The 57,671-nt window shown below is 52.7% G+C and carries 52 protein-coding genes (1 of these 52 cut by a window edge); 31 read left to right on the top strand and 21 right to left on the bottom strand.

What is annotated here, in order from left to right; all coding sequences use genetic code 11:
- The 16 genes from V5D86_RS01040 to V5D86_RS00965 all read left to right on the top strand — a co-directional run.
- On the top strand, nt 1-320 hold the 3' end of the coding sequence (locus V5D86_RS01040) for an InlB B-repeat-containing protein (protein WP_414594915.1). Its footprint begins 787 nt before the window's first position; only the last 320 of its 1,107 coding nucleotides appear in the window; its start codon lies off the left edge, out of view; it ends in the stop codon at nt 318-320.
- A gap of 5 nt (nt 321-325) precedes the next feature.
- Nucleotides 326-2,776: an InlB B-repeat-containing protein gene (locus tag V5D86_RS01035; RefSeq protein ID WP_414594843.1), complete on the top strand. Its 2,451-nt coding sequence runs from the start codon at nt 326-328 to the stop codon at nt 2,774-2,776.
- A gap of 23 nt (nt 2,777-2,799) precedes the next feature.
- Nucleotides 2,800-4,710: a hypothetical protein gene (locus tag V5D86_RS01030; protein ID WP_414594842.1), complete on the top strand. Its 1,911-nt coding sequence runs from the start codon at nt 2,800-2,802 to the stop codon at nt 4,708-4,710.
- Between the two features lie 4 nt (nt 4,711-4,714).
- A complete protein-coding gene (locus tag V5D86_RS01025; protein ID WP_414594841.1) occupies nt 4,715-5,431 on the top strand; it encodes a DUF3800 domain-containing protein in 717 nt (238 codons plus the stop codon).
- Between the two features lie 214 nt (nt 5,432-5,645).
- Complete coding sequence (locus V5D86_RS01020; protein WP_414594840.1) at nt 5,646-5,903, top strand: hypothetical protein; 258 nt, start codon at nt 5,646-5,648, stop codon at nt 5,901-5,903.
- Complete coding sequence (locus V5D86_RS01015; protein ID WP_414594839.1) at nt 5,887-6,780, top strand: hypothetical protein; 894 nt, start codon at nt 5,887-5,889, stop codon at nt 6,778-6,780. Before V5D86_RS01020 ends, V5D86_RS01015 begins: the two co-directional genes overlap by 17 nt.
- Nucleotides 6,767-7,615: a hypothetical protein gene (locus V5D86_RS01010; RefSeq protein ID WP_414594838.1), complete on the top strand. Its 849-nt coding sequence runs from the start codon at nt 6,767-6,769 to the stop codon at nt 7,613-7,615. Before V5D86_RS01015 ends, V5D86_RS01010 begins: the two co-directional genes overlap by 14 nt.
- Nucleotides 7,605-9,227: a hypothetical protein gene (locus V5D86_RS01005; RefSeq protein ID WP_414594837.1), complete on the top strand. Its 1,623-nt coding sequence runs from the start codon at nt 7,605-7,607 to the stop codon at nt 9,225-9,227. The genes V5D86_RS01010 and V5D86_RS01005 overlap by 11 nt, the downstream gene beginning before the upstream one ends.
- On the top strand, nt 9,227-10,189 hold the full coding sequence (locus V5D86_RS01000; protein WP_414594836.1) for a hypothetical protein: 963 nt from the start codon (nt 9,227-9,229) through the stop codon (nt 10,187-10,189). The genes V5D86_RS01005 and V5D86_RS01000 overlap by 1 nt, the downstream gene beginning before the upstream one ends.
- A 67-nt stretch (nt 10,190-10,256) precedes the next feature.
- Entirely contained in the window at nt 10,257-11,027 is a 771-nt protein-coding gene (locus V5D86_RS00995; RefSeq protein WP_414594835.1) for a hypothetical protein, read from the top strand.
- 1 nt (nt 11,028) lies between these two features.
- Complete coding sequence (locus V5D86_RS00990; RefSeq protein ID WP_414594834.1) at nt 11,029-11,748, top strand: hypothetical protein; 720 nt, start codon at nt 11,029-11,031, stop codon at nt 11,746-11,748.
- Nucleotide 11,749: 1 nt separating this feature from the next.
- Nucleotides 11,750-12,487: a hypothetical protein gene (locus tag V5D86_RS00985; protein ID WP_414594833.1), complete on the top strand. Its 738-nt coding sequence runs from the start codon at nt 11,750-11,752 to the stop codon at nt 12,485-12,487.
- Between the two features lies 1 nt (nt 12,488).
- Nucleotides 12,489-12,887 (top strand): hypothetical protein, encoded by a 399-nt coding sequence (locus V5D86_RS00980; protein WP_414594832.1) that lies wholly within the window; start codon nt 12,489-12,491, stop codon nt 12,885-12,887.
- Nucleotides 12,881-13,528: a hypothetical protein gene (locus V5D86_RS00975; protein WP_414594831.1), complete on the top strand. Its 648-nt coding sequence runs from the start codon at nt 12,881-12,883 to the stop codon at nt 13,526-13,528. Before V5D86_RS00980 ends, V5D86_RS00975 begins: the two co-directional genes overlap by 7 nt.
- A 98-nt stretch (nt 13,529-13,626) precedes the next feature.
- Nucleotides 13,627-14,793, top strand: coding sequence for a hypothetical protein (locus V5D86_RS00970; protein WP_414594830.1), 1,167 nt, complete (start codon nt 13,627-13,629; stop codon nt 14,791-14,793).
- On the top strand, nt 14,790-15,038 hold the full coding sequence (locus tag V5D86_RS00965) for a hypothetical protein (protein WP_414594829.1): 249 nt from the start codon (nt 14,790-14,792) through the stop codon (nt 15,036-15,038). Before V5D86_RS00970 ends, V5D86_RS00965 begins: the two co-directional genes overlap by 4 nt.
- A 444-nt stretch (nt 15,039-15,482) precedes the next feature.
- Here V5D86_RS00965 and V5D86_RS00960 read toward each other — a convergent pair whose 3' ends face one another.
- Entirely contained in the window at nt 15,483-15,716 is a 234-nt protein-coding gene (locus V5D86_RS00960; RefSeq protein ID WP_414594828.1) for a hypothetical protein, read from the bottom strand.
- Between the two features lie 129 nt (nt 15,717-15,845).
- On the opposite strand from V5D86_RS00960, the gene V5D86_RS00955 reads away from it, so the two are divergent.
- On the top strand, nt 15,846-16,013 hold the full coding sequence (locus V5D86_RS00955; protein ID WP_414594827.1) for a ribbon-helix-helix domain-containing protein: 168 nt from the start codon (nt 15,846-15,848) through the stop codon (nt 16,011-16,013).
- 245 nt (nt 16,014-16,258) lie between these two features.
- Nucleotides 16,259-16,924: a tyrosine-type recombinase/integrase gene (locus V5D86_RS00950; protein ID WP_414594826.1), complete on the top strand. Its 666-nt coding sequence runs from the start codon at nt 16,259-16,261 to the stop codon at nt 16,922-16,924.
- Between the two features lie 448 nt (nt 16,925-17,372).
- Here V5D86_RS00950 and V5D86_RS00945 read toward each other — a convergent pair whose 3' ends face one another.
- The 10 genes from V5D86_RS00945 to V5D86_RS00900 form a co-directional block, all read right to left on the bottom strand.
- A complete protein-coding gene (locus V5D86_RS00945; protein ID WP_414594825.1) occupies nt 17,373-18,518 on the bottom strand; it encodes a DUF3800 domain-containing protein in 1,146 nt (381 codons plus the stop codon).
- Between the two features lie 31 nt (nt 18,519-18,549).
- Nucleotides 18,550-20,610, bottom strand: coding sequence for a protease Lon-related BREX system protein BrxL (brxL, locus tag V5D86_RS00940; RefSeq protein ID WP_414594824.1), 2,061 nt, complete (start codon nt 20,608-20,610; stop codon nt 18,550-18,552).
- Between the two features lie 9 nt (nt 20,611-20,619).
- The gene (gene pglZ, locus V5D86_RS00935) at nt 20,620-23,133 is read right to left on the bottom strand and encodes a BREX-1 system phosphatase PglZ type A (RefSeq protein ID WP_414594823.1); all 2,514 of its coding nucleotides are present in this window, start codon (nt 23,131-23,133) and stop codon (nt 20,620-20,622) included.
- 4 nt (nt 23,134-23,137) lie between these two features.
- Nucleotides 23,138-26,644, bottom strand: coding sequence for a BREX-1 system adenine-specific DNA-methyltransferase PglX (gene pglX / locus V5D86_RS00930; RefSeq protein ID WP_414594822.1), 3,507 nt, complete (start codon nt 26,642-26,644; stop codon nt 23,138-23,140).
- A gap of 4 nt (nt 26,645-26,648) precedes the next feature.
- Nucleotides 26,649-30,203, bottom strand: coding sequence for a BREX system P-loop protein BrxC (brxC, locus tag V5D86_RS00925; protein ID WP_414594821.1), 3,555 nt, complete (start codon nt 30,201-30,203; stop codon nt 26,649-26,651).
- A 1-nt stretch (nt 30,204) separates the two neighbouring features.
- A complete protein-coding gene (locus V5D86_RS00920; RefSeq protein WP_414594914.1) occupies nt 30,205-30,597 on the bottom strand; it encodes a DUF1788 domain-containing protein in 393 nt (130 codons plus the stop codon).
- Between the two features lie 9 nt (nt 30,598-30,606).
- The gene (locus tag V5D86_RS00915; RefSeq protein ID WP_414594820.1) at nt 30,607-30,801 is read right to left on the bottom strand and encodes a hypothetical protein; all 195 of its coding nucleotides are present in this window, start codon (nt 30,799-30,801) and stop codon (nt 30,607-30,609) included.
- On the bottom strand, nt 30,798-31,400 hold the full coding sequence (locus V5D86_RS00910; RefSeq protein WP_414594819.1) for a DUF1819 family protein: 603 nt from the start codon (nt 31,398-31,400) through the stop codon (nt 30,798-30,800). Before V5D86_RS00910 ends, V5D86_RS00915 begins: the two co-directional genes overlap by 4 nt.
- Before the next feature lie 211 nt (nt 31,401-31,611).
- Nucleotides 31,612-32,298 (bottom strand): hypothetical protein, encoded by a 687-nt coding sequence (locus V5D86_RS00905; RefSeq protein ID WP_414594818.1) that lies wholly within the window; start codon nt 32,296-32,298, stop codon nt 31,612-31,614.
- A 253-nt stretch (nt 32,299-32,551) separates the two neighbouring features.
- Nucleotides 32,552-32,830, bottom strand: a complete 279-nt coding sequence (locus V5D86_RS00900; RefSeq protein WP_414594817.1) for a hypothetical protein — start codon at nt 32,828-32,830, stop codon at nt 32,552-32,554.
- Between the two features lie 228 nt (nt 32,831-33,058).
- Between V5D86_RS00900 and V5D86_RS00895 the strand changes: the two genes are divergently transcribed.
- From V5D86_RS00895 to V5D86_RS00885, 3 genes are read left to right on the top strand one after another with little or no spacing between them, the layout of a single operon-like run.
- Nucleotides 33,059-33,589, top strand: coding sequence for a hypothetical protein (locus tag V5D86_RS00895; protein ID WP_414594816.1), 531 nt, complete (start codon nt 33,059-33,061; stop codon nt 33,587-33,589).
- Nucleotides 33,561-34,295, top strand: a complete 735-nt coding sequence (locus V5D86_RS00890) for a transposase (RefSeq protein ID WP_414594815.1) — start codon at nt 33,561-33,563, stop codon at nt 34,293-34,295. Before V5D86_RS00895 ends, V5D86_RS00890 begins: the two co-directional genes overlap by 29 nt.
- Nucleotides 34,292-34,639 (top strand): hypothetical protein, encoded by a 348-nt coding sequence (locus V5D86_RS00885; RefSeq protein ID WP_414594814.1) that lies wholly within the window; start codon nt 34,292-34,294, stop codon nt 34,637-34,639. The genes V5D86_RS00890 and V5D86_RS00885 overlap by 4 nt, the downstream gene beginning before the upstream one ends.
- Before the next feature lie 137 nt (nt 34,640-34,776).
- Here the strand turns inward: V5D86_RS00885 and V5D86_RS00880 are convergent, their stop codons facing one another.
- Both V5D86_RS00880 and V5D86_RS00875 read right to left on the bottom strand, forming a co-directional pair.
- A complete protein-coding gene (locus V5D86_RS00880) occupies nt 34,777-37,962 on the bottom strand; it encodes a hypothetical protein (protein WP_414594813.1) in 3,186 nt (1,061 codons plus the stop codon).
- A gap of 610 nt (nt 37,963-38,572) precedes the next feature.
- The gene (locus V5D86_RS00875; RefSeq protein WP_414594812.1) at nt 38,573-38,893 is read right to left on the bottom strand and encodes a nucleotidyltransferase family protein; all 321 of its coding nucleotides are present in this window, start codon (nt 38,891-38,893) and stop codon (nt 38,573-38,575) included.
- A 191-nt stretch (nt 38,894-39,084) separates the two neighbouring features.
- Here V5D86_RS00875 and V5D86_RS00870 point away from each other — a divergent pair, with 191 nt between their 5' ends.
- Entirely contained in the window at nt 39,085-40,299 is a 1,215-nt protein-coding gene (locus V5D86_RS00870; RefSeq protein ID WP_414594811.1) for an ATP-binding protein, read from the top strand.
- Nucleotides 40,300-40,626: 327 nt separating this feature from the next.
- Here V5D86_RS00870 and V5D86_RS00865 read toward each other — a convergent pair whose 3' ends face one another.
- A complete protein-coding gene (locus V5D86_RS00865) occupies nt 40,627-42,387 on the bottom strand; it encodes a hypothetical protein (RefSeq protein WP_414594810.1) in 1,761 nt (586 codons plus the stop codon).
- A gap of 408 nt (nt 42,388-42,795) precedes the next feature.
- On the opposite strand from V5D86_RS00865, the gene V5D86_RS00860 reads away from it, so the two are divergent.
- Complete coding sequence (locus V5D86_RS00860; RefSeq protein ID WP_414594809.1) at nt 42,796-44,112, top strand: ATP-binding protein; 1,317 nt, start codon at nt 42,796-42,798, stop codon at nt 44,110-44,112.
- Between the two features lie 52 nt (nt 44,113-44,164).
- On the opposite strand, the gene V5D86_RS00855 is transcribed toward V5D86_RS00860, so the two are convergent.
- Entirely contained in the window at nt 44,165-45,079 is a 915-nt protein-coding gene (locus V5D86_RS00855) for an HTH domain-containing protein (protein WP_414594808.1), read from the bottom strand.
- A 338-nt stretch (nt 45,080-45,417) separates the two neighbouring features.
- Between V5D86_RS00855 and V5D86_RS00850 the strand changes: the two genes are divergently transcribed.
- The 3 genes from V5D86_RS00850 (at nt 45,418) to V5D86_RS00840 (ending at nt 49,642) form a co-directional block, all read left to right on the top strand.
- Nucleotides 45,418-46,170 carry a DUF1828 domain-containing protein gene (locus V5D86_RS00850; RefSeq protein WP_414594807.1) on the top strand — a complete coding sequence of 251 codons (753 nt, stop codon included), beginning with the start codon at nt 45,418-45,420 and terminating at the stop codon, nt 46,168-46,170.
- Nucleotides 46,171-46,193: 23 nt separating this feature from the next.
- Nucleotides 46,194-47,948, top strand: a complete 1,755-nt coding sequence (locus V5D86_RS00845) for a hypothetical protein (protein ID WP_414594806.1) — start codon at nt 46,194-46,196, stop codon at nt 47,946-47,948.
- A gap of 188 nt (nt 47,949-48,136) precedes the next feature.
- Nucleotides 48,137-49,642 carry an ATP-binding protein gene (locus tag V5D86_RS00840; RefSeq protein ID WP_414594805.1) on the top strand — a complete coding sequence of 502 codons (1,506 nt, stop codon included), beginning with the start codon at nt 48,137-48,139 and terminating at the stop codon, nt 49,640-49,642.
- Here the strand turns inward: V5D86_RS00840 and V5D86_RS00835 are convergent.
- Nucleotides 49,566-50,504: an RNA ligase family protein gene (locus tag V5D86_RS00835; protein WP_414594804.1), complete on the bottom strand. Its 939-nt coding sequence runs from the start codon at nt 50,502-50,504 to the stop codon at nt 49,566-49,568. The two genes, V5D86_RS00840 and V5D86_RS00835, sit on opposite strands and share 77 nt — an antisense overlap.
- Before the next feature lie 186 nt (nt 50,505-50,690).
- Here V5D86_RS00835 and V5D86_RS00830 point away from each other — a divergent pair, with 186 nt between their 5' ends.
- Nucleotides 50,691-51,038, top strand: a complete 348-nt coding sequence (locus V5D86_RS00830; protein ID WP_414594803.1) for a hypothetical protein — start codon at nt 50,691-50,693, stop codon at nt 51,036-51,038.
- Here V5D86_RS00830 and V5D86_RS00825 read toward each other — a convergent pair.
- The 5 genes from V5D86_RS00825 to V5D86_RS00805 all read right to left on the bottom strand — a co-directional run bounded on the left by V5D86_RS00825 (nt 51,032) and on the right by V5D86_RS00805 (nt 54,217).
- On the bottom strand, nt 51,032-51,814 hold the full coding sequence (locus tag V5D86_RS00825) for a Panacea domain-containing protein (RefSeq protein WP_414594802.1): 783 nt from the start codon (nt 51,812-51,814) through the stop codon (nt 51,032-51,034). The genes V5D86_RS00830 and V5D86_RS00825 overlap by 7 nt on opposite strands.
- Nucleotides 51,815-52,036: 222 nt before the next feature.
- On the bottom strand, nt 52,037-52,450 hold the full coding sequence (locus tag V5D86_RS00820) for a hypothetical protein (protein WP_414594801.1): 414 nt from the start codon (nt 52,448-52,450) through the stop codon (nt 52,037-52,039).
- A 110-nt stretch (nt 52,451-52,560) separates the two neighbouring features.
- Nucleotides 52,561-52,947 carry a YegP family protein gene (locus V5D86_RS00815; protein WP_414594800.1) on the bottom strand — a complete coding sequence of 129 codons (387 nt, stop codon included), beginning with the start codon at nt 52,945-52,947 and terminating at the stop codon, nt 52,561-52,563.
- Between the two features lie 151 nt (nt 52,948-53,098).
- Nucleotides 53,099-53,566 (bottom strand): flavodoxin, encoded by a 468-nt coding sequence (locus tag V5D86_RS00810; RefSeq protein ID WP_414594799.1) that lies wholly within the window; start codon nt 53,564-53,566, stop codon nt 53,099-53,101.
- Nucleotides 53,567-53,581: 15 nt separating this feature from the next.
- Nucleotides 53,582-54,217 carry a flavodoxin gene (locus tag V5D86_RS00805; protein ID WP_414594798.1) on the bottom strand — a complete coding sequence of 212 codons (636 nt, stop codon included), beginning with the start codon at nt 54,215-54,217 and terminating at the stop codon, nt 53,582-53,584.
- 163 nt (nt 54,218-54,380) lie between these two features.
- Between V5D86_RS00805 and V5D86_RS00800 the strand changes: the two genes are divergently transcribed.
- The 4 genes from V5D86_RS00800 to V5D86_RS00785 all read left to right on the top strand — a co-directional run bounded on the left by V5D86_RS00800 (nt 54,381) and on the right by V5D86_RS00785 (nt 57,374).
- Complete coding sequence (locus tag V5D86_RS00800; protein ID WP_414594797.1) at nt 54,381-55,013, top strand: TetR family transcriptional regulator; 633 nt, start codon at nt 54,381-54,383, stop codon at nt 55,011-55,013.
- Between the two features lie 102 nt (nt 55,014-55,115).
- Nucleotides 55,116-56,267: a homocysteine biosynthesis protein gene (locus V5D86_RS00795; RefSeq protein ID WP_414594796.1), complete on the top strand. Its 1,152-nt coding sequence runs from the start codon at nt 55,116-55,118 to the stop codon at nt 56,265-56,267.
- A gap of 1 nt (nt 56,268) precedes the next feature.
- A complete protein-coding gene (locus tag V5D86_RS00790; RefSeq protein ID WP_414594795.1) occupies nt 56,269-56,673 on the top strand; it encodes a 4Fe-4S binding protein in 405 nt (134 codons plus the stop codon).
- Nucleotides 56,670-57,374 carry a UPF0280 family protein gene (locus V5D86_RS00785; protein ID WP_414594794.1) on the top strand — a complete coding sequence of 235 codons (705 nt, stop codon included), beginning with the start codon at nt 56,670-56,672 and terminating at the stop codon, nt 57,372-57,374. Before V5D86_RS00790 ends, V5D86_RS00785 begins: the two co-directional genes overlap by 4 nt.
- The last annotated feature ends 297 nt before the right edge of the window (nt 57,375-57,671 follow it).

Raw genomic sequence — 57,671 nt, 5'->3', positions numbered from 1 at the left:
CAATCTTCGAGTCTGCACAGTTGGATATCACTACAACCCCTGATAGCACCAGTGTAACTGTCGGTAAGTCATTCAGCTACACCGTCGGAGCCAGCATCGATGGATGTACTGTATCGGTTTCGGGGGCGTCGTGGCTGTCTGTGAGTGGCAATGTCATCTCCGGAACCCCGACGGTCGCTGGGACCTATGATGTGACCGTGACGATCAGCAAAAGCGGCGGATACACCTCCGACAGCCAGTCGTTCACGATAACCGTCTACTCCAGCATGGGATTCACATCCGAACCTGGATTCGACGGAATCTATGCCTACGTGGAGTGATGTCCGTGGACGTCAGACTCCTCAAAACCATTTCCATCATGGCCATCGCGACCCTCTGCATCAGTGGAACCTTCGCGCTGGCCTCCTTCTCGGAAGAATCCGACGGTGCCGCATTATACACCGTAACGTTCGATGGCAATGGCGGACGCACGGACATGGGCAAGACCTCCGTCACATACTCGGTGATCGGTGGTCAGCCGTATCAGCTCCACGCATCCCTCTTCGAAAGAGAGGGATACTACCTCTCAGGATGGAAGAGCGAGAGCATGACATATAACACCGGGAAAGAGGTCACAATCGACAGGAGCATGACCTTCACCGCCCAGTGGATGGCTGTCCCGTCGGGCACATACGTCGAACAGGACACCAGCGCACCTTCGTCATGCACCATCGGTTATTCCTATACCCCGGTATCGGATTACACAGTGACCTCGGGAATGATGGATAGCTGGTGGATCTTCATAGAGGCGGCCAACAGCTACGGATACGAGGTCGAGAACAAGCCTGACTGGCTGAACGTGACCTATAGCAAGGGAACCTTGACCTTCTCCGGCAATGCCGATGGGCCAGGCGTTTGGCTGGTGAAACTCAAAATACTGAGTGCTGGTCAACCATACTACATCTGGTGGACCATCACTATACCAACCGAGAGCGACGATATGAAAACTGTCGCATTCAATATGGGCGGTGGAACAGGATCCGTAGATTCCATTACCGGTCCCGTGGGCTCCGCTTTCGTACTGCCGAACTACACGGACTCCGACGGGAGCATGATCGAGAAAGACGGTCAGACCCTTGTGGGATGGCGCATGTATGACGGTGCTGGATCATATTCCATCTATCCTCTCGGCAGTCTGTACACAATACGCTTCGACAATACCGCTACCGCATACTGGGTGGATGACCCGAATGTCCTAGTTTACTCGATGGACGGAGGCTCACTTGAGAATGTCGAGGCGTATGTCACCCAGGACGGCGACAATATCACTCTGGCGAAGAACGGCGCAATCAAGGACGGCTATACATTCCTCGGATGGAAACCATCTCAGGACCATGATGTCGCCTATGCTCCTGGCCTCGTTATGACCGTGGAGGGTTCGATGTACATGGAGGCATACTTCGTGCCGAATGGCACGTCCACATGCACAGTCACATTCGACCCTAACGGCGGTCAGGGCGTGATATCATCCCAGACAGTCGAACCAGGGATGTTCGTCAAGCTTCCGACCTCGCTGAACTTCGTCAAAAGCGGATTCACGTTCATCGGCTGGTCGGAAGTGGAAAATGGAGAACCGATCGGTACCCTCGACTTTGAGGTCTCACAAGACGTCACTCTGTACGCCGTGTGGGAGGAGAACGGAGGAGGCGAACCTGAGAACCCCGATATACCGGACACATTCAGGGTCGTGTTCGATCCCAACGGAGGATCCCAGTCATACGACATCCAGAGCATCCAGGAGGGTGGCCTGGTCGTAAGGCCGTACGACCCCACAAGAGACGGCCATGTCTTCATGGGGTGGAGATCACTGACGGGAACCAGTGCATGGGACTTCGGAATCGATACTGTGGACACGGACATGATCCTCCAGGCCCAATGGTCACAGCATTTCACGATCTCCGTTGACGGTCCGACCGTGACCGTCACACTCGTAGGCGACTGGTTCGACAAGTCCGCGGACATCTACTGGGATGACATCAGCGATCGCGGGGCATCAACATCCATCGGACCTTCCGTCGGCACAGCATCCCATGACTATTCGGACGGGCAGACCTCATGGACCTCGTACGGCCACATCGTCGTGACATCCAAGGACAGCACCGGCTCGTACACGTCACGCATACCTTATAGCGTCACAGGGGAGCACTACAACCCTCCCAACGAATATATCGTGACCTTTGACCCGTCCAACGGAGACGATCCGTTCACACAGGTTGTGTCCGTCGGAGATACCGCGACCATGCCGGATGCCCCTGTATGGCAAGGTCACACGTTCACCGGATGGTATCATCAGGGAACCGCATGGGATTTCGACACGACGGTCACCTGCGACATGACGCTCGTTGCATCGTGGGATGATGTAGTTCCTGATAATCCGGACATCCCTACGGTCATCACACCGACTGCATCCGGGAGGATAACAGAGGTGGAGGGCGGATGGAGATTGGATGGTACATCGTCCAAGAATGCCGTATCCTGGGAATGGTTCCTCGACGGAACGTCCATTGGAAAGGGCTCTTCGATGACCCTCGCCTTGGATGATGTTTCAGAGGGAGTCCACAAGATCGTCCTGAAGGTAGCGTCGTCCAGTGGGCACACGGACACATGGAGTGGCGAGATCGAGGCAGGAGGCATTAATGATGAAGGGAAGGGTTGGCTCTCCGAGAACTGGCACCTGATTGTCTGCATAGTCCTCGTATTGATCGTTCTAATGGTTGTCGTCGTGAGGTACATATGAATGCCCATCAGAGACGTCTTGCCGTGGTAGCAGTGGTAGCTGTGATGCTGGCGATACCCATGACGTGCATATCATTCGACGATTCGGACGACCGCGAAGTCGATGGGAACCCTGCCATAGGTGCGGCGATACATGCAAGCAAGTTCATAGCGAAGCACTGGAAGCAGATTCTCGGTTTAGTGACGGGATTCGGCATTGGATGGGAGCTGAACGATGCTCTCGAAGGTGACGAATCCGTGGACGATCAACAGCTGAGGAAGGACGAGGCGTTGGCCGTCGCCAACGCACTCGTCTCCGGGACTGTGAGCGTCTCCAACGCCTTCCAGAATTACGCCAACATCTGGGGACTCGCCCAGGAGCACTGGACCAGACAAGCGGAGCTCGCATCGTCGATGTACTGGCAACCGAACGGTCAGTACAGCCCGTACGACACGCTCACCCTGTCATCCACATACTACAACTCCGCCGTCATGCTTGTGAACGCCACCAACCAGATCAACGAGCTCCTGTCCACGATAGCGGAGCACGTTGATTCCTGGAACGGGTCCAGCGTCTCCCAGTACTACGGCGATGGCAAGATGCAGATCCGCATCTCCATCGGCAACAGCTCCGTTTCAGCCACATCGAACGATGAGTTCTCTGCCGTGCTGGGATCCATCGTTGGAAGCGGGAATGACCGTCTGGTCAAATCCGGATCCACCGCCGTCTATTACGTAGGCGGACCGGTCTATGCCAGCGGTCCCGCGACCATGACGGGCGTGAACGGACAGATCTTCGAACTGAAGGAGGGCTGGAACTACATCACTGATGTCAGTGACTGGAATGGATACAACGTCTACCGCTTGACTCCGGGCGTCACATACTTCGGGAACTTCATGTACGTTCTCGAACCAGACGCCGCCCGGACTCAGGTCGGGATACTCGTGTCCAACGGAGATGATATGATGATCGTCTCCGCCAGCGAGACCACCCTCTACGATGGCACGAGGACGTACGCCGCGAAGGGTTCGTCGGGATTCGACTGCCTGAAGCTCTCCGTTGTCCCCCAGAATCCCGATGATATCCAGACAATGGATATCACCGCGATGCTGGTCTACTACGCCCAGCTAAACGCCGAGATCGATCGTGTCATCTCGAAGGCCAACCAGAACGCACGCGTGGTGTGGAGCTGCTACGATGACGCTGGTGCGGCATCTGAGTACCTTACGACGCTGACCGTACCAGACACGTACGAGAACGTGGAGCTGACCGATGCCCAGAAGAAGCTCCTGCTGACCCTGGGCATGGACCAACTTTACGACTACTGGGACGAGCACAACGGCGAGATCAAGTACGACGACTACCGGCTCACCCAGGACTCGATGACCCTGTACTGTCGCGGGGATGTCACCATACGCGGTGCGAGCTCGGACGGAAGCCTGAACTGCGCGATATACGAGAACGTGGCGTACACACCCGTGTTCTACCGGAACACATCTCTGTCCACAGGCCAGAACACCTTGGACTCATATTGCTTCGTCCTCGTGTATGGGCAATGCTCGTCGCTGTCCGGATTCGACGCGGCAGGATACGACGATTGCGAGATCCTGTTCCTCGGAAAGGGTTCGACCCTGGGTATATCCGAGATGCACTACGACAGCAATCCTGTGCAGTCTGTAAATCTGGTCGCCTCCCATGTGGATTACATCAGTGCGGAGGACATGCAGAACTGGTCGCCTGTGACGCCTGTTGACGGTGATGGAGACCTGAGTGAACTGATCCGCCTGATTCTCATCCTCGTGGGTTCTGGACTGCTTCTGTACGGCGTGTCCAGGGGCAGTTGGATCTGGCTGGGCGTCGGGCTGGTCCTGATCGTGGCGGGGTTCCTCGCCGCGGACACGATAGCGGACCTGATCGAGAGGCTGACCGGGCCATGGTATTGGCCATGGAGGTGATGGGATGTTCGGAAGCAGGAACAGGAGGTTCACGAAGGATGGACGGCCAGTATGGTACATCTATGTGGATGAATCGGGTACACCATTCTACATCAAACCATCCGATAGAACTCGGAGGATGGGTGGATTCGTCGGATCCGATCCCTTCGTGATAGGTGGTCTGATGACTGACGATTCTGAGTCCATCGGAAAAATATCATTGGAGCAACCACGGCATACCAAACGCCCGAAGGGTTACCGTCAACCGCCAGGAAAGGGGGAGTTGAAGCATGTCGATTCCAACGACAGGGTTATCAAGACGGTCATTCGGGAGATAGACCAGACTGGTGCGATTCCATTCATGGTTGTTGTCGAGAAACTCGATCCTGACACCAATGATGTGTTGGACACGAATGAGCTTTACGTAGAATCCATCAGGGATCTGGCAGAGCTGATAGTAAAGTATGGCAGAAGGGGCGAGTACAGATTCAGGATTGATGATTCCAGATACTATGATCAGGCTCTTTTCGAGAAGACCATCAGGAAGGTGTTCCAAGAAGTTGAAGGCATGTCCCTTTCTGATGATTTCGTCAGGAAATTGGATTCAAAGCATGCACCCCAGATACAGACTGTAGATATCCTGGTAGGCGAACGGAGAGAAAGAGAAGAGCGTGGTAGCGGAGACCTGTTCGACGAGAAGCATAGAATACACACTCGCAGGAGGCGGAATGTTAGAGAATGACCACCCCGTAGGGCGGCTGGCAGACCATCTTTCGACGGTACAAGCTGGGGATTAATCCAGACGTGCCAAGGAAATGATGCAAGATGCGGTATAAAATGATTCGGAATGATGACTAACAATTGGCAGAATATGGAAGGACTGATGATATGAGATACAAGACGCAGAACTCGACCGCGATCTCCGGGCACACCGTGCCCGCGATTGGGGTCGGCCAATGGCACTTCTGACTACAATAACCACAGCGATCGTAGGGGTCGCGACGATAGCGGCGCTGTTCGTCCTGCTAGGGCATGACATCGATGCTACCGCGAGGTTCCTCGTCGGCAACTGGTCCACAGTACTGCTGGGGATGCAGATCGCCGTATCGTACATACTGACTGCATCGGGACACCGTGTCGCCGGAGGCATCGTCGCCGGGACTGCGATTCTCACGGTCATCGGGAAGGTGATTGCGTTTGACCGAACTGTTTGAGATCATCCTACTGTTCGCCATGGCGACAATCCCACTGGTCGCTTACTGCATCGGACAGAAAGTTCGTAACCGTTCACACTCGGTGATCCCATTCAAGGATCCACTGTCCCTCACGCTGTTGGCGATGTCGTTCATCCCCCTCGTCCTATGGACACTGGGGCGCGAGATCGTTGATCCGTTCGACCCCTGGATGCTTGCGGCCCTCTTCGGCTGGTGGGCAGGATACTGTGTTGGGTACTGCTCCTCATCGGTTGACATGATCTACGTGTCCGTGCACCAGATCGCCGACCGCACCCAGGATGTGGACTATGTGGTCCGTTACTGGAACAAAGAGGGGCAGATGTGCTGGCAACCCCAGAGCTTCATAGCGATCTGCAAGACGATGATCTTCGGGATCCACAATCCGCTCTACCTCGTCCAGGTCCAACGCACCAGGCGCGTGACGGTCCATCAGTTCATGCGTCCGAAGGTCACAGTCGATGCCATAGACCTAGCAGGGATCGAATCCAACGAGTATACGATCAAGCGCGGCACCCGTGGACGCATCAACTGGACCGTCGAAGCTCTGAGGTACACTCCTAGCCCGCACTGCACCGATGCGCCATACGACTGGATAGCTAACGCCTTGGGGTACGAGGAGCTCTTCCAGAACTACGCATCACTGCAGGTGGAGCACCTTGAGACCAATGCCAAGCTCAGGGTGGCGACGATGAAGGGTAGCGGAGAGCTCCTTTCGGCGATGGGCGCGAAGGCTCCAAGTCCGGTCGTGATGGAACAGCTCGGTATCGACATCGAGAGGCTATTCGGGTCCCGCCTGAAAAGGATGAGAAGGGAGGCAGATGAGGAGACCAGGAGGGTGATGGATGATGCAGAGTGAAGGGATGAGCATCATACGTCCGATCCCGGACGAGAACACGAGCGAAGCAATCATGTTCGGCTCCCAATACATGTTCGCCAAATCGTCCAAGTATTTCTGGGACCAGACCCAGGACATAATGGACCGCGAGATAGTCAAGCTTCTGGCCTCCATCCGTGACCCGGAATTCGCGGTGTTCGTAGTCAAGCATCGCCCGGACATGATCTACGCTACGGACCCGCCGATCAACGAGCCTGACAGGATCCGTGACCTGTGGACCCTGAGGCAGATCATAGCCTGGGGTACCGGAGAGGAGTTGCTTGAGGTCTACCGCACCGAGAACCAGATGTGGGCGATGATGCACGGGATAAGCGAGTATTCATCCCACTTGCTTGAGCATGGTATTTCCCAGCAGGAATGGAAGGCGGCAACCCTAGGATTCGACCTACCGATAGAGTACGATACCATCAGGGCGATTGCGGACCATGACGCGATCAGGAGCGGGAAGGAGATGAGTGGGATTCTCGACGAGGAATCCCAACGCAGAGCAGAGAAAGACCGTTTCCGCCGTGAGTATGCAAGGTTCCTCAACGGCGAGCTCGATGAGGGCACAGAAGATTCCCCGGTGGACAGGATCCAACTGTTCCGTGAGGAGGATGAGCTGCTTGAAGCCGAAATCGACTTCTCCGAAACCGATGGGCACGATGAGAGAACCCCCATCGGGACGTTCGTGGCAGGATTCATCCTGCTGTGGGCCAGGGACAGTCTGGAATGGATTGTCTCGAAGGGGATGGAGAAGACGGCACCGTGCGACGGACGCTTTGAGGCACTGAGGAGGTTGGCCCATGCCCGATGAGGTGCAGATCTGGAAGGACACCACCACCGACCTGAACATAGCGTTCCGCGAGCTTGTGAGCTATCTCGGAGTATCCGATACCCGCGTGGGCTATCTCAGAGACTTCGAGCACGTGTTCTCGCTCACATGTCCGGACATGATGCTCTGGACATTCCCGGAGTATCGTGAGCTGGATGCGCTGTCGCCTCTGCCGGAGAACGTCCGTGCCAGGGTGTCGCCGGGCGTGTTCCGCAACTACCTAATGGTCTACGAGCAGATCATGAGACGCATAGGGTTGATTGACAAAGAGCCTGTGGAGCAGATCACCTCCGGCCAGTTCTTCGACATGGGGGACACCCGAATGATCGCGGGCATGGATGCCTTCTTCAAGCGCATCATCAGACCAGGAGCGGTGTGGCTCACCTCCGGTGAACGCGGTGGAGGAAAGACGCACGCGGCGGTCGCCCTCTTCGAGAAGCTGTTGAAAGGGGAGTTTCCCTCAATCCCCCGGGTTGTGGTCTGCACTAACATCATCTTCTACCACAAGGTGGCGGGCAATGTGGAAGTGGAGCCTCCGCCAGGAGTGCATCACATCACGACGATGAAGGAGCTCTTCCCGATAGTGGTCGAGACCATCCGGACGTATGGCCGCGACGTGCTGATAATGCTGGTGCTGGACGAGGCCCAGGGATTCATCAGCGGAGATCGCAACTTCACCAATTCCAGCATCCCAATGAAAGAGATGCTGGGCACCATCCGCAAGTACAACATGATGGTCTGGTTCCTGACACCGACGGCACGTTTTATCGGTCCGGCTTTCCGCAATACTATGAATGCCAAGAACCCAGGCAACGTGACATGCAGATGGAGGAAGGACATGCAGAGGAACGAGGCGTGGATCGCCCAGAACCATCTGGACTGCAAACCGAAGGAGCTCATGGCCGTCATCCCCTATGACTGCGAACCTGCGGCAATCCGTGTGCCGGTGACGGATTGGACCGTTACGGTCGATGAACTTGTGGAAGGAGGGTACTGCTACGACCACATCGCCAGTGCGAAGTTCGAGGAAGGCGATGGATTCGACTTCAACGAGTTCAATCGGGCCTTGGGGGGCGTGGCTTCCATCGAGGCACTCGATGCTATCGAGGCATTCTATCGTCGCATCGAGAGCACGGCCGAGGATGAACTGTCACCCGAGCAGATGCTGAGGGTTGAGAAGGCTAGGGCATATCGCAACCTGATACATGCCGGCGTGACGCAGACTGTCGCCGCGAGATCCCTTGGAGTGGCGAGAACGACACTCAACGATTGGGTCCGCGAGCTCGATGAACAGGATGAAAGCGGAAATCTGCTCCGTCAGGACGATACCCGTGCCAGCAGTTTTGACGACGGACGGGCAGGGGGGTCTCGCGCACCCCGTATATATATTTCTAAAGAAAGCGCGGAAAAGAGGGGCATCGAGCCTCCCGCGCCGTCAAACGAGATCTCCCCGGACGAGGGTTCTGAGGAGATCGACGATGCATCTGCAGAGGGGCATCGGGACCTTTCTCCGGACACGTCGATCCCCGACGGGACATACACGTTCGATGAGTTCGGAAAGGCTGTCCGCCATTGCATCGGGGGGTGTGAATGATGGTGGGACTCAGATCTAGAAACAGAGGGTCCGGACGGTCGGGCATCGTCCGCATCAGGAAGGGAGGAAGGATGTACCGCATCCCGGTGGAGAACGGCATAGTGCCGGACTGGGCACTAGCACAGCGGTTCCAGGAGGTCGGCACAGTGGACGACCTTGACGGCGATTCATCGGTTGTCCTACCTGCGAACTGCACACCGGAGGAACTGATTGACTGGTGGGTGGACCCGTCATCATGTGATGTCAAGGGCGTAGATACTCGCGACTCGAAGATCTATGACGTCTCCGGTGTGCCGGAATCCAAGAGGCATGCCCAACGCAGAATGGCGGTCATTGCCGATCCGGAGGAGGCTATGCGCATCCGCCGCATACTCTCCGAGAACTTCACGCGCGAGGAGCTTGAGATGATGGCATCTAACGGCTCCATCGTGATCCGCACGGTCCCCGACTGCGGGGATGCGACGGGGTGCTACTTCCGCCGTCAGGACGGAGTGGAGATCCCATTGATCGTGCTGGAGCAAGGCACCACTCCGGATGGGGTGGTGCATGAGATGGTCCATCACCTGCGGGCAGTGGACCAAACGAGGGACGGCGTGCTACGCACATCGTTCCCGTCGGACAGGACTGGTAGACTAAACGAGGGGGTGTTCAGGAGACTATCAAGGAAACAAAGGAACGCTATAGTGGAACAGGAAGAGAGAGCGACCGTCGCTGAGACGGTGGCCAGGACCGGGATCGATCCCTGTCAGTCGGGATACTACGACGGGGTGCAGAACATGGATCCCAGAACCGCCTATGTCCAGGACAAGTACATCGTGACCGGGAGGGACCCGGAAGACACGGCTCCATGCCAGCTCCCTAGATTAAAGGGACAGGCCGCGAAGAATGCTGTGACCAACGGTTACGAGTACATGAACGTGGCCAGGGCCAGAATACTGAACCGCAATGTGAAGAAGAGGTGACCACCGATGGAGAACTCGACCGCATCCCAGGGGCGCGGGGTATCTCGCCCGAGTGAAAAGTGAGAACATGGCAACAAACGCTGTCGATAGGAAGACGATCGACGCAATGAATGAGCAGGTGCGCCAGCAGGTAGCACAGGAGGAAGAGGAGAAGAGGCTGATGAAGGAGGCCAGGAAGGCCGCCAGACGTCTAAGGAAGTCGAAAAAGAAGGCCGAGAAGGCGACTGCCCTAAGAGCAGCCAGACAGACCGGCTATTCCGGGACTATAATCATGCTGAACGGCAAGCCCTACGAGGTCGTCTACCAGTCGCGTCCGTCGCAGGTCGTGCATAGCGGCAATCTGGCTCCCCCATCCTTCAACACCGCTCCACAGTTCACCAAGCAGACGATGAATGGCATACCCGTAATCAGGATATACCGTGGGTTCCGCGGAGAGCTCTACGCCGTGGGACGCATGTCTCCCGGAGAGACAGGGCTGGTCTGGGGACGCGGGTACGATCCCACGACTGGTATCTGGAAGGGTGGGGACTACAACCTGGCCGCGAAACAGGTCGAGGAACTGTCCTATGGAATGGAGTGCATCATCAACAACGGGGCACTGGGAACCACCGTCAAGAAATCGTCCACTGTAAAAAAGGAAAGCCCGAAGGGTAAGGGAAAGACCGCACCTCCCAAGAAGCCAAAGGCATCCGCCGATAGAAAACCCAGTGGAAAGGGCAAAACCAGATCCACTGAAGTTGACAGGCGCAACAAACCCTCGAAGACTGCTGGAATCAAGAACTCGACCGTGAAAGAGACTTCGAGCAGATGCTCGAAATCCTCCACGGGAAAGTGCTGACTTGACATCCTATCGTGATCTCAAAAAGAATTCCGAGAAGGATCTCAACGCCTTCACTGCCAGGTACATGTTCTTCGCCTTCAGCGAGAAGCAGTTCGCAGACGGCATGGCCAAACTCGGACTGAAACCGAACGAGACGGGGAAGATCAGAGGGTTCGGTTCTGGAGCATACATACGCGCGGACAAAATCGATGATTACCAAAAGCTCACGAGGGAGCAGGACGATAGGGTCCGCAGAGCGTCCAGATCCGAATCGTTCGCCTTCGAGATGTTCTGCACTGAGCTGGCCAATCATGAGTATCCCGTGTCCATGGACCCCACGGATGCGGTCCTGGCAACCGGTTACACCATGGAGGAAGTGAACAGCAATCCGACCCTTAGACGTGCGTTGAATGATGCCAAGGCGTACATCATGAGCAATTCTGGATCGATATCACAGAACTCCAAACCGAAAGGATCCAGGTGTGACGCGAAGCACCCGCCATCAAACGTCCAGAACGATCCTGGATGGATGAGACTCGAAGGTCAGAACGCTTACACGGCATTGGGCAGGTGGAAGGTCGAGAAGAGCGGTCGCGTATGGAACCTGTGGGGACCCAATGGATTCACAGGATCCTATCCGACACTCTCGGAGGCTGGGCGTGCCGTCACTTTCTTCACGACGGTCGGAAGGACTGAGCCCTCGAAGAACTCCAAACGCAGATCGCATGGGAGGTGCTGATGTGAAGAGCAAGGGCGTGAACGATGTCATCCCCGACGTCACAAGGATCTTCGTATCCGTTGACGAAGGAGGAGACATCGGAAGCAACACAGAAGGGATGTGGTACATACTGTGCGGATGCTCCGTTCACGACAGGGTTCGGTTCGCAGATGCGACGAAGCACTTCGGATTCGTGAAGGAGATGAAATTCCGTAAATCGGCCAAACGCAGAACCGAGGTCCTGACATACGCTGACCCCGCCATCAGGAGGATATACTATGTGGCCACACGCAAGGATCAGAGCACATTCACTCCGATGGAGCAGAAGGCGATACATGACAATGCACTCGGCATGTTGTCCGATCTGATCCTGTCAACGGAGCAATCGAGATTCATTGATGTGGAAATAGATCACAACGACCTCATCGATGATGAGAGGGCTGAATCCCTGTTCGAGAAGAACAGATTCTCCAAGGGACGTGCAAAGGCCAGAGCCATCAGCTCCGAGGAGAGCTATGAGATGCAGACTCATGATTTCATCGTAGGGGCCATCGGAAAACTGTACAACAGATGTGATGAAAGGTACGCCGAATTGCTAACTGCACCAAAGTTCTGCATCCTCACAAGTTCGGATATGATGAAAAGTGTCAGTCCGACAGGTCGTAGCCGCCAGGCGGTCCGCAACACAGCCGGAGGACAGAATAACAATACCCGTCCGAAGTATAAAAAGACTCACAAGAAATCGAAAAGGAGGTGCTGATATGGCAATGGTAAGGCGTCATAAGGCCAGATGCGCCAACCGCAAGGGCATCCGCACGATGGCGGAGTTCCTAGCGGACAACGGGTTCGAGATTGTGAATGTCCAGAGCGTCGGTCAGGACCCGGGAACGATGAGTGTGGTCAGTCTCGTCATCGCCAGGGATGCCTCTGGAAGATTCGCAGTCATACGTTTGGATGATTGGACGCTGGCGAGGGGGTATCGTAAAAAGGATACTATCCCGTACAAAATCCGTGTAGAATGGGAAGGACACAGTCGCGAAGACGCGCTCAATGCGATGACCACTGCAAGGGCGGGGATGCTGGCGAACTTCTCGTGGTTCATCCCTGGAACAAAGGAACTGGTGCCCGGATGCAGATCGGAGAAGGTGATTGAATGCTGAGACGTCAGAGGTCCAAAGCAAAAGATGTCCTATTCTCCGAGAATGGGAAGCCTGCCCATGTCTGCACAGGTTGTGGAAGGTGTCGCTCTGAGAACGGGAAGCAACTGTTCGACAGACAGCTAGCAGAGGGATTCACAGGAATCTACGAGCTCAAGGATGGATCGATCATGGAGGCACACGAATGGGATGATCCAGATTGGGAAGAATGCGGGGTTGATCCACCCCTGGGAAGCGTTTACTACGACATATACGAGAACGGTGAGGGAGTAGATGGCGGTGTCATGGGGTATGACAGAGGAGACACCATCGGAAACCTCAGCGATTTCGTTGCCAGGAGCAACTCCGATGGGATAAGCCGCCTGATTGCGGCAGAGGGCACTCCCGAGTATGACGAGATCTACGGAGCTCTGGGGATTCCGAAGGACTATCTCCCGATCAAAAGGAAATACAGCCTTAGCAAGAACAAGAAGGCTGTAGCCGTAGAACCGGGCCAGAATCTCGGACCAGATGGGTCACCCTTGGAGTGCGGCGATTGCGGTTCCAATAACTGCGAGCTATGCGTCATCGAACCCACCGGTTCATGGCTCTGCAGATGCTGGTCCTGTGGCAATGTATTCTACCAATATCCCGAATGGTTCTAGACGTCTCCGCAAAACCAAGAAAAAATGGAGGTTTGACATGCAAAACAAGCAGACCACGGATTTGAACTCGACCGCCCATGCGACGAACAGGTGGTCTCATGTTCAGGAACTCTAAGAACAGGAGATCCACCATTGACGGGTCCCCGATCATTTGGACAGCTCCGATCATCGACGGCGGGAACGCTGGGGACGGCCCCCAGACACGTCCGAAGAAGTACGGGACCGCTCATGTCAAGGGCAAGAACGGGACGATGTACGCGGTTCCCGTGGATAAGAAGGGAAAGGTCCCTACTTCGGCTGTCTTCGCGAGGCTCCTGGATGTCGATACGGGCACCAGGGATGGACACCGGAGGGGTGTCGAGATCGACCTGAGCCGCGAGGCACAGAGAATCCATGAGATGCCTTCCGGAGGATTCACCCCTGAGCAGATTGTTGGATGCGGATGGTGGATGTATCCCGCCGAATCAGACATCAAGGGGATAGACGACCCCTCGACCATAGCCTTCGGAGAGGAGGATGCGATGGCCACGGCATCCAAGATCGCGATCATTGGACCTAAAGAGGACCGCGACCGCATCCAGAAGGTCCTGAAGGACAACTTCACACGCAAGGAGCTTAAGACCGCAGTGGCGGACCAGGGCATCGTCATAACTGTGGCCCCGGCAGGGAGAGGGTCTTCAGGATGGTACATGGGAAAGCAGCATGGCGTGACAATCCCGCAGATCGTCGTGGAACCAGGTGTAAGCGAGGACACCATCACACATGAATTCATCCATCACCTGAGACGTGTGGATGAATCCAGGGAGGGTGTGTCCAGATGTCCATTCCCCCTAACGGATGAGAAGGCCCTCGGTGCAGGGTACATCTCACTGCCGGAAAAGAGGAAGGCCGCCCTGAACAACTGGGAGGAGGCCGCCACCGTTGCCGAGTCCACAGTCAGGACACGTCAGCCGGAGACGAAGCCTACGGGATACTACGTTCACATCCCAGATGGCAGGGAGAACTATCCTACCTGGTACAACGAGGACCGTAGTACCATGACCCGGGGAAGTTCCAAGAACTCCCCGCAACGCGGAAGACGTGCTGTCTCCCGTGTCAACTTCCGCTTCGGCAACACCCACATCTCCGGTCTGAGATTCAAGCAGGGGAAATCGGCCCGTGAGGCAGTGGCGGAAGCGGCATCCAACGGAACGTTGCCGAAAGCATCGTCTCCCAGATCCAAAGAGGTGAGGAGACGATCGCAAGCGAGAACAATGTCCGGATGATCTGCCCATATTGCGATGGCGACAGATGTGTGATGCGCGAGATGGTACAGACCAGGGAAACCGAAGAGACGCTCATCACCGTCAGACGTTGTATCTGCAACGAGTGCGGAGAGTCGTTCTACGCGGTCAAGACCTTTCGTCAGACTGGTCCATTCGATTTCCTGCGCAGGGATCAGTTGGAACCGATGACGGGGATCAGACTCCGTAGACCAAGGCCGTTCAAAGAAAGGAGAGACATCTCATGAATCCTGCATGCTCGATCTGTCCGGTCAGGAGATCCACATGACCAGCCACATGGAATGGGAGCTGTGTCAATCGTGTGGGGGTCTCGCACGCATCAGAGCAGGCAGGACTGGCGTATGCGTACATTGCGGCTCGCGGGTGTTGCCGTGTTCCACCTGCAAACGTGCGGATTGCACCGATTGCCCGCATGATCGCAAGAACAGGATCTGGATCCCAATACTACGGAAGGTGTCCGATGGAGAAAAGGAGAAAACTCACTAAGACTGAGAAGCGCGATCTCCGCGACAGTGCATCATTGGGGATCTCGATGGCTTCCTTGGGGATAGGGCTAGCCTCATTGATGCTGGCATTCAACAAGAAACCAAGGGAGGATAGAATCCTCTACTCCGAGTCCAAAGGACGTATTCGACTACGATGCGCCTTCATAAACCCTTTAGAAACACCCTTCATTCCTTCTTCTGAGACTCTATGTAGATCTGGGAACAATGATGGAGCCAGCTCTCCATGTCTCCATACGATGATGGATTCTGCATGACCGATTCCAAATCCTTCAGGTCACAATAGAAGCGGGCAGCATAGATCAGGAAGTCGGAGGTGGAGTTAAAATTACCAGATTCCACCTCATTGGAGATTCTGTTTGCGATATAGTCCGGGATGCGGACCGAGGTCGGTATTGCCATGCATCAACACATGGATGTTGTCCTATTTGTAGTTGTATGGTCAAACAATGATACTACATTTCATTTAATGTAGTTGTATAGTATTACAACACTACTACATTATATACCACCTAACCTTATCATGGGCCTATGACAACAATGGTATCGTTCAGACTACGGGAAGATGTCATTGAGGACCTCGACCTATTGGTTCAACTCGGGTATGGGGTCAACAGGTCCGACATCATACGCACTGCCGTCCGCAGATATTCAGATGAGGTTCTGACAGCCAGACCCAGGAGAGGTGTTAGAAGATGACATCGAACAAGTATCCCAAAACGGAGGGTGACTGTCTCAGACTATTCATGAAGTCCGTGGAGTCTCAACACATATCCGAGAAGACGAAATATGGATACAGACTGGGATCGGAACACTGCATGACGATCCTGAGAGAACAGGGGATGCAGACGCTCCCTTATCTAATCGGAGAGAAGGAGATCAACTATCTCGTTTTCGAAGCGTTCGAACATCTGGCCGTCAGGACGAAGAGATGGTATCTCTCCATGTTCAACAAGTTCCTGCTGTTCTTCGATAACTTCACCATGCAGAAGATGAACCTGTCCTGGCCACATGACCGTCGCGTCCACGTGGACTGGCTGGACCCGGTTCAGGCGAGAGCTCTTCTCGACATGCCCAAGACAATCGAGGAGGAAGTAGCGGTCCATCTGGAACTGTGTCTGGGGTTGCGCCGTGTGGAGGTCATTCGTCTCCGGGTATGCGACATCCATCCGAACTATCTCGACGTTCGTGGGAAGGGGCGGCACGGCGGGAAATGGAGATCCATCCCTTTTCCAGAAGGAACATATGAGCTTCTACAACGGATGATTGCGGCTCGCAATTCCAACATCCGGAGAGTTCGGGAACTCTACCCCGAAGCTGTTGCTCCGGATACGCTATTCATCACGATCAAGGGTGGCACCATAGAACCGTTCGCGGAAAAGGGGACTGGGTTCGATGCCCGCTTTATCGTCCCGCTAAGGAAAAGAGCAGGATTCCAATTCTCGAACCACACGCTTCGCCGGACATTCGGGAGACAACTATGGAAAAATCATGTGGAGATCGAGAAGATAGCCGAGATCATGGGCCATGAATCGATAGATCAGACCCTGCAGTACATCGGCGTGAACATGGACGACATGAGCTCGGCCATGTCTAAACTGAAATACTGAACCATTCAATCAAACAAAGGCCACGGTTCTTAGTGAGATATGAACTGCCATCGGCCTCCTTTTTCTCCATTTTTGTAATTTCTAAGCGGACCGCGTGGTTAACACATGGACGAAAAGTAATTTATAACGAGCTTTGGAATATGGTATCGGGATGCTCGTAGCGTACTACAGTTTCCCGTAATACGAAAGTGTGAACAAATGACCGCGAATGTATTACATCGCGGATGTCCACACGCAGAACATGGGCTCAAATCCGGGCGGGCCCACTCATCCCCGACTGTTTATAAAGGATCTTTATATGCTTTCGGTGTCCGGAAGAGATCGCTTCTGGGCTTTTTCGGGCGGTTATGAACATTGATCCCGTATTTCAGACCCATCTCTCGGCTTACCCACGATTCATGATCAACTCCGGCCCAACCCTTTCTCTAATCTAATACAACACGAGAATTCAACAATCACCAATGCTAGATTCTTGTGATAGCAATTCAAGGTAGAACATACGTCTTTTATGAGGAACCATGTTAGATATCAAATAAGGACAACGACTGTCAACACGATCAATTAATTCATGTAATATTTGAAACGACTTCAATTGAGATTGAGTAACCGCCTCCATCTCATTGTTCAAATACTCATCATCATGCTCATCTATCCAATTGAAATATCTCTCCAATAACCCTACAACAACATCAGAGATCTGAATCAACAGTGAATACTTAGAATCTATAAACTCAAAAGAAACATATGGTTTACCTTCTATCCTGAAATCAATTGTTTCAAACTTTCTTATGATCTCATACTCTTCATCAAAATGATGAGTTGCCAAAGGTGCACCGAACATGCAATACCAATACGCATGAGAATAACCATCAATCCAAATGCCTCTTTCTCCGAAGTTCAACTGTATAAAACTAGTCTGTTTTGAAATAGCTTTTAAATTCTGTCTTAAGACCTCATTAAAGAACCAATAATCGCGATTCTCCACATCATTCCATTCTTCAATAAATGAAACAAGAGCGTGACAGAAAACTCCCTTATCTGTATTACTAACATTAGGATATCCATATTGTCCAAGTATGGATATAAATTCGCGAGGATCATTCATTACAAGCTGGTAGAAACAATCCTTCATTATTGCATGATAGATCAACAGAGACTTACCATAAGGTGCCTCCAGAGATTCATCCACGATTTCCACCACAGCATCGTAGATATTGTCAAAACAATGATAATGAATGTAAACGGGTGACCTTACCAACCAATCCAATAGTGCTACAACATTCCTACTTCCCATGTCATAGCGAAAATCATTTGTTTTGAAGAAGGACTTGGCCTTTAACTCGGATAATTTGTTGATTTTTAACGATGCGACTAGACTGTCTGTATCCAGCTCTACTCCAGGTGGGATGGCAATTCCGCCCAACATGAAATCACGATATATACCACGAGAATCGTTAACCAATTCTAACTTGTCCTTATCAAACCTAAATTTACCGATGTTGTTGGTTTCATCATAGTAGATGTTCCAATCCTCCGATAGCGTAGGGTCTACTATTCCCAACTGAACATTTTGCCATACATCGATTGTTTCCATATTTCACATCCATTTGAAATGGGCCTGCGTATCACTCAATGCCTTGCTGTAAAGACAAACTGACACACTCAGGAACCAAAACCTCTCTTGCCTCACCGGTCTCTAGATCATGATAGATGAACCGGGCATCCTCGAACTCCCCATCGGGCTGGATGCGCTTGAGCTGCTCCTTCACCCTGGACCTCATCTCCATGGCGAACTCCAGGATCTCGCGGACACCTTCCTTGTCCACCCTTCCATCGGGATAGATCAGCTTCATCATGGCTGATGTGACCTTCTTGATCGATGTTACATCCCTCTGCTTTAGACTTGAGTCCAACCTGAAATAACGGTCGATGACCTCGGAGAACTGTTTCTTCCTCAGTTCCCTCGCGATCTCTGCGAAGTAATCGCAGATAAACCCATAATCGTCTGTGAAAGTACTCGGGGAGAACGGCTCGATCTCCCACCCCGGGATGTAACAGTGGAACCTGTCCAGGAACGCGGTGTCCTCGTTCATCCCCACAGGGAACGGCTTGAAGAGACTGGCCTGGAGGAGAAGTGTCTTGATGCTCTCGTTGATGTTTCCGACGAAAACCATCGAAGCCTTGCCTTCGAGCTGTTCCCCACCCCTGGCGAAGGATCCGGATGCCATGTAATCCTTCATGATAGTGATGGCATCCTTGTCCTTGAACTTGATCTCGGCAACCTCGTCGAACGCGACGACATCCCAGTTGCAGACCAATCCAGGAGTCCTGGTCGAGAGATTGAAGAATAAGCTAGCAACAGTCGCCTGTCCTCCGGACACCAGGATGCTGCTGGGGGAGATCTCCTTGTAGACGTGGGATTTACCGGTGCTGCGAGGTCCGAGCTCGCAGATGTTGATGTTGTTCTCCACCAACGCCATCATACGCGCCAACAATAGCATGCGGGTACGCTGGTCGATGCTGTTCGGTTCGATTCCCGTGGACCTGAGCATCAGTCCGATCCACTGGTCCTTGGTGAAAGCCTGACGCTGATCCACGTAATGGTCGACATCGACGAAAGGCATCTGGATCGGTGACAGACGGGTGATCTTGAACGGATTGAGGACCTTCTCATCACCGATGTATGAGTAGTCGAAGGTGATGATGCACCATATCCCTCCAGAAAGGAGACGGGGATTCATCACTACCATGTCCCTCGAGATGGGAACGTTGATGAGGCCGAGACTCAGGAACGATGCGACGTAGATGTCCTTCTTGAAATCCAGTGTGACGGAGACCTTGTCGATGATGGCGTATCCTTCTCCTGCCTCACGTATGTTTGATTTGACCCTCTCCGCTTCGTCTGGCCTGATGTACAGACGCGACAACTTGTCCTTTACAGTCTCCAGACCTTCGTTGATCTCGTCCTCGTCATCTGAAGAGCAGTACATCCCCAGAAGGTACTCCAGGACGAATATCGGGACGTTGGCACCTTCCTTGATCTTCTTGGTGAGGTCCTTGCGGACGATACAGCCCTCGAAGGAATCGACAAGGTCGATGACATCGATGTTCACAGGTGCACCTGATTCATGCTGCCGCATCACGGGAACGGGATCCGAAGTGAAGGATTGCTGCACAATCTCGGAAGTCTGCACATCGGTTGTTCTCGGTTCGGATGCCGATAATCCCTCGACCTCATCGTAAATCCTGCCGAGTTCCTCTGCAACCGGGGTGGAGAAGCACTCGCAGAGCCTGATCATCGTGTCGATGGCCCTCTGAGTATCCCTTTTGGAGAAATCCTTGAGACCTACATGTGCAGACCTGTTGCGCAACTTATATAGTTCGATTGCCCACGAACGACAGTCCCTTGTCAATCCGGGGGGTTCGAACGATGTCATGTTACTGAAGACATCCTTCCAGTGAAGGTCCAGAAGCAATAGGACACGGGCGATATCCAACCTTGAGACCAGATCGTCCTCTGGTCCGCTTGTGGGAAGATCACGCTTCTGACTGTCCTTGAACGTGTCTATGACGGCAATCTGCCACCAATCCGGACCGAAGTGATCCTTCAACGACTTGGTGACGAAATGGGACATCACCGGAAGCAGCTTGTTGAAACCCTGTACGATGTAATCGTTGTTGCTCATGGAACCACCTCAGAATCCCAGATCCGCGAACATGACATTCACCTTGTAATCGAACCTCTTCGGCTCCTCATCCGGGTCGGTGAGGTTCCTGACCACCAATCTGATCATGTTCACCTTCAGCTCGACCTTGAATGTGATCCTGATATCCAACGCGGTCGGATCCACCCTGTTGGCGACGACCTTCTGCGGTTCTGATATCCTCTGACCGTTCATGTCCTCGATCCAGATGCTGTACTCCGCCTCACGGTACTCGTTGTTGACCGGGTGCTCCTGCAGAAGGACGAATCTGGGGGACATTTGCTTGACGTCCCTCTTCCCATCTGTCTTGAGGCCTACGTACTTCTCCGTTACAGCACCCTTGTTGGTGAACACTGTGACGACTGGAACGACGATCTCCTGCAGGGAGATCCCGCCGTGGACGAAGTTCTGCCCTCCGCCCTGCAGCTTGAACAATCCTGCGGAATCCGGAACGGAGACGTACAGACCGGAGTTGGATTCATCCAGGTAATCGAGGGAGAACTCGATGGAACGGTCGAGGCCGAACCTACGGTCGTTCAACGCGTAACGCCTGCCTGATTGGAAACCCTCGACGGCGGAGATCTTGTCTATCTCCTGCATGTCCCGCCTGCGGTATATGAAACCGTGATCGGCCGTGATGATGAACTTGGTGTAGTTCCAATTGGTGATCGTGCATATGATATCCTCGATCTCCCTGATCGCATCGTCACATGCGTCGAAGGCCTTGCTCTCTGTGCGTGCCTCATCTCCTGTCGCATCGATGGCATCGTGGTAGACGTAGATGAGGTCCTTTCCCTTGCAGCGCTCACGCAGCTCGGTCTTCTTCCCCTTGCCCATGTCCGAGTACCTGATGACCGCGGAATCCGGATAAACGGAGTTCAACACCGCTTCCCTCGTGCCGGATTCGGTGCTCTGACCGCATATGAGGACGTTATACTTACCGTCATGACTGACCTCTAGCCCATCGTTGGGAAGGAGGGCGGCCATTCCGAATTTGGTGATGGACGGGACTGTTGAGATCATGTGCTTTATGCTGCAATCCCTGTATCTGGAGTTCTTGCCGAGATTCTCCATCAACTCCACTGCACACTCGTATCTGAAGGCATCCGAGATGATTACGACCGTCTTCCGACCTTTCTCGATGAAGGATTTGCAGAAATCGGTCTGTGCGGGTCCGGGGAGGTCATCATAGGACCTAATCATGGAGCACAACCTCTCCGTAACGGGATTGAGGAACTGATTGGAGTATGTGTTCTCCACCAGGTTGCAAAGGACCTCTAGATTGGAGGACCCGGATCTGTCCGAGTTCTTGATGAAATGACGGTACTCCCTGTCGATGCCGTTCCATCCATCCGAATAACGGTCGATCATCCTGTCCACACTGGTTGTATTGATGACATCACTGCTGTACTCGTTGCAGAGACGCAGCAGCCTGGATGCGGAGAGGACCATGTCGTAATCGAATCTGTGAGCATCGGAGTCGATCATGTTCAACCGTTCGTCGATCATGCGAACGGCACTGTTGTCCAGAGGAGAACGCGTGCTGGAGATCTGGTCGATGAAACGGTCGACTATGACATCATCCACACATGAGAACACCCCCACTCCGATCACGGCACTGGGCTCGAATGCCCTCAGAACAGTGCTGAGATCTATCCTCTCGGAAATCCAATCCGAGAGGGAGCGCATCCTGAACGATATACTGGAGTCGTTCAGTATCCTCCTCATGACCGTCGAGGTGCGAAGGCCGTTCCTCAGGATGTAGTTGGATAGCTTGGGAGATTCGACAAGTGGCGTCGAATAGGTTGCAGCTGTTATGAAGAGACTGAAAGAGAGATCCCTGATGGACCTTGTTCCGATGTATCCGAATTCCTCCTTGCAGTGATCCCAAAAACAATCGGACAGGCCGTAATCGTCGATCAGATTCAAGATGGCTGTATCTGTCTCCAACTCCGGTGAATCCGAGTATCTCACCAGTACATCCGACAGGATATCGGTGAAATCCATGGAATTGACACCCAATGAGACTGCCAACATGGCATCGAGAACACTGTCAGGGTCGTCTTCCTTCGGCTGCAACCTCAGGAACTTCCTCTTGCGTTCGACACTGTTGAAGAATCCGACATGGTCGTTGACAACCTCGTTGCATGATTCCGACAGCCCCAACTCGGTGCAGATGCAAGCTGTCTTATCGGCGGTGAACAGGGGCTTCGAGTAATGGATGGTGTCCGCAAGGATGTTGTCCTCATCCGGAGGGATTGCTCCGGGCATGTACACCAGGAATCTGGCCTCCTTCTGTTCAACCTCGATGGTGTACTTGATGTAGAACCCGTTGAACCCGTCCCATTTGATGATCTTGATGTCCCCGAGTTCCAAATAATCCACAGCATCGGAGAACTCCCTCTTCGGATCCGACCAGAACACGATCCTCGGTGCGACTCCGGTCTTTGAGGAGATTGTATCGAAACGGGCCATCAGCATAGATGTGACTTCGTCGCTCTCCATGATATCACTTCAACTTGTAGAGGAGGTTGATCTTACCCTTACCTCCGGGGTTGTCGATGTTCTGGAACTTGGCATAATTGACCTTGACACCGTCATCGAGATTGATAGAGACCTTGTCCGAGGAGTAGAGTTCCATGGCCAGATCATATACGGCGATCTCATCCAGTTTCTTCTGGAGCTTGGACCTGACGACCGAATCGGTTTCCGCATCGAACTGTTCAGTGTATCTCTTCTGCATCGGGAGTAGGTAGTTCTGACGCATCTTCCCGATGAGGTTTTCATCGTAGCGATGCATGTAGATAAGTGCCTTGAATCCGTTCTCCTTGCCGGAATCGAACAGCCAGTATATCGGGAGGTTGGAGTACATCTTGAGATGATCCTTGTAGAAATCGTTGAGGAAGTACTTCCTGATCTTGTCACGAGCAATACCAGAACCTTTGATCTCCAAAGCAGAAGCAATGAATTTGAGGTTCTCTTCCAGATTCTCCTCACCGAACACGATTCTGATGAAATCTACGAAACGCGTGACAATGTCGTCCCCAAAATAATCATTGTCGTTAATCGGAATGATGTTGTCCGAATCGACAGGATACTCCCTATCGGGTTGAATCCATTCACCACCTGCAAACTGAAGTCCATGAGATTCAAGAGAGTAACGACCAAACATACAACCAATTGCGTGAGAGATTAATCTTTTCACAGCACAATTTGAATCAATTAATTCTGTTGTCGTTGGAGACGCATCATCTTTAGAAAGCTCATCTTCTAATTGGTATATTTCTATGAAGATACTGTTCAGTTCCCTCTCATTAGATCTCATACTATTGTAGCGTTTGTTAGCTGCCTTAACCTGTTCTTCAACATACTCCGATACGGTACTAAAACCAACAAAACACCGATCATAATTCCAAGACAACTCTTGAGAATCCCAGTCTTCTTTGGATAATGCTATATTCTGTCTTACTAAATCTACCACTTTGTTCTTCTCTTCATCACAGTAAATCATAGGTATTCTACTAATATCATTATTAGTGAAACTCATTGTTGGATTAAGTCCTTTAAGAATACTGAACGTCACATTGGAAGACAGCAACCCTATACAGTAATCTAAAGAATAATTCTCACATATGAAAGCAGAACGACTAGTATCATCGAATATGAAACCAGGACGTTTATACCTTACAGCGAACTCCGAAGAACTCAGTTTATTCCATGTAAAGCCTTCCTTGAAATACATGCTTGTATTTTGAGGACGTGCGGCTAGCTTTCCATTCTTATTTCTATAATGTTTTATTGATTCTCCATTGTTTTTCCAATCAACTACAATCGTATCTGCAGGATACCACTTCCGATACTTACCTCCACTATTGCAAGGATACCAGCGTTCTTTTCTGTTCGTTGTTTCAGATACGTCTGAAATACCAAAACCAATATTACGATAATCAACTTCAAACCACGAACGCTGATACACATCATTGTTCCCAGTTGCTAACCCAGCACACAGATTTACAATAGTATCTAGAGACTGTCCCTCCGCAAAACACGATATCATCCTTTTACTGAACCAATACGCAATCGGTGCGCCAGGGATTGCATCGAATCTGGATTGCTTGACGAAATAACGGTTGTCTCCTGAAAGGAAGAGATTCTCCTTCTCTGCTTCCCCATAACCGTCTATCAAACGGCAATACGTGCCTACATGATCCTGGTTCACCTCATTGCAAAGAGTAAATGAGACTGACTGAACCACCTCTCCCCCGATCTGGTCGAACGCGTGTGGCCCCAGATGGGCCATCGACATGACCATTGACTTCTTACGAAGATTGGAACGTAGCATCTCGAAGCTTGACAGGAACATGAACGCATGCTGCGTTATCATCGAGACATAGTCGTCCTTTCCGGAGAACTCGAGACAACGTTCGATAAAACAGGCGAAGAGATCCGATTTCGAATCAGGATAAGCGTCCTTCACGAACTTGGAGAGATCGGGATTCATTCCCGATGAACTTAGATACGGAGGATTGGTGATGATAGCATCGAACTTGGTTGTCAGGACCCTCGCCACATCGACGATCTCGCGGATGGTTGCATCCAGTTCTGGATTACTGAACAGCGTACCAGTGCGACCCTTGAGATAGTTCCCAATATTATCCCAGTTCAGTTTACGTATCCTCAGCAACGAACCGTAGGTCTTCGCATCCCTGAACACCGACAGCAGATACATGATCTCGTTACGGGCGAGGGCGGAATCCTGTGCACTCAATATGGTGCCGTATCCCTCCAACGCACTCTCGTCGATTCCGTTGGATTCCGGAATGGAATGGAGATTGGGCTTCAGCCCCTTGGAGAACACGTTGGGATCGTACTGGCGGGCCTTCATCATCACCGCGAAATATGCAAGCTGATACGCCCTGTCGTCGATATCCAATCCATAGATGTTGTCGGTGACGATGAGATCCACGGCATCCTGTTTGGAGTAACCGAAACTGTCGTAGATCTGCATCAGGACATCGAACGCGTAGACCAGGACATGACCGCTTCCCATGCAGGGATCGATCACCTTGATGTCTGAGGGCATCATGGTCTGACGGGGTTTGCGCTGCTCCTTCAGAGCAGCTGCGACTTCCGGCTCCTGTTGAGCCTCGTCGACGTAGTACCTCCATCCCTTCCTGAGATTGGGATCGTCATGACCATCCAACCAGACCCTTCCGACGGAGTTCTCGACCATGTAGCGGACGATCCAATCCGGTGTGAACAGCTGCGTGGCAGCCGGGATGCGCTCCTTGGAGATCTTCACATTCTTCTTGAGATTCGCGAAGACCTCGTCCTTCACCTCGGAATTGTAGTACTGGTACATCCAACCGATGATCTGCACCGCATCCCTGAAGTCCTCCTCCGGAACGTTGTCCACAAGGTCCCTGACAACACCGTCCGGGTTCGTGTAGGAAAGACGGAGAAGAAGGTTCTCATACGGCTTGGTGACTGTGAACAGCTCCGGGAGGATCCTGTTTAACACCTTGCACTGATGGATGAACATCCTGGAGAACAGGTCGTCCAGTTTGTCGGAGTCCCTGAGACGGATGATGTCCTCCATTTCCGAGCTCGATATCCCGAGGTCGACGGAGGTGCACCTAGTGACGAGATCGGGCTCATCCTTCCCGGGGACCGTCGACGACAGCACACGAACATGGGTCGGAAGGTAGTCGTTCACCTCCATGTATCTCACGGCGATGAGCCTGTTGAACCATGTGTACGCGACCTGCTCGACTATGTTGTCGTATCCTGACTTGTCGATAGCCTCGATCAGCTTCTCGCGCCAGTTGGCCTCATCCCTGGTGATCCTTGTCTGGAGTCCACCCTTCAGCGTGATGATGGTGATATCTCCAGCGGATTCTATTGAGACCATATCATGACCCTCTCCCACCCCCAGGTCGGCCATCGCTGAATCGACGGATTGTCTGAGCTTCCTCCTCGCCTCGATCGAGAACCTCTCTACTGCTGCACGGTCCATGGTATCACCATATGATGTCGAACGGTCCGTTCGAAAGTCTTGCCTTCAGGTTCCTGCGGAGATCCTCGACGATCTCGTTGATATCATCCTCTGAGTCGATGGCCCTCCTGTTGGATGACACCGAACCGATGCTGATCTTCGCACGGGGCTTCGGAACATGTGGAACATCCTCGGGCTCAGGATGGGTCTCCGGCACAGGTGCCCCACCGGGAGAGTCGCCCCTCTCGGAGACTGGAGGGGTCGCAGGTGCGGGAGCTGGAATCCTGTCCTTCAACCTCTCGACCTGGAAATCGTATCCCTTGCAAGCCGTTATGATGTCGTTGATCGATGTGGCATCGTTGATCCTCTGCAGGATACCGCTGTACATGCCCCTGAACTCCTCGCACAGCGCGGGATGATCCTCGAAGACCGCTGAGGTCTCGGAGATCTTGCACTCCAGTTCGGAAACCATCTTGCCACGGTATCCTCCGACAGCATCGTCGATCTTCGAATCGAGCTGAGTACAGAGCACATTGAGATTGGGTATCAGCTTGGAGTCCTTCCCGTCGATGATCGTTCCGATCTCTTCGGCGATGACCTTGGCATCCTGCCCGAGGAAATCCACATTGCTCTCGTAATCCCTTATCGCTGCGATACCTCTGTCGTAGAGATTCTTGCGCCTACTGTCGGGAGCGAAGAAGTCCTTGATGTCGTCGAACCTTCCGGGTATCGATCTCAGAGAGGGCTCGTTCTGATCGGTGTACTTGTAAAACTCGGAGGACTGGAGCTTCGACAGACGCTCCATGACCTCACGGATCTCCAGAAGTACATCCTTCCCGGGATACTGGGGCGTGACCCTGTAGTTCTCCATGAGAGTGTCGATGGCCTTCAGCTGCTCCGAGGCATCCTTGTTCACCGACGAGACAATGAGGTTCTCGTCGAGCTGGAAGGTCTTGCGGAATATCGAGTCGTACACATCCTTTGCACGGGAGATCTGCTCGGCGGTGACAGCTTCGCGAACAATGACCTTCACCTTGTCGTAGTTGCGGGACTTTAGTAGCAGGTCGGGGATCATCTGCGGTTTCGTCGAATTACCGCGATACTCCATGCCGTCGTAGAACAGGTCTATCCTCCCATGACGGAACATCAGTGCGAGGATCCACTGGATGTCCACATCACCGAATCCGTACGGCTTCCTTCCGAACTTCTCCATGACGTTCTTCACGAGAACGGTCATCCTGGATGCATCGCATTCGGCAAGGTGCTTCGAGACCTCGTCGACCGCGAGACGGATATCCTTGACCGAATCGTCGAACGGTGTCACGGTTCCCAGCTTGAACAGGTCCTCTATGGTCTTGGTGGTACGTGTTCCCTTGACGTAGCCCATCTTGCTGTACACCGACTGGATGAGACGGTTCATACCGTCCTTCATACGGGCCTCAGGCGTCATGTTGCTGGAGATGTCCATCTCATTGCCGTTCACGTAGACCTTGGCATCCTGGAGTGCAGCACTCAGCTGGGATTTCGCACGCTCCTTCATCGCCGGAAGCTCGACACGCTTCTTGTCCAGGACCTCCCTCTCCGCCGGAGGGATCTGCGTCCCGCTCTTCTTGCGGATGTAATTATCCGTTTTGATGTACTCGGCGAAAGCCTCGAGGGTGCGCTTGTCATCCGGGATGTCGAAGATCACCCCGTTCTCCGAACGGGGTGCCATGAGCACCTCCGGAGTCTTGTCGCGGGGGGTGCTGATGCGGAGCGTGAGTTCGTGCTCCGTGTTGCCGATGTTCTCGTCATCGACGTACTTGTTGAACTGGTAGTCGTGGTTCGAATCGTAGCGGTACTTTCCGGAGATTCCGAATATCTGACCGAACGCCACCTGGGAGATCTGCTGATACAGCGAGGACTCGTCTATGGTCTCCCTCTGGATCTCACGGTTGACGCTCTGCTCCTCGTTGGTCAGGTAGTAGTACACATCGCCGCTCCTCTGGACGAAGTTCTGCTCTATGAGACGGTTGAGGGACTGCTCGATCTCCGCCTTCAGGCGGAGACGGTCCTGGTCGAACGATGAGACCATCATAGCCGCGATGTTGTCCAGGTTGGTGGCGAACGCGGGATAGTACTTCACCAGATACAGCGTCTTCAGCACATCCACATCGAAATCGTTGAGCTGGTCGTTCTCCACGGCACGGTTGAACACCAATCCAGTAGGTGAGTCAAGCTCGTCCCTGATGGAGTCGTAGAACGCGTGCATCGGCACGACGAAATCCAAGCCCTCGTTACAATTCGCTGCAGCGGTGTCCTTGAAGATCTTCAGCATCGAACGGGCGGCGTTGCTCAGGTTCTTCCCGGCGTTGCTCTTGTCCCTCAGCTGGGTGAGCATCACCTGGAGCATATCGTACTGATACGGGATGAAGGGGTATGTGTTGGCGAACTCTCTCTTGTCGCGGTACAGCCTAATCTCCTTGGTGTTCTTCATCGAGAGTTTATTGCCGATGTCAGCACTGTTGCCCTCGAAGTAGGCTTCCAGGAACACCTTCGCATCGTAGGTCTTCTCCAGGACCCTCTTCTCGATAACCTCCTTCACATCCGAGGAAACCATCTTGATCCTGGTGCTGAAGCGTCCCTGGATCTTGGAGAAATCGTTGTTACTCACACCGGAGACAATAGAATCGATGTCCTCCTGGCTCGTGACGATGCACCATGCCTGGCCGTTTGCCCTGACACCGAGCTCCTGAACGATGGTCTGGAGCTTGAGCATCCTCTGCACATCCCCGGAGATAAACTGTCCAACCTCATCGACCAAGAAGAACAGTGAGTAATCACTTCCCTTGGAACGGCAGTGGTCGCCGACCATCGTGGCGAACTCCTCTGCACTGATGCTCGCTTTCGATGAGATGGATGCTGCGACCCTAGCGGCCTCGTCCTCATTATCGTACGCACCGCACGCGACCAATGCCTTGGTGACGCCACCCTTGATGAAAGCCGGCTTGTGACGGTCCTCCTCCCATGTCTTCTGTCCCTTGGACACCTGCTTGTAGGAATCCTTGAACGAATCATAGGCCCCTATGGAAATCAGATGACGTTCGAAGTTGGCCACGGCCATCTCCGAGCTAAGCCCGAGCATCTCGTTGAAAACGAGGGCGAACGTCTGCACCAGACTGTCGGCGCTCTGACCGTCCCTGCTCTTCGCATCGATGTCGAAGAGGATCGTGTCAATGTTGCGACGGCCAACGGCCTGCATCATCGGGAAGACGGATTCGGAGACCTTGTTCTTCAGATAGTCTATGGAGTCCTTGCCGCATATCGCCTGGTTCTTGAGGAGGAACGATGTGATCTTCAGGAAGTGAGACTTTCCGCTTCCGAAATCTCCGGAGATCCACACCCCGATATGGTCCTTCTTCTCCTTCATGCCGTCCGTTATCCCACGGTACAGCTTCTCGAAGTTCTTGTCAATCTCCTGTGTGACCACGTACTCGTCCAGTTCCTGGAAGATGGTCTCCTCGTCATCCTGGTCGCTGACCTTGATGACAGGGTTCATCGACCTATTGATATCCTTTACGAAGATGTCTTTGACCTGCATATCATTCACTCCTCTCGACCAGGACCATGGAACGGTAGTAGTTCCCTCCCGATATGGTGCCGAACAGCTTGAGCCCCTCGAAGTTGTATACCCCGGGGTAGAAAAGGACGGTCTTGACGCCGCACATCTTGCTGTTGAAATTGTTTATTATCATGTGTGAACGGATGAACGGGTGACACTTCCCCACACCCGTTATGAAGACCACGTTGCCTTCAACAGCATGTTCCGTGATGTAGTTGACGAAGACATCATCCTTGCTACCCTGTTGGAAAAGCGAGGCAATGGCGTCCTTCATCGAATCCAGACCCTCAGTACGGCATTCCTCCTCAATATCAAAGACATCCTGGAGATATCCCTCGCTCTCGATATAGGGAATCATGATATCATCGAACAGGTCGATGACCTAGATGTCGAATCCCAGATCCCCTCTTGAACTGAACTTACTGATGAAATCACGTACCACGAGCTCATCCTCGGGGTCGTAATCGAAAATGTATCCCCCGTTACCGCAGCTGAGGGACCTGTTACTGACGAACGGGTCGTTACGGATCCTGTTCTCGATCCTGTTGAGTCTCTCGTGGATGTTCAACACTGTCATATTATCCCCACCGTCGCACCAAGATAGTCTCTGAAACCGTTGTCCATAAGAAGCGTGGATGTCGAGATGGAAATCATAGGGGCTGTAATCTCGCGAATACCGGACGATTTCTTGAGCAATCCAGCCTCGAACAGTATCCTCGTGTAGAGCCTGCGGAGCTTGAAAACAGTCTCATACTTCCAATCGGCAACAACTTCGCTCTCCCTGGCCTTCTGCTCAAAGAAATTCATGATGTCGAAATCTGTTATCGGATCTCTGCCCAGCATCTTGGCATGGTACACATCGAACACGAACTCCCTGAAGAGATTATCATAGGACATTATCGAGATGAAGTTCACATAACGGGAATCCGCCTCGTCTGAACCTATTATCACACGCTTTAACTCGTCGGGGAAGGATTCCAGCCTGTTGTAGATGTAATTGAAGAGCTTCTTCTCATTGCTCACGCTCTTCACCTTCAACAGGTTACCATCATGGACCATCCTGCGGATCTCATCGCGATCGTCCGATTCCAGCATCAGTCCGACCATCATCCTCGTCTCATCCAATGCGAACGGGGAAGCGGGCATCGCCGAACTATAGCGCAGGCTAGGTGTCATCGATTCAGACATAGTTTGCGACGTTATAACCATACTCGTAAGGGTGCACTGGATTTGCCTGGGCAGACATCTCACCATACATGTGACATTTCAGGTAAGTAAATAAACAATAAGCTGTAATGTTTGTTATTATTGTTATTATACGCACAAAGCCCATACGATAACATATATTCCACAGACCAACACAAATCAGGTGATTGTCAGTACAGTCTTACCTTTTCCCAGCGATCTCACGCATGGAATCGCATCTCTTCCCGACCATTGTAGCATGGACCCTATAACACTCGAAACAAGCAGGTCTCTCAGCACAAACGTTACACGATCTGCCGCAAACATAACAATGACCATCTGGCTCTACGTATCTCAGATTCGAATAACGTTGCCAAGAATCCATACACCTGCCACAATAGACATACTCGTGATCATACGGAATGATGCGTCCACATCTGATGCAATGGCAGAGTATCTTAGGTTCATTGTCTACAATCTCTTCTAAACCGTATGTGGGAGCATCATCTGACTCCACTTCGATTATCTCAATAGGTTCGTCCCTGGAATCTTTCGCCCCCTTACCGCGTCTGAATAGCCCTCTAATCGGCTTTTCTAGATCCCCGACATCCCACCTACCATGTTCCCTGTCAGAAATACCTATCATACGCATGACTTGGAATGTTATGTCCTTGAACTCTACACGATCCTCCCTCCTCCCACAGAGTATACCCAACTCCTCGTTATTGACCTGTGAATATTCATACAGGTTCATCGATGAGATGACTGCGAGATTTTCGTTCATGTATAACTTGGCATGCAGATTCTTGATGCTGGCTATGTTAGAATGATGAAGTCCTTTCAGCCATGACATAGTCCCTTCGTCAAGCTCCCTCTTCCCATATATCACAAAGAGGTTGACACCTTTAGAGTCGGCGACCTCAATATTATTGCTAAATAGATATTGTCCATATCTCTACCGGGTAACTTAATTCCCAGAGTTCTTCTCTATTCAAAAGGCGACTTGAAATATGATAGACTGCCTTTTAAATGAGAAACCGACAACCGTATCCGAAAAACACGTCTGTCAGTAATAAACTGCATTATCCTTTGCCTGATGTGGTATGAAATCAATTCAAAGATCGAAGTAATCAGATGTTGCCTCAATATTTTCTAAGTCTACCTGCGCCAGACAACGAACGACCATTAGTGATCGAGAAAGCTTCTTTCTCATCATCACCCAAACTAGAATTGGGATCTGCAACCCAAATTCCATAACGGAAATCATAGTAATTTTGATCATTCCTAAAAGGTTGAGATTTTGAACTATCTGAGTATTTCTTCTTCGGAACGGTAGGGCCGTTTCCTCGGGGATACTTCGCTTTTCTACGAGCTTCTTCAACACATATCTTATCCAGTTCAGGACTGTTTCCAACTACCATCTAGACTATCCTCCAAATGTGTAGGAATAAATTCACAATGGAAACAAACGTCGCAATATTTAAAAATAGTCAAGTAAACTGGTGTCTTTCCTAATTCCTTCCGAAATTCCCTGATCTTGAGCTACTGAGGTGTAGCTCCATTTTCTGACCCGTTTATGTTTATAAAGTGCTTATATATAATATATAAACGAACCCCTTAGATGTGTGTATCTCAATATCTATACTACCATGTCCATCAGATACGAGGAACGCGACGGGAAGAGGTACGCGTACAGGTGCACGTCCAAGCGGATGCCAGGCAAGAAGAATCTCGTTTCACAGAAGGAGTATCTCGGTGTTGTGGATCCGGAGACCGGGAACCTGATTCCCAAGAAATTCTCGACCGATTCGATGAAATTCACTCTGAAGGATGACGGGTTCAGGGTCAAGGACTATGGGAACGTGATGGTCGCGAAGCAGGTCTGCGACGACCTGGAGCTCCTGGAAGACCTCTCGAAATCGTTCGGCGGGGCGGAGAGGCCGATGATGTGCCTGGCGATGGCCCAGGCGCTGTCGACCACACCCTTCATGGACACTGAACTGACGTTGGAATCGACCTACATCAGGGAGGTCGTCGGTCTCGGCGAGATGGACTTCTCGTCACAGCGCATGAGCGAGATCACCAAAGTCCTCCGGCAGCAGGTTCCTGTACGACATCACGTCGCAATCCACCTACTCGGACCTGGACGGGATGGCGGAATGGGACAGGAACAGGGGTGATGAGGAACTCAAGCAGATCAACATCGGCCTCGCGACGGACTGCGAGGGGGAGCCGGTGGCATTCGACATATTCCCCGGATCGGTCTCGGACATCACCACCTTGAAGAGGTTAGCGTCGGACATGAACTCCAGGGTGCCTGGGTGCACCCCGATAATGGACTGCGGGTTCGAGAGCGCCGGCAATATCGCCGACATGATGCGGTCCCGCATCGATTTCGTGATGCCGTGCACCGTCTCGTCGAAGGCGGTGAAGAGGCTGCTGACCGATTTCGCACCCGAGGTCACCAAACCGGAGTACGACAGGATCCACGACGGTCACGTCTACAGCGTCTGCGAGCGTATGCTGGGCATCGTCCCCGAAGGGGACGGGTACGCGTACGTCACGGACGATGACCCCGCGTTCGCTGGGTCATCGTTCCGTGTACGCGCCTACGTGTGCTTCGATTCCAAGAAGCGCAGCGACGACGAGCAGGAGCTGAAGAAGGCCCTGATGGCCAGGATCGACGAGCTCGAGGGGAAGGTGTTCCAGGATCCCGCGAAGACGTTCAACAGGAGGGCCGGCCGGCTATCGAAGTACCTGGACTACACCGTGGACGGCGATGATGCGATGCACCTGTCGTACAGGAACAACGCGATGACGTTCTTCAGGAACCGCGCGGGCATGTTCGTGATGCTCACGCCAAGGATGGATTGGGACACAGTATGACATCGTACGATGCCAGGAACAACGTGGAGATGGCCTTCGACGTGTTCAAGTCGGAGCTGGACGGCAGGCAGGGACGCACCGGTGACCCAGTGCGTGCGCGCGGGTGCCTGATGATCAAGTTCCTGGCCCTGATGATCCGGGTGCGCATGCAAAAGGTCGTATCGACAGCGAAGACCAAGGATCTGACAGTGGAGAACATGCTGATGTTCGCGGCCACGTACAAGATCATCGACGACCGCAGTGTCAAGGTCCGTACGGAGAAGACGAAGAAGGTCCGCGAGATCCTCGAGCTGTTCGGGGTCAAAGACCCCGCTCGGCTCAACGTCGCGGACAACTCGGAGTGATTATAGCTCAAACTCGGGAATTTCGGATGAATAGACTGATCGCGGAAGATCCCGCCATCGCCAAGGAAGTCTATGCTGTGATGGATGCGGAATTCGAGAAAGATATTGCTAGATGGAACAGCATACTCAGAATATGATTATTCCTCACCAGATGTTGTATCCCACACTAAAGAGATCGACATGAATCTCTTAAACAAATCAAAATAATCATGCCAATTAATATCAACATTTGCAATCTCAGCTAATCTTAATACCGTGTACGGACATAAATTCCAAGAACCATACCATTTTTGATAATATTTAGTAAAAAGAGACTTGTGCAAGATCACACCGTAGTTGTTGTTCAATTCTATACTGTCATAATTGGCGTATAACTCAGGAAAAGGTAAAACATTATGCCATCCATCGTGATATTTGGCTAAATCCAACATACTAATCTTTTGCTCAATTATCGTTTTCTCATCATCGGATCTGACATAATTATCCAAAACTATATCGTGATGTCCAGGTTCTTCATTCTCACGATAGTCGCACTGACAATTTGAAAACACTTCCGATAGATCTGACGGTACTCCACGAACAGAAATATGATTCAATGTAATCAATTTTAGGAGCAGGTCACGATGACGGCTTTCGATAATACTGGCGATACTATAGTAGTTAATGTTATCAACATTTCTTGTCAATTTATCAAATTCATTAATAATTTCAACATCAGGAAGCATGTCGATTGTTTCTGGTTTAAAAATATAATAATAATAAAGATATTCCTGTAAATGATGCTCGATACAATATTTTACCGACTCCTCACCTCTATCATTCACATATTCTGACAATAGGTGGCGTATTCCTTTTTCCGACATATCTTGAAGATTGACGATCAGCCATATCGAATCCACCATCGATATCAATCCTTTAGACTCGAACATCATCAATAAATGAGGCAAAAATAACACAGAACTGTCCTTTCTCTCCCAATACATAAAGAGATATTTCCATAAGCCATCCAAGTTTACGATGCGATTTTCTACATCGGCCAATATTAAACATTTTTTGATCGATTCCCCGACATCAAAAGAACCGCGTTTATATTCCGACGTTATGATTGCATCTATGGATTCAAGATATGGATTTCCTTCCCTCAATTTACCACTACGATACAAATAATCAATGATCTTGCGTGGTATTGAATTGAAATCATATTCTGATTTTTTCACTCCGATAGAAATTAAGTAGTCCAATATTTTACATTTATATTCTATTGGTTTTTCTATTAATTCTACAACATGTTTGCGGAATGCATCACTTTCATCATCATAAACATAAGAAAGATAACCACATCTGGCCCACTGTTCAGATATTGGCTCATAATTGATTCTATTACGATATTTATCGTCGTTCGGCAAATTGAGTATTTTGGTATCTTTTTTCAGATCATCATCCAAAATTTCCAGATAGTTCTCAGTGTTTTGATTATTATCTTTAGCCCACTGAAATAGTACATTCCCAGATCCTGTTTTTATTTTCACAATCATTGCCCACAAAAGGCCCATACTGAATACATCTGACTCTTCCTTATCCTGCATAACCATCTGTTTTGCGCAGTAATACATTAATTTCTCATCTTCTATTGCTAAATTACGATCTAGTATCAATGATATCAGAATAAATTCATAATACTCTGACAGCGAAAAACAATTTGAACAATCATCGAGGAAAGATTTCAATATTCTATAAAAATCAACAACGGATTCCCAATCATATGTATTGTTCAATACATTGATCAGATAATCATAATTGCAGCATCCATGCAACAACTGCTGTTTTTGTTCTTGATTCAAACCAAATGAACCGACTCTTGACATAAATCTTGTCTCACCACAAAGTAATGATTCAATTGCTTTTTTCACTATAAGATCATGAAAATCCCTGTTGTTACACTCAGGAATTGATTTAAGATAATTGCAGAAACTATCATGGAGCGGGGAAAACCGATTCAACTTGGAAGAGAAAAGAAATGAGTATTGATTGATAAATTCTTTAACTACATGATTAAACGGACTTTCCAAAAGACAATCTATATCTGCTTCTGTCAAATACCTAGGACTAATGGACAAAACAGATAAAAGTGTCTTTTCATTAATTGGTTCAAACAATTTGGCATAGTAATCTGATATCTCAACTATGTCACTATAATTCTGAACTTTTTTCGTAACAGTGTAATTTTTTGCAACATAATATGTCAACAGTGGATACCCTTTAACGGAATCAAAGATCTCATTCTGTATCGCCACATCACTGATATCGAATGCTTTTTCAATGAAATAATCGGACTGATCTTTACTCCAATCATCAAGTTCCATTTTCATCCATTTTAATTCTTTAAAAGGGCGACAGAAAATAACCAATGTATGTCCGGATAACCTATCGATAAACGATTCATAGTACTTGTACTCCGTTGGCCTGTAATTGTAAACGTGATCAAGACCGTCGAGAATCAAAATATGACCTCTCTGCTTGATACGTTCAATTATTTGAGCATCTGTTTTTATGTCTGGATTGTCAAACAACTTTTTTGATAGGTCATATATAAATTCCTCATAAGACAACCTCTTTTCATAATCAGGATCGTCATTTGAAATCCAAAAACGATAAAGAATGCAATCATTTGGATCGAGTTTGTTCATCATTGTATTACAATAATGACTTTTTCCAGAACCTGGCTTTCCGACAATACAATTTATTTCATTCAATTGTATATTGATTCCGCGATCTATGTTCACAGTATCATTCAACAGTTTTGTCGAATATGTACATAACAAAGGCAATTCCGATCTAGTTATTAATCCGACACCATTCTCTGTATGTTTATCTACAAGATCAAGGATTTTATTGACACGAAGTTGACTTTGGTATCTATTCGATAACAGATCTCTATCTGAAATATTGCAACGCGCAACAACTACATCACCGATATTTGTCGCATCCAATCCCATGAATTGAGTTGTTGGCGATATATCCCAATTATGCACGATAAGAACGTTTTTACCATTTGGCGATAAAAGATGCTTGGCAGCTCTTATTGTAATCTCACTGCCCTCTATTTTTATTTCTGATATCTTCAGTTCAGAATAATTCTTACATTGAAGGAAACAATGTTGACCGTCGTCCATTATTATCTCGATATCATCCATACTGTGAGTTTTTTCAGTATTTATCTCACTATCTACAGAATGAATTGTCCTTTCAAGATCCATCAGGAGAACAAAATATGATTTCACATTATCTTGAAATCCATACCCTTTCTCCCCACCTTTAGTCATATTATCTCCTTTTCAAATACGCATATGTGTTCTATGTTATTGTTCCTTCTGTAATTGTTCTATTTTAAAAAGCCACTGAATTCTAACAGATCTAAATCGATGTTCAAGAAATAATCAGAAGACCAAAGCCACACCTAATCAAAATAGCCCTGGCACATTAAAAATGAAAAATAGAGTTGTAAATCAGTAGACTAGGAAAACAGGGTGTTTTGTAGTCACAAAATAGCCACAAAAATAATGAAACAGGCATTTTTAACATAAAAACGACCGTTAAATGAAATAAAACAAGTATTGATTTATATCTGAAAATATAATCATTCATCCAATTATCCGAAATTCCAGATCTTGAGCTACACCTCAGTAGCTCAAACTCGAGAATTTCGAAATTATGACTGATATTAGATGGATTTTCAATGGTTTTTATATAAGTTCATCATAAACATCCACAGCGGACTGGACCAGAAGGGAAGGAACAGCTCCAGCGGGAAGTTCAAAGGATGCTCGAGGTGGGTCGCGAGAAGTGTGTGGAAGAGATCGGCTACGGGAAACGTTGGCACATAGAGACGACGTTCGGGAACCTCAAACGAAAGTTCGGTGACACGCTCCCGAATCAGGCCTCATATACCAACCTCAAATCCTTGGATATCCTCTGAATGAAATCATCACCCTCGGCCGGGTCGTCGCAGACGAGATCCACATCACCGAACACATCCTCCAACTTGCTGAAGAACCCTGCAAGCCTGAACATCCCGCAGTCATCATCGGGAACGACGAGGAAATCATAGTCGCTGTCCTCTGTATTGTCCCCGCAGGCCCTAGAACCGAAGATGTTACGCGCTTCATGCCATAGTCTGCAGCAATGACTCCGACTATCCGGGAAAGCTCCTCGAACGTATACTCCTTGACCTTGCCCACAACTACATGATAGCATTTACGCTATATAAACAAGGGTCGGGAACCATATCGACAGATTTCTCCCATAGGAGTCCAAACATCCATACACCGAAGGTTAACGATATCCCCGTACTCAAACATCATTCGATTATAGTCGAGTAAAATCTATTTTCCAATTATTATTCGATTACAATCGAATTTAAATATACACAATCCCTGACGGACCGTATGGGAAAGAACACGTATGTCAGGGAATCCTATCTCTCCCGGATACGTCCGTTCATCGGTAAGGACGTGGTGAAGGTCATCACCGGGATGAGACGCTGTGGGAAGTCCACCATCATGGACCAGATGATGTCCGAACTCATATCCGGAGGAGTACCCGATGACAGGATCCTGAAGTACGACCTGGAATCCAGGAACACCCCCCGCTTCAAGGATGCCGACGACATGTACGATTCCATCGCATCATGGGCCTCCGGCAAAGGTCATGTGCACGTGTTCCTGGACGAGATCCAGAACCTCGACGGCTGGCATACCTGCGTGCGTGCGATGCTCACCGACCTCGATGCGGACATATACATCACGGGCTCCAGCTCCAAGATGCTGTCCGGGGAGATGGCCACCCATCTTGCCGGAAGATACGTGGAGATCGGCATCCTGCCATTCTCGTTCTCGGAGGTCGTCGGAGTGGAGAGGATGCGCAGGGGATCACGCACCGTGGAGGAGCTCTTCGACCTGTACCTTCATCACGGCGGGATGCCGCTGATCGTGATGAACGGATACGACCCCCTCATGACCGACTCCATGCTCACGGCCATGTACGATTCCGTCGTGATCAACGACATCGCCGGCAGGAAGGGGATCAGGAACACCATGGCGTTGAAGGAGATCCTCGGGTACGCGATGTCAGAGATTGGACATGTGGTCAACTCGACCAACGTGGGTAACTATCTCAGGAGTCAGGGCAAGAAGGCCTCCGCGGATTCCATCCTGGAATATCTCGATGCCGCGGAGGATGCGATGTTCCTCTCGAGGGTCCCCCGGAAGGACATCCGCGGCAGGGAGATCCTGAGGATAGACCACAAGTACTACATGACCGACCTGGGGATGAGGGAGGCCAACGGGATGAGCAACTCCCTGTCCATAGACCAGGTGCTGGAGAACATTGTGTACAATGAACTGAGGTTCAGAGGATACGATGTGTGTATCGGCAGGAACGACGGACTGGAGGTCGATTTCGTGGCCACCAGGGGGAAGGTCACCGAATACTACCAGGTGTCGTATCTGTTGGCCTCAGAGTCCACTGTCGAGCGGGAATTCCGTTCGTTGGAATCGATCGGGGACAACTTCCCGAAGCATGTGCTGTCGATGGACTCGTTGGACAGGGGAAGGAACGGCATCATCCATAGGAACATCGTAGATTGGTTGTTGGATCATTGACTAGGGGACTGAGACGTACTGTTTTTCAACATTCTGCTATGCTTGACAGTATGTGGGGGCTGACATCTCTCATATAGTTCCTGACCGCCCCTCCATATCGTGTTAGATTGTGTCAACACTGTTGACACGAATCCAACCCTACCAGGAAATCCATAGCCAACTCTACCAACAAAACCGCAGCTAACTCTACCAATCTGAACATACCCAGACATCCAAATCGGCAATTGTAGAATTGTTCTGCACCGCATATAATCCGAACGCCCAACAGAATCGAAAAAGGTTGACCGCCATGCACAAATCCTCATGCATGGCGGCATGATGCGACGGTCAGAGGTTCTCCTCGATCCACTCGCCGACGGATGCCATCACGGCCTCCACGTTCCTGCCGTCGAGCATGTTCGACAGTCCAGCCATCTCCACGGCCTGCACATAACCGTGCACGCCGTTCTGCTCGGTAAGAGCCAGATACACGGATTCCGCATGCCCGTAGTCCTCGGACGCCATGACGAACAGCTCCAGCGCGTTCATCGATGATGTGACATAGCTGACATAGTACATCGGGACGTCGAACAGGTGGTGGACGCTCTGCCACGAGTATCCCGCACCCAGGCCGTACGCGTCCACATCGATGCCGTGCTCCTCCGCCATCCTGGCGTAGGAGGAGTTGACCGTATCGACCGTAAGCTCGGTGCCTTCCGCCTCCGTCTCGTACGCCCAGAGCTCGAAGTCCGAGCGCAAGGCGCCCATGTTGACCGAGGTCAGCATCTTGAGCATCTGCGATGCCACCAGGGCCCTGGCATCCTCCCCGAAGACCCTCTCCGCGTTGACCATCACCAGCGCCTCCAGCCCCTGGGAGTGGATCTCGCTGACGTCGTAGCACTCCGAGGGGAACATGTTCAGCCCCGCGTTCGCCGAATGCCCGAACTCGTGGGTGACGGTCATGGGCACACCCCAGCTCCCGGGCACCACGTACATCAGGGAGCCGTGGTTCACCGCGAGCTCCGTCGAATAGCCCATGTTGAGCTGCCCCTCGACGGACTCCAGGAATATGGTGCCGTTGCGGACCATCCAGTCCAGGTACCCCTTGTACTCCGGCCCGAGGTCCTCGATCACCGGCGATATGGCCTCGATGATGTCCCTGCCCTCCATCTCCGCGAGACGGTCCAGGGTATCGGACGACAGGGTCTCGTCCCCATCGATGATCTCGAACAGCTCGTTGCGCAGCTCCAGGGCCGGTCCCAGGTCCTCGAACAGCATCTCGGCATCCTTGGTGGAATACTCCCTTCCGTACTCCACCTTGTACTCCATGTCCGCATAACAATGGTACCCGTACGTCTCCGCCAGGTCGTTGTTCACACGGACTATGTCTATGTAGACCTCGGTGGCATCGTCCATCTGGAGACGGTGGATGTTCTGGCATATCTCCATCTTCTCGGGATCGGTCAACACAGTGCTGTCGTAAGCGGAGTCGAACGTCCAGGTGCGGCCTTCGGGATCGGTCCATGTGTAGTCCGTCGAGATGATGTCGTTGTAGACAGAGATCAACTCGGAGCGCTCGTCCGTCAGGGATCTTTGCTCGTCCGTCAGGTCCGTGTAACCCAGGTACTCGGAGGTCCTCTTCCCGAAGGACCTCACGACATCGGCGACCGTCTCCGAGTGCTCCCCGTTCAGGGCATCCCTGATTCCCGAGTTGAACGCGTCCGTCGCATCGTCCAGGGCGGATTCCCATCCGAGGTGCTCCTCCCTCATGCCGAACGGATCGAAGCAGTAGTCGAGATGAGCGAAGTCGCGCTGCTGGCTCAGGCTGTTGTATGCGATGAACGCATTCCGCGTGGCCTCCGCGACATCCCCCGGCTGAGAGGAACCGTCGTTCAGAACGGAGTCGAGGTCCCTCATGGCGGCATCGAACGTCTCCGTCGCCTCCTCCGGGGATGTGTATGAGCGGTCGGCATCCGTCATCTCCGTCGGGAACGTGCGCATGTCATCGTGCGGACCGTCATCCTGTCCATAAAGGATGAACGACCCGACGAGGATGGCCACGATGGCGATCGCCGCTATCGTGGCAAGCTTGATGTTGGATCTCTTCATGGGGTGCAATCGTCATGCCGTCTTAAAGCTGGTCTTGTCTGGAGCGCTCGGATGATCATCCGGAAGAGAAAGCATGACTGCCTGGAGGCCCTTCGTGGAACGCGTGATGGACCTGCCATGATAGGGCGCAGGGTCCACCGTTCATCGGACCATCTCCGATCCTGGAAATGGCAGCATCGATCGAACCCACATACTTTCCCGATGAATGCCCCCATGATCCGAAACTGCTCTCGGAAACTGCAATCCTCCATCCGATATCGAATTGTGACTACAGTGTAGTCACAATCGTAATCTCCGACTCTACCACGATATGCATGGCCGGATCAACCACATATATTACAGCCAACTCTACCACTCATACAATAGCCAACTCTACCAATTAATATATATCCAGACATATCACCAACCATGGCGATCAACAACGACCCGGATTACATGCCCCGCCTGATGGACGGTGTCCTGAAGGACCATATGCGCCTGTTCGGAGGCGTCGTCATCACGGGTCCGAAGTGGTGCGGGAAGACCACCACCGCAGAGAGGGTCGCCGAGAGCGGGATATACCTCCAGGACAGGAAGCAGTACAACCGGTACAGGAGCATGGCCAACCTGGACCCGTCGCTCCTCCTGAGAGGAGGGACCCCGGTGCTGGTGGACGAGTGGCAGAAGATCCCCGAGATCTGGGATGCCGCAAGGTACCAGATCGATAAGAGGAAGGATCATGGCCTCTTCATCCTGACCGGGTCCAAGATGATCAACGACGATGAGATCGACCACTCCGGTGCAGGTCGCATCAGCAGACTGAAGATGAGGACCATGAGCCTCTGGGAATCCGGTCTGTCCACCGGTGACGTGAGCCTGTCCGGATTGTTCGACGGGGCGGATTCCGTATCGGGCCTGCCCGAATACGGGTTCGAGGGCATGGCGGAGCACCTCGTCCACGGAGGATGGCCGGACAGCATAAACTTGGACGGCAGGGATGCGTACAGGAAGCTCGAGGGGTACTGCAACGCCATCATCGACCATGACTACGACCTGGACGCGTACGATGACCGGGATGGGGCATCTACGAATGCCAAGAGAAGTTCGAAGGGCAGCAACAGGGTCATGCGCTCGCTGCTGAGGTCCCTGTCAAGGGCCTCGGCATCGGAGATGTCCGCGACCAACATCCTGGCGGACATGAACCAGGGCGGGACGGCGATAAGCATCAACACGTTGCACAAGCACCTCAACGCCCTCCAGAACATATGCATCACCGACAATCTGCAGGCGTGGAGCCCCCAGCTGAGGTCCAAGACCGCCATCCGCACATCGGAGACCAGGCATCTCACCGATCCGGCGATCGCGGCGTACTTCCTCGATGCGGGACCGGACGACCTCATATCCGACCCCAACACGTTCGGACTCCTGTTCGAGACCATGGTCGTCCGCGACCTGAGAGTGTATGCGCAGACCATGGACGGGCACGTGTGCCACTACCGTGACAAGAACGGGCTCGAGGTGGATGCTATCGTCCATCTGCCGAGGGGCAGATGGGGTGCAATCGAGGTCAAGCTGAACGATTCCTGGGCGGACGAGGCCGCCAGGAACCTGATGGCGCTGAAGGACAAGGTGGATCCCGAGGGCATGAGGCCCCCGTCGTTCCTCGCTGTGGTCACCGCGGACGGTGCGGCGTACACCAGGGAGGATGGGGTCCATGTCATCCCGCTGTCGTGTCTGAGGGATTGAGCATCGTATCGAACGGGAAGATCGCAAAATCAAGCCGTAGTTGACCTCTGCATCATATGCTGATATTCTTCTGAGCCAGATACTCATTGAGATCTTCATCAGACATTACGATGTCATAGTCCGTCTTTATAATGCGCTGTGTCTTCATCGAGTCATTGATTGATCTGATAAAATTCTTGAAATCATGATTTATCACCAATAGATCGTCAATGATTCCAAAATCCAAAAATTCCCTTTCACTAGCAGATATCAATACCTCTGATTGGTGTACGTCGGACACATTAAGCCGTATGGCTCCAATCCCAAAGGACGGACATAGACGGGATAGTTGCTCCAATGCTTCCTCTGAATACTCGAGTGCCACGAGATAGCCCTCATTCGCCCAACTAGAATTGGAAACGGCCTGAAAGAAATACTCCCTCACATTCGACCCCGTGATAGATATTTTCATCTCGAACGAATATAGAGTTGTACTGGACTGCCCACAATTTCTGGCAAGTTCCACAGTATCCCCATCCAAGTCCTCAAATGGAAAATGAACCGAAACCAGGTCGGGGTGCATCCATTTCTCAGAATTTTTCTTAGACTTGGTAGAGTTCTCGTGATGTATCGTCTTGGTATGCCCCTTGAAACGCTGATCTCCATCAAGATATGCAACAAGAAGCGGATGTAGATCACGCTCCCTGAACTTAGTAGACTTTTCCTTTGGTTCGATATTGCGTACATAGGTCAAGTCCTTTAATCCGAACATCGGAGGCTTGGATGATACTTGGACGAACTTAGAGTCCGACCTATCACGGATATTGACATACATCTGTGCCTGAAGGGTACGCCAAGGAGTCTTACCAGACACCCCACATTGTTTGTCATACCCTTTCTCAACAGCATACGCCCATATCTGCTCGGCCCCCATCGGGATTTTTGTTTCAGAAAGGATGAGTTCCGAAAGTTTCAAGCCCGTATACATCACGGTATCATTATCGAAGGATGATATAAACTCTAATCAGACCACGAACCGTGACCTCTCCTGATACCATGATTGATGCAATGAGTTGCTTATAACCAAACATCCACAGCCCAGCCTCAATCAGATCATCTAACTTTCAAAAAATAAACTATCAATGATCCAAAGCAGAAAATTCACTCTGGTATGAACACCCCCTATGTTCATACCTCATGAGTCCATATAATATCAATAGTCATTTTGATATCATAAAACCGCAATCCACTGCATAATAATCGAGAGGAATCCGAATATGTCTGATCGACGATGTCAAAGTTCTCATAGACGAATACTGGAACTGGATGCGCGACAACACCGTCATCCGTCCCATCGACGACGATGCCGTGGAGATAAACACCCCGTTCATGGACAGACACAATGATGGGATACAGATATACGCGATCAAGTCCGGTGACAGGATACGGCTGACGGATGACGGCCACACCATAATGAATCTCGAGCAGAGCGGTTGCCCCATGGACACGGACAGGCGCAAAAGGATATTGGAGACCATACTCAACGTGAACGGTGTATCCGAATCCGATGATGGCTCGCTGTATGTCGATGTGAGGCCGAACGACCCGCTGTCCTTCGCATCCAAAAAGAACGACCTCCTCAATGCGATCATGCGCATCACGGACATGCACATCCTGGCGAGCCCGAGGAGCAAATCGATGTTCCAGTCGGACGTGGGCGATTGGCTGGGCTCTAGATCCGTTCCCGGAGTGCGGGATGTGCGCTTCACCGGTCGCAGCGGTGTGAGCCTGACCGTAGACTTCACAATATCCAGGCGCATCACGGACGCCCCGACACTGCTGCAGTCGATAACCAGCCCAGATGTCCAGAGCATGGCGCGCATGGTGTTCATGCGCGAAGAGCTGCGGCATGTGACCCCCAGGATCTGTGCCATCATCGACGACAGGGATCTGTCGCAATCCAGAAGGAACGATGTCGGGATGATCGCAGAGGAGTACGGCATACCCCTCCTCAGCTGGACATCCCGCGATGAGGACTTCGGGACCCTTGGCATCGGCACCGCTCCCGTTCCCTATTAAGTACACATCCCGATGACATCCCCATGAAGAGATCCAACATCGCGACGATCGCCGCCGCGGCGGTCGTGATAGCGGTCCTCCTGGCATGCTCGTTCGCCCTCTACGGACAGGACGAGGACGACGGGATGCGCGTCTTCCCCACGGAGATGACCGACGAGGACCGCACATACAAGACCGCACAGGAGGCCATCGACGAGTTCTCCGTCGTTATGGAAAGGTTCGATTCCATCGCGGACGATGCATCGTCCCAATCATCTGACGTCGTCGATGCGACGGAAGATGCGTTCAAAGCATATCACAAGGTCGTCCAACAGTACTGGTTCGCCTACCTGGACTACTGCTTCGACCCGCTCGGCATGAATGAGCAATACGTCGATTGGAAATCCGCTCTGGACGATGCGGAGGACATGTTCAGATCGGACATCAGGGACGCCCTGGACGGGGATCACTCGGGAACGGTCACCGATGTCGTGGAATCCTTCGGGAAGAGTACCTCCGAATATCTCGGATACGTGGACCTGACGGACGAGCAGAGGTCGCTGAGCCAGGAGTCCACGAGGCTCGCTGCGGAATACGATGCCATAATGGCCAAGGAGTACAGCTGGACCGACGGGGACGGGAACACATGGACGATCGCATCGGCGAAGGAGAGCACCACTCTCACCGATGAAGAGAGGACCCTGATCTGCGGGAACGTCTATCGCCTCCAGATGGACGATGCCACCGAGGTCTACATAGACCTCGTGGGCGTGAACAACGACCTGGCGGAGACGCACGGATACCACTGCTACGCCGACATGGAGTACGTGGACGAATACGGCAGGGAGTACACCCCTGAACAGGCCAAGACGATGATCGGAAACCTCGGACCGGCCTTCGACACATGGACATACGTGAAGGCCGTCATATCCGAGGATGACACGCTGTCGTCCGACACCCTGGGCGACCTGAAGGACATGGGATGCGACGACATCGTCAAGGCGATATCGCCGGTGATCGAGGACCTCGGACCTGAGTACGAAGCATACCTGGACTGGATGGTCCGCAACGGCACGTTATATGTGGAATCGGTCGACGGACAGCTCGACATGGGATACTCCACCGACCTCCCCGTGAACCACGGCTCACTGATGTACGTCATGCCGAAAGACTGGAGCACACCGATGACCGTCACCCACGAGTTCGGGCATTCGGCGAACTTCGGACTGAACCTGAGCCCCTCGACCTGCTACGACGTCAGCGAGATCCACTCCCAGGGACTGGAGGCACTGGTGATGGTCAATGCCGAGAGGGTCTTCGGGGATGACGGCAGGGCGCTCGTCGCCGCACAGCTCTCGACAATGAGCGGCGTGGTCGTCACGGGTGCGCTGTACTCCGAGTTCGAGCTGTGGGCCTACGAGACGGAGGCGGAAGGCACCGAGCTCACGGTCGAGATGCTCACATCCACATACTCCGAGATGGCCAAGGAGCACGGGGTCACCAGGGACAAGTACGGCCTCGGAGCAGGATACACATGGCAGAGCGTCCACCACCTGTTCGACATCCCGATGTACTACGTCAGTTACGTCACGTCAGCGATGAACGCGCTGGAGCTGTTCGTCATGGCGTCCGAGGACTACGGGCATGCGGAATCCGTGTATCTGGCTCTTACCGAGCAGAACGGCGTTCACGGTTACGTGCAGGCCGTGGAGATGGCTGGACTGTCAAACATGCTCGATGCCGAGAACATCAGGACGGTCTCCGAGGCCGTCCAGAAGTGGGTCGCGGAGAACCTCTGACCCCCATCCGCCCCCAGCCACGGGGGCGGCCCTTATGCGGATGGGCCCAAGCAGTATGCATCATATGTTATGCTGAAATATTAGCTAATAAACCTGCATTGATGCTGAAAAATCAGCTGATTTTTCTGCATTGATGCAGATAATTCAGCTAATAAAAATTCATATCATATCGCAACCATATCGCTGGCATGTTGAGGAGGAAAGCCTACCAGAGGCTGCTGGACTGGAAAACCCGCAAAGGCCACAAATGCCTGCTGGTGAAGGGGCAGCGCCAGGTGGGGAAGACCTTCATCATCGATCTGTTCGCCAGAGAAAACTACGAGCATTACATCTACATGGACCTTAGCAAGGACGAGATGATGCGCAACGCATTCTCCGGAAGCCTCGACGCGGACTCCATCATCAAGGCGATCGGAGTGTACCGCGGATTCATGGACCTAGTCCCCCATAAGACGATCATCTTCATGGACGAGATCCAGAGCTGTCCCAGAGCCAGGGAGTCCCTGAAGTCGTTCTCTCTGGACGGCCGCTACGATGTCATAGCGTCCGGATCGCTGATAGATGTCGTGCACGATCCGAAGGACGGGAGGATGCCAGTCCTCCCTGTCGGGTACGAGGAGCACATGCGCATGTACTCCCTCGACTTCGAGGAGTTCCTGTGGGCCAGGGACATCACGGACGGGATCATCGACGAGATACGTTCGAAGATCAAAAACAAGGAACCTCTCGGCACAGCGTACCTCGACGCGTTGAACGGCCATTTCAGGGACTTCATGATCGTCGGCGGAATGCCCGCCGCCGTCTCCCAATTCGTGAAGGAAGGGAACTACTCGTCCGCATCATCCATCGTGTCGGACATAATCGAGACCGACCGTCAGGACATGATGAAGTACAACGACGGGGTCAATGGAATGAAGATAGCCAGATGCCTCGATTCCATCCCGTCCCAGCTGTCCGACACCAACAAGAAGTTCATGTACTCCAGAGTGGACGGCAGCGGATCCAGGTCCGCGGCGAGGATGTACTCCGACAACATGCTCTGGATCGAGAGGTCCGGGATAGGGAACTACTGTCATCGCCTGAGGTCCCTCGATATCCCGCTGGAGACGAACAGCGATCGTGACCAGTTCCGTGTGTACATGTCCGACACCGGTATGCTGATAAACATGATGGGGAACAGGGCGATGGTCGCCGTGTACGACGGGGACGACCGTTTCAACATGGGGGCGCTGATGGAGAATGCGGTGGCGGAATGCCTGATGAAGGCCGGTCATGCCCTGCACTACTACAGGGTGAACAGCGGAAGTGACATGATGGAGCTGGACTTCGTCATCGAACTGGGTCTGGAACTGGCGGTTATCGAGGTCAAGTCCGATAAGGATCGGTCCGCACCGTCCATATCCAAGGTCTCCCGCTATCCCCAGGTGGAGCGCCGCATAATGTTCGAGAGGGGGGATGTACACGTGGACGAGGATGGCCTCGAGCACTATCCCCTGTTCGCATCCGCATTCATCGACTCCATGGAGCGCGAGTGGAGACGTCCCGGGTTCCGACCCGGGACAAATGGTTTGTCGGCATCCGGCGCGGAGTTCCGTTTCACGCCGGACGCGTCCCCGTTCAGACGAGCCTCAGTCCGAAGATCTCCGGACGGGCCTCCTTCACGGCTATGTCGCACTCTCTCCTCAGGGCCTTGAAGTCCACGGTGGGGTTCCCGAACCTCTTCACCGCGTCCCACATGAACTCCGTCACCAGACAATGGTAGACGGTGCTGAGCAGCCTCCCCTGGATGCCGCTGTCGGTACCGGTGGCCTCGACGATCTTCGCGCACTCCTTCGACACCAGGTCCGGGGTGACGTACCTGTCCGTGATGTCCCTCTCGATGGTGCCCTCGCCGCGGTTGCACCTGACGATCCTCTTCCGGGAGTACTCGGAGTTTATCACCTTCGCCCACTCGGTCCTCCCGTACCTGTTGACGAAGTCGTACCTCTTGACGACGATCCCCTCTCCGGAGCCCTCGGCCATCATGAACGTGGCATCCTCGTCCGCCATCCTTCCTAGGACCTCCATCGTGGGGTTCTCGACGATCGCGATCGGCGGGATGCTGTCGATCCCGTACGACCTCAGGATCGGCTCGTACTCCTCATAGGGGATGTACGTCCTCCCGGCGACCTCCAGGACCCTCCGCTCCCCGTCCAACTCATACGCGTATGCGGCATCCCCGTCCTCCGCGGTCACGTCGAAGACAAACCAGCGGTTCCAGGTCTCCCCCACATAGGAACGGATGGTATGGGGCACCATCCACTCCCCGTAGAGCCTCAGTCCCGGGAACGCCCGGAGGAGCTCCCCGATCCCCGGGTTGCCCTCCACGAACCTCGCGAAGGGCTCGGGGACCTCTATGACGCGGTTCCTGCTCATGGTGCAGACCTTCCCGTCCTCGAGATAGGCGCACATGTTGGAGCCGTCCATCTTCGGATAGATGTGACAGGTCCCGTCGAGGAGCCCGTCGGTGTTGTCGGAGTCGATGCGGTCCACGTGCTGATACTTGATCATGGTCATTCTTCTCACTCTCCTCGGCCCCTTCCCGTGAAACGGGTGAGGTCACGATTGTGTATTTAAAACTATATGGAAAAACCACAATTGAATGACATAATCTGATACGTTTGTATGTTCCGTGGTAACTACATCGACATCGTTTCGCTGACGGCAATCATGCTTAATATTCAAAGATGATACTGCAACCCCATGGCATACATCGTCCGCGTAATCAAGGGAAGGTACACATACCTCTACGAGGGAACGAGCAGACGGGTGCCCGGTAGGAAGCATCCCGTATCCGACCGCATATACATCGGACGTGTGGACAACGAGACCAACCGTTTCATCCCGAAGAGCTACACGGTATCGGAGCGGCTGGACGTCGATGCATGGGAGTTCCGCATCCGGAGGCTGCCGCGCATCCCGAGATGCTACCTTCCGCTCAGTCAGTATCCCACGGACCGAAACCACGTCAGAACAACTAGTGTGGGCATGCATCACTGTGACGATCGCAAAGCGGCGACCCGCCATATGCACAGTGTCGACAATCACTGACCTGTGAACCAGGGCAACTCATTGCGATGATAGTCAAGGATGAGATCGTCCGAGATCCTAGAGAATTTATAGCTCCGGTCAGTCAGTGACCATGGAGTCATCTCGCGATGCGTCAGGTCCACAAGCTCGCCTGTGGGAAAATCCTCGAATCTTCTCAAAGTGGCATCTATGCTATGAAGGATCTCAGCACCGTTCGCCGCGAACAATATACGACTGCGAATGGACATCCTGCTCGGCGAGATGTCCATCTGCGTACTGTCGTCAAGTTCCTCATTGTACGCGATCACCCTTCCGGAATGCCCGAACTCCTTCAGACTGTCCCATACCGTTTCAACCACGGGACCGTATGTGAACGCATATATGTCATCCGTGAACATCCGTCTGCCGGTACTGCAGAGGTAGTCCGCATAGCACATGTAAGTCAGCTTGTTGACGCGCGTGTGCGTGCAGGGGACGGTCTTGAGGATGTATTTGGCCACGTCCACCCCCCTCAGGAACTCGTCCATCTTGATCAGCCGTATGAACTCATCCACAGAATCGATGACCCTGACGCCTTTGAAATAGGGATCCTCCTCCGTGACGGACTCCCAGTCATCGGACCGGGTCTGCATGATATGGACCCCCATCTGGACTGTCGCGCCTCCGAAACATCCCTCGATCCTGGAGACGATGGGACCGACCTCGGAATAGTCTATCCTCCCGTGGTATGGCCTGTGCAACGCTATGCGCGAACGGGTCGAGTAGGAACTGCTGAGTATGATGTAGTGTATCACCATCTTTCATTCCCCCTCCCAAACCGTATACTCCTGCTTATACTTGAGATGGGACTCATAGTTGGACTTACGGAAACGATCCTGCCAGATCTGCAACTCCCATCTGAACGACTCGTTGCCCCTGCCTTTGAAGTAGACGTGCGTTGCGATGTATATCAACTTCCCATCCTTATCCTTTTTCGAAGAATCGACGCACCGAAGATTGTCCAGACCAGATAGAACATCCTATATCTCTTCGTGTGTCGCCTCAACGTTTATGATCGCCCTTATTCCGTAGAGGTCGTTGAAACACTTGTTGATCGACACTTTTCCCTTATGTTCGCGTCCATTGTACCTGTCGATCTTATCCTCGATGGAGTTTGCCATCTTGACTCTGCTCTTGGTCTCGAAATCCGGTTGATTGTACGAAACGAACAATTCGTTGAAATCGATCTTGTTCAAGAATCTACGATATTCTTCGATCTCCTCGATTATCGAACGTTCCGTTAGAATGTCGCAAACCTTCTTATTCTTCAGATTGACCTGCTCTATGTTGTTAGACGCCGCATATGATTCCCATTCAGAACTTATCTCCTGATGCAGATCGCCTATGTACCTAATCAGTTCGAGCAACCTGCACCTGCATTCCTCGGGAATCATGTCTATCGGCTCACTTCGTTAGTATTTATCTCTAAGGGCCATTATCAATGATGTGCTCTGACTCGGCCGTATGATTCGATCGATACTTCTGCGGGGACGGTCATGGCGCATCATTCCCCGTCCGGCTCGCTGTCCACCACGACCTCCGCGTCCGGGGCATGGCTGGCGATGCTCCTTATACCCTTCATGCAGGACGACTTGTCGGAGTAGGCCTGGGATGCGACGATGATCTCCCCGTTGGACGCCTTCAGCCTGAACCTCGGCTTCCCTCCGGCATCCAGATATACCTCGTACTTCGGGTTCTTCAACTCCTCGTGTCCCTCGACGGTCCGGTCCTCCACATGCACGGAGCAGTTCCTGCGGACGCTCTCGATCCCGACCTTGGCGTTTTCCACCGATGCGTAGGTCTGCGACGTGCTGATGACCCTGTGGTTGTTGGCCAGGAGGTTGAACATGAACCTCCCATCCTTCGTAGGCTTGATGTGAAATGCTCCCATGGTTATCCCCGTAGGGATATCGGCTCCGTCGCTTATATACCCCCACGTTCCGAGACGCTCCGGATGCCTTTCCACAGGATGAAATGTGTCGCGGTCCCGCCCCGTCGGGGACGGGACGGAGGACCGCTCGGAAGAATCATTCGGAACGGCGTCAGAGACCGTTCCCGGAGACCCATGACGATATCCCGTCCGGGTCCTTGCGTCCGCCGGAGACCGCCAGCATGTCGGTGATCCTGGACGCGTTGCATGCCTTTCCGACATCCTTGTCGGCATGACCCTTGCCACCCCCTCCGTGCGTCACGAACGGGGCCACGGTCACGTCCTTGAAGTCATGGCCCTCCAGGAACGTGAGCACCGGGGGTGCCACCGTGCTCCACCAGTTGGGGGATCCGACGAACACCACATCGTACCCGTCGATGTCCACCCTCTCTATCTCCGGCCTGTATCCTGACGATATCTCGACCTTGGCCTTCTTGGTCAGCTCGCCGTACGGCTCCGTGTATGGCACGATGGGCCTGATCTCGACTATGTCCGATCCCGTCTGCCTCGCTATCTCCTTCGCCACTACCTCGGTGTTCCCTGACACCGAAAAGTACGCCACCAGTCCTCTTCCATCCATATCATGCACCTCCGCTCACTCCGGGATCAGCCCGAGCCCGTCCAGCCACGACCTGACATCGGTGGACTGGGTGATCCTCTGCCCCTCGATGACCGTCGCGCCTTCCGCAGAACCCTCGATGTACGATGTGGAGTTCGATATCGAGCTTCCTCCGCTCGTGCAGAACGTCACGACCGTCTTCCCCATGAGGTCGTAGTCCTCCAGGAAAGTCAGCACGGCCATCGGGGGTGCATTCCACCATATCGGGTACCCCACGACGATCGTGTCGTACTGCCCCATGTCCTCGACCTTAGTGTCGATCGCAGGACGCACGTCGTTCCTGAGCTCCTCCTGGGCGATCTCCGTCGTCGCGGAGTAGTCGCTCGGGTACGGCACGGTCGGCACTATCTCGAGTATGTCGCCGCCGGTCAGGTCGGCGATGCGCTGAGCCTGCGCCTCCGTGGTCCCCGTCTTGGAGAAGTACACGACGAGGACCCTTCCGTCGGAAGGGATGGTCGGGACGTCCGGCGTATCGGGTACGTCCGGCGTCTCCGGGACCGACGGACCCGTGGTCACATCGTTGTCGCCACCGTTCGTGAGCACCACTCCCGCCCCTATCGCCGCCACGGCGATGAGCAGGACGCATGCCACGGTGACATGCTTGACATTCATTCTCTCATCTCCAACATCATGGGCGGTCCTTGTGATCCCGACGCGTCCACTTAGTTGACACTGTGTAAATTATTATCGGATATAAATATTTCTGACACTGTGTCAATTATTAGCTGACATCAGGTCAGCATCGATATATCCGACCTATGCGCATGTCCTCATGATGACAGGGTTCAAGAGGGCGCGCACGGACGAGCAGGTCGCCATGAGGGAGAAGGAGATAGTCTCCGCATGCGGCAGCCTGTACTCCGAGGGGGGACTGGATGCGGTCAACCTGAAGGCAATAGCCGAGCGCACGTCCCTCTCCCGTCCGACCATATACAACTACTACGACACCAAAGAGGAGATCCTCCTGGACCTGATAAAGACGGATTTCGACGAATGGGACGCCGAGCTGAGGTCCGGGTTCGATGGGCACGGATCCATGTCGAAGGAGGAGTTCTGCAGGTTCCTCACGGATTCCCTCTCCGGTCACCTGCGCATGCTGGAGTTCTTCTCCAGACACCTGTACACCATCGAGATGAACTCCAGGCTGGAGAAGGTCGTAGGGCTCAAGATCGCCATAGGCAGGTCGATCCACACGCTGGACGATGTCCTGGAGAGATCCTTCGGATACGATGACGACGAACGCGCCCTGCTGATCAGCCTGATGTTCACGTTCATGCACGGCCTGTACCCGATGACCCACCCCACGGAGATGCAGAGAGAGGCGGCATCCCTCGCCGGACACTGCATAACCGGGGACTTCGAGGACATCTGCTTCAACGGCCTCATGCGCCTGATGCGGTCTCCGTGATGCCCAGAAGTCCGACACTGGCTCTATACCGCGACAGATTCTATATATGAAGGAATAGTGACACTCCCGCGCATTGCGGGCAACGAAGGCGGGGCGAGCGGTTTGAGCAAGACTTACGAAGAGATCAACGAGAGGATACGTTCCGGCAAAGCGGTGGTCATGACCGCCGAGGAGGTCGTGGACGTAGTCAGGAAGAAGGGCGCGGCGAAGGCCGCGGAAGAGGTGGACGTCGTCACCACCGGGACGTTCGGGGCCATGTGCTCCTCCGGAGCGTTCCTGAACCTCGGACATGCGGACCCGCCCATAAGGATGACCAACATCAGGCTCAACAACGTCGAGGCGTACGGGGGCCTGGCGGCCGTGGACACGTACATCGGTGCCACCGCGCTCGTCGACCCTCCCGGCACGGGATACGGGGGGGCCCATGTCATCGAGGACCTGATCGCCAGGAAGAGGATCCATCTGGTCGCCACCGGCCCCGGCACGGACTGCTACGTGAGGAAGAAGATCGATACCTATGTCACGATCGACGACATCAACGAGGCATACCTGTACAACCCCCGCAACCTCTATCAGAACTACAGCATCGCGACGAACACCTCCGACCGCACCATATACACGTACATGGGGAAGCTGCTCCCGAGGATGAAGAACGCCACGTACAGCTCCGCCGGCGCCCTGTCCCCCCTCCTGAACGACCCCCACCTCGACACCATTGGCATCGGCACCAGGATCTTCCTGGGCGGCGGTGAGGGATACGTCTCGTGGCAGGGCACCCAGTTCAACACCGCCGCGGAGGAGGTCAACGGGGTCCCCGTGAAGGGCTCCAGGACGCTCGCGGTCTGCGGCGACATGAAACAGATGGACCCCAGATACGTCAGGGGCCTGGACATCACCGGATACGGGATATCGCTGGCCATAGGCATCGGGGTACCCATACCCGTCCTGAACGAGGATGTCATACAGCGCTGCTCGATCACCGACGACCAGATCTTCGCGGAGATGCAGGACTACAGCCTCCCCAGCGGAAGGACCTGCATGCAGCGCTACAGCTACGAGGAGCTGCGCTCCGGAAGCATCGAGTACCAGGGCAAGAAGCTCAGGACATCGTCGATGTCATCGCTGTGCGGCGCCAGGAAGGTCGCCGACCAGCTGAAGGACTGGATCGAGAAGGGCGAGTTCCTCCTGAACCGTCCGAGCACGATGCTGCCGCGCGAGGGAAGGGTAAAGGGACTCGAGGAGAGGGGTGAGTGAGATGGAGGCCAGATTCAGAATAGACTTCGACGAGAACAACGTCCTGGAGTCGGTCACGTACACCCTCGTGTCCCGCTTCAACCTCAGGCCCAACGTCCTGAGGGCGGACATAGAGGGGGACGGGAGCGGGTTCATGCTCCTCAGCGTCATCGGCGAGGAGGACGACATCGCGGAAGGCATGGCCTACATCGAGGAGTCCGGGTTCAGCGTCAGGGAGCTCAGCGGGCACATCACCCATGACTACGACAGATGCTGGAACTGCGGAGCCTGCGTGTCACTGTGCCCCACCAAGTCCATCTACCACGAGCCGGACACTATGGCCGTGAGACTCAAGACGAACACATGCATCGCCTGCGGGGCCTGCATCAACGCCTGCTCCGTCAAGGCGATCCAGCTGGAACTGTGAGATTCAGATTCCAATACAGGGAGACAGTCCTCACCATCGTATGCGACGATGGCTTCCGTGACGTGGCCGAGGATGCGGCTTTCAGGGCAAGGGGCATCATAGAGTCGAAGATCTCCGAGGACCCTTTCTTCGGCATCACCTACGACCCGTACGCCCCGTGCGACGGGGACCATGAGCTGATATCCATGATGTGCTCCGCATCGGTCGCATCGTGCGTGGGACCCATGGCAGGGGTCGCAGGGGCGGTGGCGTTCCACATAGCCAGCGAGCTCCGGAGGAAAGGCTCCTCCATGGCCGTCGTGGAGAACGGGGGCGACATCGCGCTTTATTCCGAGGACCCGGTCCCAGTAGGCATATTCGCGGACCACCCGGTCCTCAGGGACATGGCGTTCCTGATGGGATCCGATGATATCACCGGAGTGTGCTCCTCATCCAGGACCGTCGGCCCGTCCGTGTCCCTGGGGATGAGCAGCATCAGCACCGTGTTCTCCGACGACGTGGTCCTCGCGGACTGCTGCGCCACGAGGCTGGGGAACCTCGTCTCGGACGAGGACCGCCTGCAGGATGCGGTGGAGAGCATAGGCTCCATCCCCGGAGTGAAGGGATGCCTCTCATGTTGCGGGAACAAGGTCGCCATGTTCGGGGACATCCCCGAGATCGTGTCAGCAGACTGTGATAGCGCGATCCAGAGAATTGAGTAACACTGATTTTAAATTTGTAATACTACACATAACGATGAAATATCTCAGAAAACCGTTGCGTTAACAATGGCCGAATCAGATGACCATTATCATGAATATCGATACGCACATAACGGTAAGTAAACAAGACCCGCACTTCAACACATATCAGCGACTTATAACACTGCAAAGAGCTACGGCTGTATACCTATACAAAAAATGTATGCATCAAACAGACAGATGTGTATCTAAAATCACTCATTCATAATATCAAGATACCAAATAGTCTGATATGTAAAAGAATCAATCACTAAAAAT

The organism is Candidatus Methanoprimaticola sp. MG2 (assembly GCF_047501175.1).
GTDB lineage: Archaea > Thermoplasmatota > Thermoplasmata > Methanomassiliicoccales > Methanomethylophilaceae > Methanoprimaticola.
The sequence above is the reverse complement of the archived record's forward strand: the minus strand, read 5'-3'. Positions and strand labels throughout refer to the sequence as shown.

What these genes read in the sequence shown, in the direction of transcription:
- V5D86_RS01025 (WP_414594841.1), top strand. Translation starts at nt 4,715, where the DNA reads ATGTTCGGAAGCAGGAACAGGAGGTTCACGAAGGATGGACGGCCAGTA.
- V5D86_RS01020 (WP_414594840.1), top strand. Translation starts at nt 5,646, where the DNA reads ATGGCACTTCTGACTACAATAACCACAGCGATCGTAGGGGTCGCGACG.
- V5D86_RS01010 (WP_414594838.1), top strand. Translation starts at nt 6,767, where the DNA reads ATGATGCAGAGTGAAGGGATGAGCATCATACGTCCGATCCCGGACGAG.
- V5D86_RS01005 (WP_414594837.1), top strand. Translation starts at nt 7,605, where the DNA reads ATGCCCGATGAGGTGCAGATCTGGAAGGACACCACCACCGACCTGAAC.
- V5D86_RS01000 (WP_414594836.1), top strand. Translation starts at nt 9,227, where the DNA reads ATGGTGGGACTCAGATCTAGAAACAGAGGGTCCGGACGGTCGGGCATC.
- V5D86_RS00995 (WP_414594835.1), top strand. Translation starts at nt 10,257, where the DNA reads ATGGCAACAAACGCTGTCGATAGGAAGACGATCGACGCAATGAATGAG.
- V5D86_RS00980 (WP_414594832.1), top strand. Translation starts at nt 12,489, where the DNA reads ATGGCAATGGTAAGGCGTCATAAGGCCAGATGCGCCAACCGCAAGGGC.
- V5D86_RS00975 (WP_414594831.1), top strand. Translation starts at nt 12,881, where the DNA reads ATGCTGAGACGTCAGAGGTCCAAAGCAAAAGATGTCCTATTCTCCGAG.
- V5D86_RS00970 (WP_414594830.1), top strand. Translation starts at nt 13,627, where the DNA reads ATGTTCAGGAACTCTAAGAACAGGAGATCCACCATTGACGGGTCCCCG.
- V5D86_RS00965 (WP_414594829.1), top strand. Translation starts at nt 14,790, where the DNA reads ATGATCTGCCCATATTGCGATGGCGACAGATGTGTGATGCGCGAGATG.
- V5D86_RS00960 (WP_414594828.1), bottom strand. Translation starts at nt 15,716, where the DNA reads ATGGCAATACCGACCTCGGTCCGCATCCCGGACTATATCGCAAACAGA.
- V5D86_RS00955 (WP_414594827.1), top strand. Translation starts at nt 15,846, where the DNA reads ATGACAACAATGGTATCGTTCAGACTACGGGAAGATGTCATTGAGGAC.
- V5D86_RS00950 (WP_414594826.1), top strand. Translation starts at nt 16,259, where the DNA reads ATGTTCAACAAGTTCCTGCTGTTCTTCGATAACTTCACCATGCAGAAG.
- V5D86_RS00945 (WP_414594825.1), bottom strand. Translation starts at nt 18,518, where the DNA reads ATGGAAACAATCGATGTATGGCAAAATGTTCAGTTGGGAATAGTAGAC.
- brxL (WP_414594824.1), bottom strand. Translation starts at nt 20,610, where the DNA reads ATGAGCAACAACGATTACATCGTACAGGGTTTCAACAAGCTGCTTCCG.
- pglZ (WP_414594823.1), bottom strand. Translation starts at nt 23,133, where the DNA reads ATGGAGAGCGACGAAGTCACATCTATGCTGATGGCCCGTTTCGATACA.
- pglX (WP_414594822.1), bottom strand. Translation starts at nt 26,644, where the DNA reads ATGGACCGTGCAGCAGTAGAGAGGTTCTCGATCGAGGCGAGGAGGAAG.
- brxC (WP_414594821.1), bottom strand. Translation starts at nt 30,203, where the DNA reads ATGCAGGTCAAAGACATCTTCGTAAAGGATATCAATAGGTCGATGAAC.
- V5D86_RS00915 (WP_414594820.1), bottom strand. Translation starts at nt 30,801, where the DNA reads ATGACAGTGTTGAACATCCACGAGAGACTCAACAGGATCGAGAACAGG.
- V5D86_RS00910 (WP_414594819.1), bottom strand. Translation starts at nt 31,400, where the DNA reads ATGACACCTAGCCTGCGCTATAGTTCGGCGATGCCCGCTTCCCCGTTC.
- V5D86_RS00900 (WP_414594817.1), bottom strand. Translation starts at nt 32,830, where the DNA reads ATGGTAGTTGGAAACAGTCCTGAACTGGATAAGATATGTGTTGAAGAA.
- V5D86_RS00895 (WP_414594816.1), top strand. Translation starts at nt 33,059, where the DNA reads ATGTCCATCAGATACGAGGAACGCGACGGGAAGAGGTACGCGTACAGG.
- V5D86_RS00890 (WP_414594815.1), top strand. Translation starts at nt 33,561, where the DNA reads ATGGCGGAATGGGACAGGAACAGGGGTGATGAGGAACTCAAGCAGATC.
- V5D86_RS00885 (WP_414594814.1), top strand. Translation starts at nt 34,292, where the DNA reads ATGACATCGTACGATGCCAGGAACAACGTGGAGATGGCCTTCGACGTG.
- V5D86_RS00880 (WP_414594813.1), bottom strand. Translation starts at nt 37,962, where the DNA reads ATGACTAAAGGTGGGGAGAAAGGGTATGGATTTCAAGATAATGTGAAA.
- V5D86_RS00875 (WP_414594812.1), bottom strand. Translation starts at nt 38,893, where the DNA reads ATGCTATCATGTAGTTGTGGGCAAGGTCAAGGAGTATACGTTCGAGGA.
- V5D86_RS00870 (WP_414594811.1), top strand. Translation starts at nt 39,085, where the DNA reads ATGGGAAAGAACACGTATGTCAGGGAATCCTATCTCTCCCGGATACGT.
- V5D86_RS00865 (WP_414594810.1), bottom strand. Translation starts at nt 42,387, where the DNA reads ATGAAGAGATCCAACATCAAGCTTGCCACGATAGCGGCGATCGCCATC.
- V5D86_RS00860 (WP_414594809.1), top strand. Translation starts at nt 42,796, where the DNA reads ATGGCGATCAACAACGACCCGGATTACATGCCCCGCCTGATGGACGGT.
- V5D86_RS00855 (WP_414594808.1), bottom strand. Translation starts at nt 45,079, where the DNA reads ATGTATACGGGCTTGAAACTTTCGGAACTCATCCTTTCTGAAACAAAA.
- V5D86_RS00850 (WP_414594807.1), top strand. Translation starts at nt 45,418, where the DNA reads ATGCGCGACAACACCGTCATCCGTCCCATCGACGACGATGCCGTGGAG.
- V5D86_RS00845 (WP_414594806.1), top strand. Translation starts at nt 46,194, where the DNA reads ATGAAGAGATCCAACATCGCGACGATCGCCGCCGCGGCGGTCGTGATA.
- V5D86_RS00840 (WP_414594805.1), top strand. Translation starts at nt 48,137, where the DNA reads ATGTTGAGGAGGAAAGCCTACCAGAGGCTGCTGGACTGGAAAACCCGC.
- V5D86_RS00835 (WP_414594804.1), bottom strand. Translation starts at nt 50,504, where the DNA reads ATGACCATGATCAAGTATCAGCACGTGGACCGCATCGACTCCGACAAC.
- V5D86_RS00830 (WP_414594803.1), top strand. Translation starts at nt 50,691, where the DNA reads ATGGCATACATCGTCCGCGTAATCAAGGGAAGGTACACATACCTCTAC.
- V5D86_RS00825 (WP_414594802.1), bottom strand. Translation starts at nt 51,814, where the DNA reads ATGGTGATACACTACATCATACTCAGCAGTTCCTACTCGACCCGTTCG.
- V5D86_RS00820 (WP_414594801.1), bottom strand. Translation starts at nt 52,450, where the DNA reads ATGATTCCCGAGGAATGCAGGTGCAGGTTGCTCGAACTGATTAGGTAC.
- V5D86_RS00815 (WP_414594800.1), bottom strand. Translation starts at nt 52,947, where the DNA reads ATGGGAGCATTTCACATCAAGCCTACGAAGGATGGGAGGTTCATGTTC.
- V5D86_RS00810 (WP_414594799.1), bottom strand. Translation starts at nt 53,566, where the DNA reads ATGGATGGAAGAGGACTGGTGGCGTACTTTTCGGTGTCAGGGAACACC.
- V5D86_RS00805 (WP_414594798.1), bottom strand. Translation starts at nt 54,217, where the DNA reads ATGAATGTCAAGCATGTCACCGTGGCATGCGTCCTGCTCATCGCCGTG.
- V5D86_RS00800 (WP_414594797.1), top strand. Translation starts at nt 54,381, where the DNA reads ATGACAGGGTTCAAGAGGGCGCGCACGGACGAGCAGGTCGCCATGAGG.
- V5D86_RS00790 (WP_414594795.1), top strand. Translation starts at nt 56,269, where the DNA reads ATGGAGGCCAGATTCAGAATAGACTTCGACGAGAACAACGTCCTGGAG.